Source organism: Variovorax sp. FW305-3-2-15-B-LB1 (genome assembly GCF_058787635.1).
Genome location: NZ_JBYSZY010000055.1, coordinates 1 through 42,440, shown reverse-complemented (window position 1 = coordinate 42,440; position 42,440 = coordinate 1). Strand labels below are relative to the sequence as shown.

General features: G+C 69.7%; 44 protein-coding genes and 2 pseudogenes. 27 read left to right on the top strand and 19 right to left on the bottom strand.

Annotated elements, in window-relative coordinates; translation table 11 throughout:
- Positions 1-466: energy transducer TonB (locus AC3WQR_RS25710; RefSeq protein ID WP_492744547.1), on the top strand; the 466-nt coding region annotated here is incomplete at its 5' end.
- A gap of 24 nt (positions 467-490) precedes the next feature.
- On the opposite strand, the gene AC3WQR_RS25705 is transcribed toward AC3WQR_RS25710, so the two are convergent.
- Positions 491-958, bottom strand: a complete 468-nt coding sequence (locus AC3WQR_RS25705) for a helix-turn-helix transcriptional regulator (protein WP_369645968.1) — start codon at positions 956-958, stop codon at positions 491-493.
- A gap of 144 nt (positions 959-1,102) precedes the next feature.
- Here AC3WQR_RS25705 and AC3WQR_RS25700 point away from each other — a divergent pair, with 144 nt between their 5' ends.
- From AC3WQR_RS25700 to AC3WQR_RS25640, 13 genes are all read left to right on the top strand, one after another.
- The gene (locus tag AC3WQR_RS25700) at positions 1,103-2,164 is read left to right on the top strand and encodes a class I SAM-dependent methyltransferase (protein ID WP_062482952.1); all 1,062 of its coding nucleotides are present in this window, start codon (positions 1,103-1,105) and stop codon (positions 2,162-2,164) included.
- A 16-nt stretch (positions 2,165-2,180) separates the two neighbouring features.
- On the top strand, positions 2,181-2,396 hold the full coding sequence (locus tag AC3WQR_RS25695) for a DUF1059 domain-containing protein (protein ID WP_070062088.1): 216 nt from the start codon (positions 2,181-2,183) through the stop codon (positions 2,394-2,396).
- Positions 2,397-2,490: 94 nt separating this feature from the next.
- On the top strand, positions 2,491-4,821 hold the full coding sequence (locus AC3WQR_RS25690) for a heavy metal translocating P-type ATPase (RefSeq protein ID WP_492744545.1): 2,331 nt from the start codon (positions 2,491-2,493) through the stop codon (positions 4,819-4,821).
- Positions 4,821-4,958: a cbb3-type cytochrome oxidase assembly protein CcoS gene (ccoS, locus tag AC3WQR_RS25685; RefSeq protein ID WP_095948759.1), complete on the top strand. Its 138-nt coding sequence runs from the start codon at positions 4,821-4,823 to the stop codon at positions 4,956-4,958. Before AC3WQR_RS25690 ends, ccoS begins: the two co-directional genes overlap by 1 nt.
- A gap of 247 nt (positions 4,959-5,205) precedes the next feature.
- Entirely contained in the window at positions 5,206-6,648 is a 1,443-nt protein-coding gene (gene ccoN, locus AC3WQR_RS25680; protein ID WP_139702545.1) for a cytochrome-c oxidase, cbb3-type subunit I, read from the top strand.
- A gap of 18 nt (positions 6,649-6,666) precedes the next feature.
- Entirely contained in the window at positions 6,667-7,311 is a 645-nt protein-coding gene (ccoO, locus tag AC3WQR_RS25675) for a cytochrome-c oxidase, cbb3-type subunit II (protein ID WP_492744542.1), read from the top strand.
- Positions 7,312-7,334: 23 nt separating this feature from the next.
- Positions 7,335-7,475 carry a cbb3-type cytochrome oxidase subunit 3 gene (locus tag AC3WQR_RS25670; RefSeq protein ID WP_062481697.1) on the top strand — a complete coding sequence of 47 codons (141 nt, stop codon included), beginning with the start codon at positions 7,335-7,337 and terminating at the stop codon, positions 7,473-7,475.
- Between the two features lie 13 nt (positions 7,476-7,488).
- Positions 7,489-8,403 carry a cytochrome-c oxidase, cbb3-type subunit III gene (gene ccoP / locus AC3WQR_RS25665; protein ID WP_492744540.1) on the top strand — a complete coding sequence of 305 codons (915 nt, stop codon included), beginning with the start codon at positions 7,489-7,491 and terminating at the stop codon, positions 8,401-8,403.
- Complete coding sequence (ccoG, locus tag AC3WQR_RS25660; RefSeq protein ID WP_492744538.1) at positions 8,400-9,827, top strand: cytochrome c oxidase accessory protein CcoG; 1,428 nt, start codon at positions 8,400-8,402, stop codon at positions 9,825-9,827. Before ccoP ends, ccoG begins: the two co-directional genes overlap by 4 nt.
- 11 nt (positions 9,828-9,838) lie before the next feature.
- A complete protein-coding gene (locus AC3WQR_RS25655; protein WP_492744536.1) occupies positions 9,839-10,129 on the top strand; it encodes a FixH family protein in 291 nt (96 codons plus the stop codon).
- Positions 10,126-10,368, top strand: a complete 243-nt coding sequence (locus AC3WQR_RS25650) for a hypothetical protein (protein WP_062481687.1) — start codon at positions 10,126-10,128, stop codon at positions 10,366-10,368. Before AC3WQR_RS25655 ends, AC3WQR_RS25650 begins: the two co-directional genes overlap by 4 nt.
- On the top strand, positions 10,365-11,771 hold the full coding sequence (gene hemN, locus AC3WQR_RS25645; RefSeq protein WP_492744534.1) for an oxygen-independent coproporphyrinogen III oxidase: 1,407 nt from the start codon (positions 10,365-10,367) through the stop codon (positions 11,769-11,771). The genes AC3WQR_RS25650 and hemN overlap by 4 nt, the downstream gene beginning before the upstream one ends.
- Positions 11,772-11,775: 4 nt before the next feature.
- Complete coding sequence (locus AC3WQR_RS25640) at positions 11,776-12,477, top strand: sulfite exporter TauE/SafE family protein (RefSeq protein ID WP_492744532.1); 702 nt, start codon at positions 11,776-11,778, stop codon at positions 12,475-12,477.
- A 12-nt stretch (positions 12,478-12,489) separates the two neighbouring features.
- Here AC3WQR_RS25640 and AC3WQR_RS25635 read toward each other — a convergent pair whose 3' ends face one another.
- On the bottom strand, positions 12,490-12,972 hold the full coding sequence (locus AC3WQR_RS25635) for a Rossmann-fold NAD(P)-binding domain-containing protein (RefSeq protein ID WP_492744530.1): 483 nt from the start codon (positions 12,970-12,972) through the stop codon (positions 12,490-12,492).
- A 226-nt stretch (positions 12,973-13,198) separates the two neighbouring features.
- On the opposite strand from AC3WQR_RS25635, the gene AC3WQR_RS25630 reads away from it, so the two are divergent.
- The gene (locus tag AC3WQR_RS25630; RefSeq protein ID WP_492744528.1) at positions 13,199-13,960 is read left to right on the top strand and encodes a Crp/Fnr family transcriptional regulator; all 762 of its coding nucleotides are present in this window, start codon (positions 13,199-13,201) and stop codon (positions 13,958-13,960) included.
- Positions 13,961-13,973: 13 nt separating this feature from the next.
- Here AC3WQR_RS25630 and AC3WQR_RS25625 read toward each other — a convergent pair whose 3' ends face one another.
- Both AC3WQR_RS25625 and AC3WQR_RS25620 read right to left on the bottom strand, forming a co-directional pair.
- Positions 13,974-16,088: a PAS domain S-box protein gene (locus AC3WQR_RS25625; protein ID WP_492744526.1), complete on the bottom strand. Its 2,115-nt coding sequence runs from the start codon at positions 16,086-16,088 to the stop codon at positions 13,974-13,976.
- Complete coding sequence (locus tag AC3WQR_RS25620) at positions 16,081-16,806, bottom strand: winged helix-turn-helix domain-containing protein (RefSeq protein ID WP_070062099.1); 726 nt, start codon at positions 16,804-16,806, stop codon at positions 16,081-16,083. Before AC3WQR_RS25620 ends, AC3WQR_RS25625 begins: the two co-directional genes overlap by 8 nt.
- Positions 16,807-16,987: 181 nt before the next feature.
- Between AC3WQR_RS25620 and AC3WQR_RS25615 the strand changes: the two genes are divergently transcribed.
- Complete coding sequence (locus AC3WQR_RS25615; protein ID WP_492744524.1) at positions 16,988-18,172, top strand: DesA family fatty acid desaturase; 1,185 nt, start codon at positions 16,988-16,990, stop codon at positions 18,170-18,172.
- A gap of 21 nt (positions 18,173-18,193) precedes the next feature.
- Here AC3WQR_RS25615 and AC3WQR_RS25610 read toward each other — a convergent pair whose 3' ends face one another.
- Positions 18,194-18,718, bottom strand: a complete 525-nt coding sequence (locus AC3WQR_RS25610; protein ID WP_492684733.1) for an OsmC family protein — start codon at positions 18,716-18,718, stop codon at positions 18,194-18,196.
- Positions 18,719-18,837: 119 nt separating this feature from the next.
- The gene (locus tag AC3WQR_RS25605) at positions 18,838-19,350 is read right to left on the bottom strand and encodes a universal stress protein (protein ID WP_492744522.1); all 513 of its coding nucleotides are present in this window, start codon (positions 19,348-19,350) and stop codon (positions 18,838-18,840) included.
- A 148-nt stretch (positions 19,351-19,498) separates the two neighbouring features.
- Here AC3WQR_RS25605 and AC3WQR_RS25600 point away from each other — a divergent pair, with 148 nt between their 5' ends.
- From AC3WQR_RS25600 to AC3WQR_RS25585, 4 genes and pseudogenes are all read left to right on the top strand, one after another.
- On the top strand, positions 19,499-20,086 hold the full coding sequence (locus tag AC3WQR_RS25600) for a hemerythrin domain-containing protein (protein ID WP_062479967.1): 588 nt from the start codon (positions 19,499-19,501) through the stop codon (positions 20,084-20,086).
- A 65-nt stretch (positions 20,087-20,151) separates the two neighbouring features.
- Positions 20,152-20,715, top strand: a pseudogene (locus AC3WQR_RS25595) (HD domain-containing protein); the annotation flags it as partial.
- Positions 20,716-20,739: 24 nt separating this feature from the next.
- Positions 20,740-21,237 (top strand): GNAT family N-acetyltransferase, encoded by a 498-nt coding sequence (locus tag AC3WQR_RS25590; RefSeq protein ID WP_492744550.1) that lies wholly within the window; start codon positions 20,740-20,742, stop codon positions 21,235-21,237.
- A gap of 42 nt (positions 21,238-21,279) precedes the next feature.
- Positions 21,280-21,708 (top strand): hypothetical protein, encoded by a 429-nt coding sequence (locus AC3WQR_RS25585; RefSeq protein ID WP_492744520.1) that lies wholly within the window; start codon positions 21,280-21,282, stop codon positions 21,706-21,708.
- A 38-nt stretch (positions 21,709-21,746) separates the two neighbouring features.
- On the opposite strand, the gene AC3WQR_RS25580 is transcribed toward AC3WQR_RS25585, so the two are convergent.
- The 4 genes from AC3WQR_RS25580 to AC3WQR_RS25565 form a co-directional block, all read right to left on the bottom strand.
- A complete protein-coding gene (locus AC3WQR_RS25580) occupies positions 21,747-22,193 on the bottom strand; it encodes a universal stress protein (protein WP_492744518.1) in 447 nt (148 codons plus the stop codon).
- A 103-nt stretch (positions 22,194-22,296) separates the two neighbouring features.
- A complete protein-coding gene (locus AC3WQR_RS25575; protein ID WP_062479961.1) occupies positions 22,297-22,842 on the bottom strand; it encodes an Rrf2 family transcriptional regulator in 546 nt (181 codons plus the stop codon).
- A gap of 35 nt (positions 22,843-22,877) precedes the next feature.
- Positions 22,878-23,576 (bottom strand): Bax inhibitor-1/YccA family protein, encoded by a 699-nt coding sequence (locus AC3WQR_RS25570; protein ID WP_492731215.1) that lies wholly within the window; start codon positions 23,574-23,576, stop codon positions 22,878-22,880.
- Positions 23,577-23,756: 180 nt separating this feature from the next.
- A complete protein-coding gene (locus AC3WQR_RS25565; RefSeq protein ID WP_062479977.1) occupies positions 23,757-24,092 on the bottom strand; it encodes a hypothetical protein in 336 nt (111 codons plus the stop codon).
- A gap of 245 nt (positions 24,093-24,337) precedes the next feature.
- Between AC3WQR_RS25565 and ycaC the strand changes: the two genes are divergently transcribed.
- The 4 genes and pseudogenes from ycaC to AC3WQR_RS25545 all read left to right on the top strand — a co-directional run bounded on the left by ycaC (position 24,338) and on the right by AC3WQR_RS25545 (position 27,662).
- Positions 24,338-24,964, top strand: coding sequence for an isochorismate family cysteine hydrolase YcaC (gene ycaC, locus AC3WQR_RS25560; protein WP_062479957.1), 627 nt, complete (start codon positions 24,338-24,340; stop codon positions 24,962-24,964).
- Positions 24,965-24,971: 7 nt separating this feature from the next.
- Positions 24,972-25,657 (top strand): annotated as a pseudogene (locus tag AC3WQR_RS25555) (isochorismatase family protein).
- A 93-nt stretch (positions 25,658-25,750) separates the two neighbouring features.
- Positions 25,751-26,347, top strand: coding sequence for an NADPH-dependent FMN reductase (locus AC3WQR_RS25550; protein ID WP_095746578.1), 597 nt, complete (start codon positions 25,751-25,753; stop codon positions 26,345-26,347).
- Between the two features lie 97 nt (positions 26,348-26,444).
- The gene (locus AC3WQR_RS25545) at positions 26,445-27,662 is read left to right on the top strand and encodes an acyl-CoA dehydrogenase family protein (protein WP_492744516.1); all 1,218 of its coding nucleotides are present in this window, start codon (positions 26,445-26,447) and stop codon (positions 27,660-27,662) included.
- A 28-nt stretch (positions 27,663-27,690) separates the two neighbouring features.
- On the opposite strand, the gene AC3WQR_RS25540 is transcribed toward AC3WQR_RS25545, so the two are convergent.
- The 5 genes from AC3WQR_RS25540 to AC3WQR_RS25520 all read right to left on the bottom strand — a co-directional run bounded on the left by AC3WQR_RS25540 (position 27,691) and on the right by AC3WQR_RS25520 (position 34,817).
- Positions 27,691-28,947: a Zn-dependent hydrolase gene (locus tag AC3WQR_RS25540; protein WP_492744514.1), complete on the bottom strand. Its 1,257-nt coding sequence runs from the start codon at positions 28,945-28,947 to the stop codon at positions 27,691-27,693.
- Positions 28,948-28,965: 18 nt separating this feature from the next.
- Complete coding sequence (hydA, locus tag AC3WQR_RS25535) at positions 28,966-30,405, bottom strand: dihydropyrimidinase (protein WP_492744512.1); 1,440 nt, start codon at positions 30,403-30,405, stop codon at positions 28,966-28,968.
- Positions 30,406-30,431: 26 nt separating this feature from the next.
- Positions 30,432-31,937, bottom strand: a complete 1,506-nt coding sequence (locus tag AC3WQR_RS25530) for an NCS1 family nucleobase:cation symporter-1 (RefSeq protein ID WP_492744510.1) — start codon at positions 31,935-31,937, stop codon at positions 30,432-30,434.
- 128 nt (positions 31,938-32,065) lie between these two features.
- Entirely contained in the window at positions 32,066-33,376 is a 1,311-nt protein-coding gene (gene preA, locus AC3WQR_RS25525) for an NAD-dependent dihydropyrimidine dehydrogenase subunit PreA (protein ID WP_492744508.1), read from the bottom strand.
- 70 nt (positions 33,377-33,446) lie between these two features.
- Positions 33,447-34,817, bottom strand: coding sequence for an NAD(P)-dependent oxidoreductase (locus tag AC3WQR_RS25520; protein WP_492744506.1), 1,371 nt, complete (start codon positions 34,815-34,817; stop codon positions 33,447-33,449).
- A gap of 253 nt (positions 34,818-35,070) precedes the next feature.
- Here AC3WQR_RS25520 and AC3WQR_RS25515 point away from each other — a divergent pair, with 253 nt between their 5' ends.
- Positions 35,071-36,522: an aminotransferase-like domain-containing protein gene (locus AC3WQR_RS25515; RefSeq protein ID WP_492744504.1), complete on the top strand. Its 1,452-nt coding sequence runs from the start codon at positions 35,071-35,073 to the stop codon at positions 36,520-36,522.
- The gene (locus AC3WQR_RS25510; protein WP_492744501.1) at positions 36,519-37,256 is read left to right on the top strand and encodes a TetR family transcriptional regulator C-terminal domain-containing protein; all 738 of its coding nucleotides are present in this window, start codon (positions 36,519-36,521) and stop codon (positions 37,254-37,256) included. The genes AC3WQR_RS25515 and AC3WQR_RS25510 overlap by 4 nt, the downstream gene beginning before the upstream one ends.
- Here the strand turns inward: AC3WQR_RS25510 and AC3WQR_RS25505 are convergent.
- Positions 37,253-38,578, bottom strand: a complete 1,326-nt coding sequence (locus AC3WQR_RS25505) for a PhzF family phenazine biosynthesis isomerase (RefSeq protein ID WP_492744499.1) — start codon at positions 38,576-38,578, stop codon at positions 37,253-37,255. The two genes, AC3WQR_RS25510 and AC3WQR_RS25505, sit on opposite strands and share 4 nt — an antisense overlap.
- 2 nt (positions 38,579-38,580) lie before the next feature.
- On the bottom strand, positions 38,581-39,567 hold the full coding sequence (locus AC3WQR_RS25500) for a Bug family tripartite tricarboxylate transporter substrate binding protein (RefSeq protein WP_492744497.1): 987 nt from the start codon (positions 39,565-39,567) through the stop codon (positions 38,581-38,583).
- 102 nt (positions 39,568-39,669) lie between these two features.
- Between AC3WQR_RS25500 and AC3WQR_RS25495 the strand changes: the two genes are divergently transcribed.
- A complete protein-coding gene (locus tag AC3WQR_RS25495; RefSeq protein ID WP_492744495.1) occupies positions 39,670-40,500 on the top strand; it encodes a helix-turn-helix domain-containing protein in 831 nt (276 codons plus the stop codon).
- Positions 40,501-40,509: 9 nt separating this feature from the next.
- On the opposite strand, the gene AC3WQR_RS25490 is transcribed toward AC3WQR_RS25495, so the two are convergent.
- Positions 40,510-41,208: a response regulator gene (locus AC3WQR_RS25490; protein ID WP_492744493.1), complete on the bottom strand. Its 699-nt coding sequence runs from the start codon at positions 41,206-41,208 to the stop codon at positions 40,510-40,512.
- The coding region (locus AC3WQR_RS25485; protein ID WP_492744491.1) for an ATP-binding protein at positions 41,205-42,440 on the bottom strand (1,236 nt) is incomplete at its 5' end. The genes AC3WQR_RS25490 and AC3WQR_RS25485, both read right to left, overlap by 4 nt.

The window sequence follows — 42,440 nt, the reverse complement described above, 5'->3', positions numbered from 1 at the left end:
ACCGCCGCCCCCGCCGCCGAAGAAGATCGTTCGCCAGGAAACGCCCAAGGCCCCGCCGCCGCCGCGCCCGGCCTATGTGCCGCCGCCGGCCGTGACGCCGCCCGTCACCTCGGCGCCCGTGATCACTGCCGTGCAGAACACCGAGCCCGTGCCGCCGCCGCCCGCCGCACCGCCGGCGCCCCCCGCGCCGCCGGCCCCGCCGAAGGCGACCACCACCGACATCGCGGTGGCCTGCCCGCGGCAGGTCAAGCCCGAGATGCCGCGCAAGGCGATGGACGAAGGCATCGGCGGCGTGGTCAAGGCCGAGGTGCGCATCAAGGGCGGCCATGTGCAGGAGGTGCGCTTCCTGTCGGGGCCGCGCGTGTACCACTCGGCCGTGCGCGCCGCGGTGATGCGCTACGAATGCCAGACCACGGGCGATGCGGAGGTGCTGGCGACGCAGGAGTTCGTCTTCCGCATCGAGTAGGGGGAAGGAGCCGGTCTCTCTTCTTCAGACAGATCGGCCCATGGCGAGCGCGCGCATCACGGCGGCCGTGCGCGTCTCCACGCCCAGCTTCACGTAGACATGCTCCAGGTGCTTGTGCACGGTGCGGGGGCTGATCGTCAGCAGGGCGGCGATCTCGGCGTCGGTCTTGCCCTGCGAGAGCCAGTGCATGACATCGCCCTCGCGCGGCGTGAGGCCGGCCGGCTGCGCATCCGGCAACGGCACAGGAGCGCGGCAGGCCAGCCGGTACAGGAAGGCCACCGCCATCGCATGCTCCAGCCCCACGCGCCGGCAGTAGTCGGCCTGCTGCGCGGCGCGGCGCAACTCGCGCCGGCCCGGCGCCTTGGCGATGCGGCGGGTGGTGCGCGTGGGATGCGCGTCGGCGCTGCGATGCCGCACGGGCACATGGCCGGACTCCAGTTTGTCCAGCAGGCGAAGTGCGCTCGCCCAATCGTTGCGCGACAGGTGCGTCATGGCATGCCCTTTCACGGTGCATACGCATTGCTGCGTATGGCGCCCGCATGCATCGAGAGACAGGATGCTCGCAGGCCCTTTGCCTCGAATTCAGTATAGGCAGGCAGCGGGCGCGCCAGTCGCTTGTCGACGAAGGGGATACACATGGCCATCGACGAAACACGGCTTAACGCGTTCATGGGTAACTTCGTCCACGACATCGGGGCCGTGATGCACGCGGCCACCATCGTCGTCGGCGACCAGCTCGGCCTGTACAAGGCGCTGGCCGAAGGCCCCGCCACCGCGGAGCAGCTCGCCCGCCGCACCGAGACCGATCCGCGCTACCTGCGCGAATGGCTCTCGGCCCAGGCCGCCAGCGGCTACGTCGAGTACGACCCCAAAGGCGAGCTGTTCTCGCTGACGGAGGAACAGGCCTTCGCTCTGGCCGAGGAAGGCAGCCCGGCCTTCGTGCCCGGCGCGTTCCAGATCGCCGTGGCGCAGTTCAAGATCATTCCCAAGATGGTCCAGGCCATGCGCACGGGCCTGGGCATCGGCTGGCACGAGCACGACGTGGCCCTGTTCCATGGCACCGAGCGCTTCTTCCGGCCCGGCTACGCGGCCAACCTGGTGAGCCAGTGGATTCCGGCGCTCGAAGGCATTGAGCCCTTGCTGAAAAGCGGCGCGCGCGTGGCCGACGTGGGCTGCGGGCACGGTGCCTCGACGCTGCTGATGGCACAGGCCTATCCCCAATCCAGCTTCGTCGGCTTCGACTACCACGCGCCGTCGATCGAACGCGCCCGCGAAACCGCGCGCAAGGCCGGCGTCGACGATGAAAAGCGCCTGCGCTTCGAGGTCGCGAGCGCCAAGGATTTCCCCGGCGAAGACTACGACCTCGTCGCCGTCTTCGACTGCCTGCACGACATGGGCGACCCCGTCGGTGCAGCGGCGCATGTGCGGCGCACCCTCAAGCCGCAGGGCACGTGGATGATCGTCGAGCCCTTTGCCAATGACCGGCTGGAGGACAACATCAACCCGGTGGGGCGCGTGTTCTATTCGGCCTCCAGCTTCATCTGCACGCCGGCCTCGCGTTCGCAGGAAGTGGGCCTGTGCCTGGGGGCGCAGGCCGGTGAAGCGCGCCTGCGCGACGTCGTCTCGCAGGGCGGCTTCTCGCATTTCCGCCGCGCCAGCGAGACGCCTTTCAACCTGATCTTCGAAGCACGTCCGTAAGGACAAAGGAGGCGCCATGTCCCGCCAATACATCGACTGCCGCGAGTACCCAAGCACGATGAACTGCAGTGTCGCGCTCTGCGCCGACTCCGAAGGCGAACTGCTCGATGCCGCCGTCCAGCACGCCGTGGCCGTGCACGGCCACACCGACACGCCCGAACTGCGCAAGCAGCTGGCGAGCATGTTCAAGGCCGGCACGCCGCCGGTGGAGCTCGCGAAGACGCCCGCTTGACTGGCGGACTGACGGTCCTGCGCGGCCCCGGCCGCCGCAACGAACCTTGATGCAGATCAAACGCTTGCATCGGCAAGGCCCTTAGCCTGCCCCGATGCAAGCTTCCGCCGCGCTCGCGCCGTTTCCGTCCGTTCCGTCGTCTGCGGGGGCCGACGCCCGCGCCGACGCCTGGCAGTTGCTCGACGACCCCGCCGAGTGGGCCGCGTTCGGCCGCCCGCTGGAGGCGGGCTCGGGCCGCTGGGAATCGCAGGTGGCCGTCGAGGGCATGCACTGCGCGGGCTGCGCCTTCACCGTCGAGGCCGCACTGGCGCAGGTGCCCGGCGTGGCCGAGGTGCAGGTGAATGCCGCGAGCCGGCGCGCGCGCGTCGTGTGGTCGGCCACGGCCACGCGGCCTTCGCGCTGGTTCGAGGCCAGCGCGCGCGCGGGCTACCCCTTGCTGCCGGCCGGCAGCCGCAGCGCGCGCGAGACGCGCACGCGCGAGTTGCGCATGGCGCTGTGGCGCTGGCTGGTCGCGGGCTTTTGCATGATGCAGGTGATGATGTACGCCTACCCGGCCTACGTCGCGCGCCCCGGCGACATGACGGCCGATGCGGCGCAGCTGCTGCGCTGGGCCTCGTGGGTGCTCAGCCTGCCCGTGGTGCTGTTCTCGTGCGGGCCCTTCTTTCGCAGCGCCTGGCGCGACCTGCGCATCGGCCGTGTCGGCATGGACCTGCCCGTGACCTTCGGCGTGGTCATCACCTTCGTGGTGAGCACGGCCGCCACCTTCGACCCCACGGGGCCGCTGGGGCACGAGGTCTACTTCGACTCGCTGACGATGTTCGTCTTCTTCCTGCTCACCGGCCGCTGGCTCGAGGCACGGCTGCGCGACCGCACGGCCGGCGCGCTCGAGGCGCTGATGCACCGGCTGCCCGACAGCGTGGAGCGCCTCGGGTCCGACAGCGAATGGACGCGCGTGGCGGTGCGCCGGCTCGGCGCGGGCGACGTGGTGCGCGTGCGCCCCGGCGAGGCCTTCCCGGCCGACGGCACGGTGATCGACGGCGACACCACCGCCGACGAGGCGCTGCTCACCGGCGAGTCGCGCCCCGTGCCGCGCCCCTGCGGCGACCGCGTGCTCGCGGGCAGCCACAACCTCTCGGCCGTGGTGCAGGTGCGCATCGCTTCGGTGGGCGAGGGCACGCGCTTCGCGCAGATCGTGCGGCTCATGGAAAACGCCGCGCTCGACAAGCCGCGCCTGGCTCGGCTCGCCGACCGCGTGGCGCGGCCCTTTCTCATCGCGGTGCTGGCCTGCGCGTTCGGCGCGGGCGCGCTGTGGTGGGCGGTCGATCCCGGCAAGGCGCTGATGGTCGCGGTGGCGGTGCTGATCGTCACCTGCCCGTGCGCGTTGTCGCTCGCCACGCCGGCCGCGATGCTCGCGAGCGCAGGTGCGCTGGCGCGCGGCGGCGTGCTCACCTCGAACCTGCAGGCGCTCGAAGCATTGGCCGGCGTCGACACCGTGGTGTTCGACAAGACCGGCACGCTCACGGGCGACACGCCGCGCCTGGAGCGCGTGTACTGCCGCCAAGGCCTGCGCCCGGGCGACGCGCTGGAGATCGGCGCGGCGCTCGCCGCGCTGTCGCTGCACCCGGCGGCGCGCGCGCTCGTGAACGCCTGGCAGGCGCAGTTCCGTGCGCCGCCGGCCTGGTCGGCGACGCAGCTGCGCGAGACGGTGGGGCAGGGCGTGGCGGCCTCGCTGCACCGGCGCGATGCGGTGGACGACCACGGCGCGCGCCCCGTGCGCCTGGGTTCGGCGGCCTTCTGCGAGGTGCCGCCGCTGCAGGTCGATGCGGCGCAGATCCACCTGAGCGACGACGAAGGCTGGCTCGCCAGCTTCGTGCTCGCCGAGGAGCTGCGCCCCGACGCCACGCAGGCCGTGGCGGCGCTGCAGGCGCAGGGCCTGTCGGTGCGGCTGCTCTCGGGCGACCGCGAGAACGCGGCGCGTGCCATCGGCGCGCAGGCCGGCATCGCGGCGGTGCAGGGCGACTGCGCACCGGAAGACAAGCTCGAGGTGCTGTGGCAATTGCAGGCGGCCGGGCGCGAGGTGGCGATGGTCGGCGACGGGCTGAACGACGGCCCGAGCCTGGCGCGCGCCAACGCCTCGTTCGCCTTCGGCCACGCCGTGCCGCTGTCGCGCGCGCGGGCCGACTTCGTGGTGCTCGGCGATGCGCTGCAGGCCATTCCCGCGGCCGTGGCGCAGGCGCGCCGCACGCTGCGCGTGGTGCGCCAGAACCTGTTCTGGGCCGCGGCCTACAACGCCGTGTGCGTGCCGCTGGCCGTGGCCGGCTGGCTGCCGCCGTGGCTCGCGGGGCTGGGCATGGCGGCGAGCTCGCTGTTGGTGGTGCTCAACGCGGCGCGGCTCGCTGCACCAGGGAAAGCGGCGGTGGCCTGATGGACGTGCTGTTCCTGCTCGTGCCGCTGTCGGTGGTGCTTGTCCTGGCGATCCTCGGAGGCCTTTGGTGGGCCATCGAACGCGGCCAGTTCGAGGACATCGAGGTCGAAGGCGACCGCATCCTGAAGAATGACTAACCCCCAGGCTACGCGCACTTCGTGTCGCTTCGCCAACCCCCTTGCAGGGGGCACACCCTGCGGCCTGGCATAGCCAGTTCCGCGGGTGTTCTGGCACGGCCTGCTCCGCGGCCTTCGGCATCGTTCGAGCTCGTGTGCCGCCGTCGATACAAGCCGCAGTGGAGAACGGAGCGGGCTTGATCTGCATCAAGCCTGCCCGGGCGACGCGGGCAGACACTGCCCGCAAACCACATCTACGGGCACCACGATGCAGCAGACCACGCACCCTCCCGCGGCCATCTACGACGACACCGTCGTGCGGCAGTTCGCACTCATGTCGGTGGTCTGGGGGGTGGTCGGCATGCTGGTCGGCGTGATCATCGCGTCGCAGCTGACCTGGCCCGAACTCAACCTCGGCATTCCCTGGCTCAGCTACGGCCGCCTGCGTCCGCTGCACACCAACGCGGTGATCTTCGCCTTCGGTGGCTGCGCGCTCATGGCCACGAGCTTCCACGTCGTGCAGCGCACCTGCCAGGTGCGGCTGTTCGCGCCGGCGCTGGCCTCGTTCGTGTTCTGGGGCTGGCAGCTGGTGATCGTCGCCGCCGCCATCAGCCTGCCGCTGGGCTACACCAGCGGCAAGGAATACGCCGAGCTCGAGTGGCCCATCGACATCCTGATCGCGGTGGTCTGGGTGGCCTACGCCATCGTGTTCTTCGGCACCATCGGCCTGCGCAAGGTGCGCCACATCTACGTGGCCAACTGGTTCTACGGCGCCTTCATCATCGCGGTGGCGCTGCTGCACATCGTCAACAGCGCGGCCATTCCGGCCGGCTGGATGAAGAGCTACTCGGCCTACGCCGGCGTGCAGGACGCGATGGTGCAGTGGTGGTACGGCCACAACGCCGTGGGCTTCTTCCTCACGGCCGGCTTCCTGGGAATGATGTACTACTACATCCCCAAGCAGGCGGGGCGCCCGGTGTATTCGTACCGGCTGTCGATCGTGCACTTCTGGGCGCTGATCTTCACCTACATGTGGGCCGGCCCGCACCACCTGCACTACACCGCGCTGCCCGACTGGACGCAGTCGCTGGGCATGGTGTTCTCGCTCATCCTTCTTGCGCCCAGCTGGGGCGGCATGATCAACGGCGTGATGACGCTCTCGGGCGCCTGGCACAAGCTGCGCACCGATCCGATCCTGCGCTTTTTGATCGTCGCGCTGTCGTTCTACGGCATGTCGACCTTCGAGGGCCCGCTGATGTCCATCAAGACCGTCAACGCCCTGAGCCACTACACCGACTGGACCGTGGGCCACGTGCACTCCGGCGCGCTGGGCTGGGTGGGCTTCATCACCATGGGGTCGCTGTACTACCTGATCCCGCGCATGTACGGCCGCCTCGCCATGTACAGCGTGCGCGCCATCGACGTGCACTTCTGGATGGCCACCATCGGCATCGTGCTGTACATCGCCGCGATGTGGATCGCCGGCGTGATGCAGGGCCTCATGTGGCGCGAGATCAATGCCGACGGCACGCTGACCTACACCTTCGTCGAGAGCGTGAAGGCCACCTTCCCCTACTACCTGGTGCGCGTGATCGGCGGCGTGCTCTACCTGGGCGGCATGCTGGTCATGGCCTGGAACGTCTGGATGACCGTGATCACCGGGCGCTCGGTGCGCGCCGAGATCCCGGCCGTTGCCGCCGCCCACGCCTGAAGCCTTTGAGGACGCACGATGAACGAACCTGACAACCAGAACTCCGCGCCCGCCGCCACCGGCTTCACGCACGAGAAGGTCGAGACCAACAACCTGCTGATGATCGTGCTGATCCTGCTGGTGGTGGCCATCGGCGGCCTCGTGGAGATCGTGCCGCTGTTCTTCCAGAAGTCGACCACCGAGGCCGTGGAGGGCGTGAAGCCGCTCACGCCGCTGCAGCTGGCCGGCCGCGACGTGTACCTGCGCGAGGGTTGCTACAACTGTCACTCGCAGATGATCCGCCCCTTCCGCTCGGAGACGCTGCGCTACGGCCACTACTCGGTGGCCGGCGAGTTCGTGTACGACCACCCCTTCCAGTGGGGCAGCAAGCGCACCGGCCCCGACCTGCACCGCGTGGGCGGCAAGTACAGCGACGAGTGGCACCGCATCCACCTGAACAACCCGCGCGACCTCGTGCCCGAGTCGAACATGCCGGCCTACCCGTGGCTAGAGAAGGGGCTGGTCGACGCCGGCAGCATCGCCACCCGCATGCGTGCGCTGCGCACGGTGGGCGTGCCCTACACCGACGAAGAGATTGCCAAGGCCGCCGACGAGGTCGCCGGCAAGACCGACATGGACGCCACCGTGGCCTACCTGCAGTCGCTGGGCCTGGCGCTCAAGTAAGAAGAAAGAACAGGCAACGCCCCATGACCGACATCACCACCCTGCGCATCGCCGCCACCATCGCCTGCTTCGTCGTCTTCATCGGCATCGTGGCCTGGGCCTGTTCGCGCCGCAACACGCAGCGCTTCGCGGAAGCGGCCCGGTTGCCGTTCGAGCAGGACTGAAGGGACACACACGATGAGCGACTTCATTAGTAACTTCTGGTCCAGCTACGTGGCAGTGGCCTCGCTGCTGAGCATCCTGGGCTGCGTGCTGCTCCTGTGGCTCACGGCGCGCAAGCGCGTGCCCTCCGACGCCGACAACACCACCGGCCACGTGTGGGACGAAGACCTGCGCGAGGCCAACAACCCGCTGCCGCTGTGGTGGGTGGGCCTGTTCGTGCTGACCATCGTCTTCTCGCTGGGCTACCTGGCCGTGTTCCCGGGCCTGGGCAGCTTTCGCGGCACGAACGACTGGAGCTCGCGCGCCGAGTACCAGCAGGACGTGGCCAAGGCCACGCAGGCGCTGGCGCCGGTGTACGCGCGCTACGCGCCCATGCCCCTGGAGGAGGTCGCGCGCGACCCGCAGGCCCGCGCCATCGGCGAGCGCCTGTTCATGAACAACTGCGCGCAGTGCCACGGTTCCGACGCGCGCGGCAGCAAGGGCTTTCCCAACCTCACCGATGCCGACTGGCTGCACGGCGGCACGCCCGAAAAGATCGTCGAATCGATCACCAAGGGTCGCATCGGCACCATGCCGCCGGCCGCCGCCATGGTCGGCACGCCCGACGACGTGAAGAACGTCGCCAACTATGTGCTGAGCCTGTCGGGCGAGCCGCACGACTCGCTGCGCGCGGGCCTGGGCAAGCCCAAGTTCGCCGCCTGCGCGGCCTGCCACGGCATTGGCGGCGTGGGCAACCCGGCGCTGGGCGCCCCGCGCCTGAACGACCGCATCTGGCTGCACGGCTACGGCGAGGCCGCCATCGTGCAGATCATCAACGAGGGCAAGCACAGCGCCATGCCCGCGCAGGAAGGCCGCCTGACCGAGGCGCAGATCAAGCTGCTGGCCTCCTACGTGTGGGGCATGTCCAACCCTGCGACCGGGACGCCATGACGCGAAAGACGGTCATCCCGATCGTCAGTGCGCCGCCCGCCGCCGCGCCGGAGGTCGGCCTGTACGAGGCGACGAAGAAGATCTACCCGCGCAGCGTGCAGGGCCTGTTCGCGCGCTGGCGCTGGGCCATGGTCTTTCTCACGCAGCTGGTGTTCTACGGCATGCCCTGGGTGGAATGGGGCGAGCGGCAGATGGTGCTGTTCGACCTGGCCGCGCGGCGCTTCTACATCTTCGGCCTGGTGCTGTACCCGCAGGACCTGATCTACCTGTCGGGCCTGCTGGTGATCAGCGCGCTCTCCCTCTTTCTCTTCACGGCCGTGGCCGGCCGCCTGTGGTGCGGCTATGCCTGCCCGCAGACCGTCTACACCGAGATGTTCCTGTGGGTGGAGCAGCGCATCGAAGGCAACCGCAGCGCGCGCATCCGGCTCGACGCCGGCGCGTTCTCGCTCGAGAAGCTGGTGAAGAAGGCCTTCAAGCACCTCGTCTGGATCGGCATCGCGCTGTGGACCGGCTTCACCTTCGTGGGCTACTTCACGCCCATCCGCGAGCTGGGCATGGCCTTCCTGCAGACGCAGATGGGCTCGTGGGAGGTGTTCTGGGTGTTCTTCTACGGCGTTGCCACCTATGGCAACGCCGGCTTCATGCGCGAGCAGGTGTGCAAGTACATGTGCCCCTACGCGCGCTTCCAGAGCGCGATGTTCGACCGCGACACGCTCATCGTCAGCTACGACCCGCGGCGCGGCGAGCCGCGCGCGCCGCGCCGCAAGAACGTCGACCCGCGCAGCGCCGCCTTGGGCGATTGCATCGACTGCAGCCTGTGCGTGCAGGTGTGCCCCACCGGCATCGACATCCGCGAAGGCCTGCAGTACGAGTGCATCGGCTGCGGCCTGTGCGTGGACGCCTGCGACAGCGTGATGGACAAGATGGGCTACGCGCCGCGCCTGATCCGCTACGACACGCAGAACGGCATGGAGGCCGGCTGGTCGCGCCGCCAGCTGTGGCGCCGCGTGCTGCGCCCGCGCGTGTTGGTCTACACCGCATTGCTCGCGCTGCTGGTGGCGGGCCTGCTCGCCAGCCTGGTCGCGCGCACGCCGCTGAAGGTCGACGTGGTGCGCGACCGCGCCTCGCTGGCGCGCATCGTCGAGGGCGGGCGGCTGGAGAACGTCTACCGGCTGCAGATCATGAACGCGACCGAGCGCGCGCAGCACTACCGCATCGCCGCGCGCGGCATCGAGGGGTTGAGCGTGGCCTCGCCCGACGAGGCCATCGAGGTCGAGCCCGCGCAGGCGCGCTGGGTCGCGGTGCGGCTGCAGGTGCCCTACGGCGCCGCGCCGGCCGGCTCGCACACGGTGCACTTCGACATCCGGCAGGCGGATGGCGCGGCGCAGGTTTCCGAAAAAGCGGTCTTCCTGGTGCCGCGCTGAAAGGTCTTTCCATGAACGATGCCCTGCCGATGAACGCGTCCGCGACCTCCGGCCCCTGGTGGCGCTACCCGCTGGTCTGGCTGGTGATCGCGGGGCCCGCGGCCGTGGTGCTCGCGAGCATCGCGACCGTGTGGCTGGCGCTGCGCACCCCCGAGGTGCTGGTGTCGGAGGACTACTACCGCGAAGGCATCGAGATCAATCGCACGCTGGCCGACAAGAAACGCATGCCGGCGCAGGCCGGGCGCAACCACGCGGCGACGCCCGAGGACGATGTGCCGGTGCCCAGGAGGGCGGCCCCATGAGTGCCATGCGCCGCATCGCCGGCATCCTGTGGCCGTCGTTCCTCGTGGCCTGCGGCATGGAGGTGCTGGTGTTCGCGATGATCGACCCGATCCACTCGTACTGCGGCGCCGATGCGCTGCGCATGTCGCGCCAGGGCATCTACACCGTGTCCTTCTTCGTGTTCTGGCTGATGGCGGCGGCCTCGAGCGCGTGCACCACGCTGCTGGCGCTGCCGTCCGAGAAAGAGACTGCGTCATGAGCCTGCCCCTGGCTTGCGTTCCCGAGACCCCGTCCGTGTTGCCTGTCGAGCTGCTGCGCCGCTTCGACATGCCCGGCCCGCGCTACACCTCGTACCCCACGGCCGACCGCTTCGTCGAGACCTTCGGTGCCGACGACTACGCGCAGGCGCTGCACTTGCGGCGCGACGCGGACACGGTCGGCGAGCCGCTGTCGCTGTACGTGCACATCCCGTTCTGCGAATCGCTGTGCTACTACTGCGCCTGCAACAAGGTCGTGACGAAGCACCGCGAGCGCGGGCGGCAGTACCTCGACTACCTCGCACGCGAAGTGGCGCTGCAGGTCGCGCAGCTCGGGCCCGGTGCGCCCGTCGGCCAGCTGCACCTGGGCGGCGGCACGCCGACCTTCCTCGACGATGAGGAACTGGGCGAGCTGGTGGCCCTGCTGCGCCGTGCGTTCGCGTTCGTGCCGGGCGGCGAGCAGTCGATCGAGATCGATCCGCGCACCGTCGATGCCCAGCGGCTCGCGGCGCTGGCCGCGCTCGGCTTCAACCGCCTGAGCTTCGGCGTGCAGGACTTCGACCCCGCCGTGCAACAGGCCGTGCACCGCATCCAGCCGGCGGCGCAGGTCTTCGCGCTCATGGACGCGGCGCGCGCACTGGGTTTCAAATCGATCAACGTCGATCTGATCTACGGCCTGCCGCGCCAGAACGATGCTTCGTTCGAGCGCACGCTCGCGCAGATCCGCGAACTGCGGCCCGACCGCATCGCGCTGTATGCCTACGCCCATCTGCCGGAGCGCTTCAAGCCGCAGCGGCGCATCGCGGCCGACGAGCTGCCCGACGCGCCCACGCGCGTGCGCATGCTCGGGCGCGCGATTGCGGCGCTCAGCGAGGCTGGCTATGTCTACATCGGCATGGACCACTTCGCGCTGCCCGACGACCCGCTGGCCGTGGCCAAGCGCGAAGGCCGGCTGCACCGCGACTTCCAGGGCTACAGCACGCAGCCCGACGGCGACCTCGTCGCGCTCGGCGTGTCGGCCATCGGCCGCGTGGGTGCGACCTACAGCCAGAACGCGAAGACGCTGGAGGACTACTACGCGCTGCTCGACCAGGGCCGCCTGCCCGTGGTCAAGGGGCTCGCGCTGTCGGACGACGACCTGCTGCGCCGCGAGGTCATCATGGCGCTGATGTGCCGGGGCCGCGTGGACTTCGACGCGGTCGAGGCCGCGCACGGCATCGCCTTCGCGGACTATTTCGCTCCCGAGCGTGCTGCGCTGGTGCCGATGGCTGAGCAGGGGCTGGTGCGCCTGTCGCCGCGCGCCATCGAGGTCACCGAGGCCGGCTGGTTCCTCGTGCGTGCGGTGGCGATGGTGTTCGACCGTTATTGCGCCGCGACGCGCACGCGCTTTTCGCGCGTGGTTTGATTCGATGGAATCCCCCGCACTCGCCGGCGCCGCACTGTTGATGGGGCTCGCGGGCGGGCCGCACTGCGTGGCGATGTGCGGCGCGGTGTCGACGGCGGTGATCCGCATCGTGCCGGCGGGCGGGCCCTCGCAGGCCGTGCATCCCATGGCACAGGTCGCCTTCCATCTCGGCCGCATGGCGAGCTACGCCGCCGCCGGCGCCATCGCCGCCGCGAGCCTGCACGGCCTGGGCGCAGCGAGCGCGCAGGTCGCGGCCTGGCGTCCGCTGTGGGTGATGCTGCATGTGTTCGTGCTCGCCTGGGGCGTGGTGCTCGCCGTCGCGGGCCGCCAGCCGCTGTGGGCGCAGCGTGCCGGGCGCGCGCTCGAAGCGCGGCTGCGGCCGATGGCCGGCGGCTCGCTGCTGGGCGTGCTGGCCACGGGCACGCTCTGGGTCGCCATGCCCTGCGGCTTGCTCTATTCGGCGCTCATGCTGGCCGCGCTGGGCAACGGGCCGCTGCAAGGTGCCTCGACGATGGCGCTGTTCGCGGCGGGCAGCAGCGTGTCGCTGCTCGCTGCGCCGTGGCTGTGGCAGCGCTTGCGCGGGTGGGGCGACAGCGGCACGCGCCAGGCCTGGGGCGCGCGGCTGGCGGGGGTGTTGCTGGCGGCGGTGGCGCTGCAAGCGCTGTGGATGGACCTGAGCCACCGCATTGCTGACTGGTGCGGCTGAGGCGCTAACTCCTCAGGCGATGCTCTCGATCAGCAACGCCTGCAGCACGAATCGCCGGTTGTCCGTCGCCGTCGTGCGCTCGCCGAGCAGGCCCGCGAGCGCAGCCGTGGGGTGGCTGTCGGCCGCTGCGCCGTCGTGCACCGGAATGCCCGCGTGCTGGCCGATCTGGCGCACCAGCGCGGCGTCGATGCCCTCGCAGGCCACGGCGTCGTAGAGCCGACCGAGCATGCGCGCCGTGTGCTGCAGCTCCTGCACCGGCGTGTCGGTCGACAGGCTGGAGCGCATGGTCGCGACCTGCGCGCCCAGTTCCTCGGCGGCCTGGCGCAGCAGGGCGAGCGCGGCGCTGTCGCCGGTCTCGCTGAGCAGGCCCAGGTTCTTGCCGCGCAGCAGCCGCGGCGGCGCGGCGCCGTCGAGCGCGGCGCGCTGGAGCAGCCGGGCGCGGCCCAGCAGGCTGGCCTCTCTCTGGGGCGACAGCGCGGCGGTGGAAGGGTGCATGGCAAGGTTCGACATGTGTCTCGCGGAGGCTAGCCACCCCGGCCGCGCTGGCCTTGACGCACATCAAGGACCGCCCCGCTGTTACACGCCGGACACAGAGCATTCACCCGACGTTACGCACCGATGCGGGCCGTTGTCACTGCGGGGCCTCGCGCTTCCTAGCATCGAGACATCGCCTGATCGCAGGCAACGCCACACAAGACAGACAGAACGCCGAGGAATCCCCATGCTCACGAGTGCCCGCCCCAACCCCATCCTCCCGCTTCGGCCGCCTCCGGCGGCGGTGCACAAGGAAGACGCGGGCCGCCGCACGGCCGAGCGTCTGCGCCTGCTGGCCGAGCAGCTGCAACCGCAGCGCCGCATGGTGCACACGGGCGACGTGATCTACCAGGCCGGCGAACGCTTCGGCAACCTCTACATCCTGAACTCGGGCTTCTTCAAGATCGTGAATCTCTCGGCCGACGGCCGCGAGCAGGTGGTGGGCCTGAAGTTCCGCGGCGACTGGCTGGGCTTCGACGGCATCGCGGGCCAGCGCTACGTGTGCGACGCGGTGGCGATGGACACTGGCGAGGTCTGGGTCGTGCCCTACGAATCGCTGTTGGCCGCCTGCACCACGCACCCCGTGTTGCTGCAGATGCTGCATGCCGCGATGAGCCGCGAGATCGCGCACGACCGCGATTCGCTGATGTCGGTGTGCACCTTGCCGGCCGACGCGCGCGTGGCCGACTTCCTGCGCTACTGGGCCGAGTCGCTGGCCGACCGCGGCATGCGCACCGACGAGATCACGCTGCGCATGACGCGCGCCGAAATCGGCAACTACCTGGGCATGACGCTCGAAAGCGTGAGCCGCGCACTCTCGCGGCTGGCGCGCGACAAGGTCATCGGCTTTGCCACCAAGGGCCGGCGCGAGGTGCAGATTCCCGACGTGGGCGCGCTCTCGGCCTTCGTGCAGCGCTGCCTGGCGCCGGCGCCCGCGATGCTTCAGTAGGAAGAGACGTCGTTCACTCGCGCGCAGCCAACAGCGCCCGCGCCATCGCCCGCGCGAGTTCGCTGCGTGAATACGGCTTGCGCAACAGCTCCCAGCCCGGCGGCGCTTCGCGGTCGGCGTCGAGCAGCTCGGCCGAGAACCCCGACATCAGCAGCACCGCCAGCCGCGGTTGGCGTTGCACCGCCTCGGCGGCCAGCCGCGTGCCGCGCATGCCGGGGCCGAGCGCGATGTCGCTCAGCAGCAGGTCGAAGGGCGTGGCCTCGGCGGCTATCGCGGGCAGGGCTTGCTCGGCGTTGGCGGCGGTCGCGACCTCGCAGCCCAGAGTGGTCAGGAAGGTGTGGACCACCTGGCGCACCTCGGCGTCGTCTTCGACGAGCATCACGCGCAGGCCCGGGGCCAGCGTGGCCTCGGCTTCAACTTCTATCGGGTCTTCATCGGCAGGTGTTGCAGCGCTCGCCGCGTCGGCCTCGACCTGCGGCAGGTAGAGCGTCACGGTGGTGCCGGCGTTGAGCTTGCTGTCGATGGCGATGGCGCCGCGCGACTGCTTCACGAAGCCGTACACCGTGCTCAGGCCCAGGCCGGTGCCGCGCCCGGCCTCCTTGGTGGTGAAGAAGGGCTCGAAGAGGTGCTCCATGACCGCGTCGGTCATGCCGGTGCCGCTGTCGGCGATGGAGAGCGCGACGAAGCGGCGGCCGGCATCGGCGTCGCTCAGTTCCTGGCGCACGGTGGCGGGCAGGGCGTCGCAGGCCTCGGCGCGAAAGTGCAGGCGCCCGCCCTCGGGCATGGCGTCGCGCGCGTTGATGGCGATGTTCAGCAGCGCCGATTCGAGCTGGCCCGGGTCGGCGCGCACGGCGGGGCAGGGGTCGTCGGCGTCGATCTCGATCTGGATGCGCTGGTCGAGCGTGCGGCGCAGCATGTCGGTGAGCGAGTGCAGCATCTGCCGCACGTCGACCGCGTCGGGCTGCAGCATCTGGCGCCGCGAGAAGGCCAGCAGCTTGCCCGTGAGCTCGGCACCGCGCCGGCTGGCGCGCGCGGCGGCGGCCACCAGTTGCTGCGCATAGCCGTCGGCCGCGAGCTGCGGAAGCTCTTCGAGCACCTGCAGGTTGCCCTGGATGATGGTGAGCAGGTTGTTGAAGTCGTGCGCGATGCCGCCGGTGAGCTGGCCCACGCTCTCCAGGCGCTGCGCGTGGTTCAGCGCCTCTTCGGTCTGCACGCGCTGCAGGCTGGTGGCCAGCAGGCTCGCCACCGATTCGAGAAAGCGGATTTCCTCGTCGCCGAAGCGCCGCGCGGCGGTGGCGCGCACCGACAGCATGCCGGTCACGCGGCCCCGATCGGACAACGGCACGGCCAGCGCGCTGACCAGCCCGGCCTCGAGGTAGGCGGGCGGCACGGTGAAGCGGCGCTCTTCGCGGTAGTCCGTGACCACGACCGGACAGCCTTGCGAGAGCACGTAGCCGGGCTGCGTGTCGGGCCGGTTGGCGATGCGCAGGCCGACGCTCTCGTCGGCGACCAGGCCCACGCCGCTGGCCAGGCGGAACTCGCGCTGGGTGCCGTCGAGCAGCCACACCATGGCCACCTCGACCTGCAGCGCGGTCGCGACGATGTCGGGCACCTGCGCCAGCACCACCTGCAGGTCGCGCGTGTCGACCGCCAGCCGGCCCAGCTGTGCCAGGTGTTCGCTGTAGCGCGCGCGCTGCAGCGCCTGCTTCACGCGCGGGTAGGCGCCGATGTCGCGGATCGCGGCCACCACGAAGGGCAGGCCCTGGTTCTGCAGCGGGCTCAGCGCGATCTCGACCATCACCTCGCTGCCGTCCTTGCGCTTGGCGACCAGCTCCATGTCGGTGCCCATCGGGCGCGGGCGCGGCGCGCGGCCGTAGGCTTCGCGAAACGCGGCGTGGCGTGGGCGGATGCTGTCGGGCACCAGCGCTTCGACGCTCAGGCCCACGAGCTCGTCGGCCGCGTAGCCGAGCATGGCGGCGGCCGAGGGGTTGGCCAGCACGATGCGGCCCGACTGGTCCACCACCAGCAGCGAATCGGGGTAGGCGGCGAACAGCGAGCGGAACACGCTGCCTTCCTCGACGCCCGAGGGCAGGCCGGGGATGGAGGGTGGTGTTGTGCCGTCAGCCATGCGTGACCGGCGGCACGAGGATGTAGCCCGCGCCGCGCACCGACTTGATGAGCTGCGGATCGTCGGCGTTGGCCTCGATCTTCTTGCGCAGCCGGCCGACCTGCACGTCGATCGTGCGATCGAAAGGGGCCGCTTCGCGACCGCGCGTCTGCTCGAGCAGGAAGTCGCGCGAGAGCACGCGGCCCGGGTGCCGCGCGAAGGCGCACAGCAGGTCGAACTCGCCGGTGGTCAGCGCCACGGCCTCGCCCTGCGCGTTGCTGAGGCTGCGCGCGGCGGTGTCCAGGCGCCAGCCCGCGAAGCGCAGGCGCTCGGGCGGCGTGGGCGCGGCGGCGGCGGCCGACGCGTCGGGCGTCAGGCGCCGCAGCACGGCCTTGACGCGCGCCGCCAGCTCGCGCAGGTCGAAGGGCTTGGTCACGTAGTCGTCGGCGCCCACTTCGAGGCCCACCACCTTGTCCACCGGGTCGCCGCGGCCGGTGACGATCACGAGGCCGCAGCGCCAGTTCTCGCGCATGTGGCGGGCGATGGAAAAGCCGTCTTCACCGGGCAGGCCCAGGTCCAGCAGCACGAGGTCGGCCGGGTCGGCGGCCATGAGCGAGCGCAGCGCCGCGCCGTCGTGGATCTGGGTGACGCGATAGCCGTGGCCCTGGAGGTAGTTGGCCAGCAGCAGCGTGATGTCGACCTCGTCGTCGAGCACCGCGATGTGGGGGGCAGAAGTCATGCGGGGGCTGGGAGAAAAAACGCCGGCGCCACGGGGAAGGGCGCAGGGAGCCGGGAAGCGTAGCACGCAAGGCGCGGTTGCGGCAGCGGCAGCGCCCGCTGTTGATCTGGCGCAAGGCCTGCGGGCGGGGCGCTTCCGAGAATCGCGCCCGTTGTCCACAGGGTCCAGAAGGTACGAACGAATGGCATCTTTTCTTTTCTCGGGCGCGCTCGATCTCCCGTGGTGGGGCGTGCTGCTGGCCGCGCTGGCGCTGACGCACGTCACCATCGCCTCGGTCACCATCTTCCTGCACCGCCACCAGGCGCACCGCGCGCTCGACCTGCATCCCATTGCCAGCCACTTCTTCCGCTTCTGGCTCTGGATGACGACGGGCATGGTCACCAAGCAATGGGCCGCGGTGCACCGCAAGCACCACGCCAAGTGCGACACGCCCGACGATCCGCACAGCCCGCAGGTGGTGGGCCTGAAGCGCGTGCTCTGGGGCGGCGTGCTGCTGTACGTGGCCGAGGCGCGCAACCCCGAGACACTCAGCCGCTACGGCCACGGCACGCCCGACGACTGGCTCGAGCGCCGGCTGTACACGCGCTACCAGACGCTGGGCATCACCTGCATGGGCCTGATCGACATGGCGCTGTTCGGCGTGCTGCCGGGCGCGTTGGTGCTGCTCGTTCAGATCGCATGGATTCCGTTCTGGGCCGCCGGCGTGGTCAACGGCATCGGCCACTTCTGGGGCTACCGCAACTGGCCCGCGTCGGACGCGAGCACGAACATCTTTCCCATCGGCCTGTTGATCGGCGGCGAAGAGCTGCACAACAACCACCACGCGTTCCCGACCTCGGCCAAGCTGTCGAACAAGTGGTTCGAGTTCGACATCGGCTGGGTCTACATCCGCGCGCTGCAGGCGGTGGGGCTGGCGAAGGTGAAGCACCTGGCGCCGAAGCCGCGCCTCACCGCGCCGCGCGCCACCGTCGACCTGCTCACGGTGCAGGCGGTGATCCGGCACCACTACGACGTGCTGTCGAACTACTCGCGCTCGCTGAAGCAGGCCTGCACCGAGGAGCTGGCGCGGGTGCATGCGCTCGCGCCGAACAAGGCGCGTGCCTTGCGCGCCGCGCGGCCCTGGCTCGGCAAGGAAGAGAAGGCGCTCGACGCCACGCGCCATGCCCAACTCACGCAAGCGCTGGTGGCCTCGCAAGCATTGGAGACCATGTACGCGATGCGGCGCGAGCTGACGGCGCTGTGGAGCCGTTCGGGCGCCACGGGCGAACAGCTCGTGAAGCGGCTGCAGGACTGGTGCGAGCGCGCCGAAGCCAGCGGCATCGCGCCGCTGGCGGCCTTTGCGGTGCGGCTGCGTTCCTACGCCTGAGGACGGCCTTCGCGGGTGTTGTCAGGCCGGCCCGACCTGCACCGCCACCTCGAGCGGCACGGCCCGGCGCAGCGCACTGCCCACCGGGGAGTGGGCCTCGGCCCAGTGCACCAGGTCGCGCAGGTCCTGCTCCGGCACGCCGTCCGCGGCGATCCGCACCGCGACGTGCATGCGGCTGGGGCCGGCGGGCACGGAGGCCGGCTCGCCGAGCAGGCCGCGGCTGTCCGACTGGCTGCCGACGACCACTTCCAGGGTCGTCAATGCGATGCCGAGCTGCGCGGCCCGCATGGCGATCACGGTCGTTTCGCAACTGGCCAGGGCGGCGCGCATGAACCAGCCGGGCGATGGCGCTTCAGCCTTGCCTCCGATGGCCTTCGGCATGTCGGTCGCGATGGATTCCCCCGTGGGCCCGGTCACGCGAAAGTGCAGGCCCGACACCAGCGTGGCCGTGGCCGGCTTGTCCTGTGTCAGGGCGTCCTGGGGATGCGTCGCGAAGTGGCTCGCGAGGGTGTCCATGGACTGCCGGATGTGCTGGGGTGAGCTCATGGCGCTGCTCCTTGAAACGGGGAACGGGCGGGCGGCTCTTGCGCGAAAGAAGCCGCGAGCGGAGCAGGCCATTCTGGGCGCGGTGCCGGGCCCCGTCAAACCGGTGGCGGGTGGCCGGCCTACTGGTTCGCGACCTGCCCGTCCGGCAGGCTGAAGCGCTCGGACTCCACCTTGGCCGCGGCTTCGGGCGCGCGGATCAGCAGCACCGGCACGGGCGCGACCCGCAGGATGTGTTCCGCGCTGCTGCCCATGGCCCAACGGCTCAGGCCGCGCCGCCCGTGCGTGCCGAGCACGATCAGGTCGGCCTTCGAATCGACGGCTTCGGTCACCACCTGGTCGTGGACCGCGCCGGCCTTGAAGCCGTCGCGCAGCACGACCTCGGCCTCGACGCCCGCTTCCTGCGCCTGGGCGCGGGCCTTCTCGAGCAGCGTCACGGCGTTGGCGCGCAGCGCCCCGAGCCAGTCGCCCGAATGGCCGACGTAGACGTCCATGCCGAGCGCGAACGAGAGCTCGTCGAGGATGTGGACGATGCGCAGGCGGCCACCGGTGAGCCGGGCCAGGCGGATGGCTTCGGCCAGGCCTTCGGCGGAGGTGGAACTGCCGTCGACGGGAACCAGGATGCGTTGGTACATGGTGTGGAACCTCCAGGGTGCGTTGATGAGAAAGAGGAGATGCCATGCCAGTCTGTGCCTGGCTGCATGCGCGGGCCTTGATCTGGAACAAGCCTGGGCCGCGTCGGACTTGCGACCCTTGGGGCCTTCGAAAGCAGGAGACCCCGCCATGACCCATGCCGCCGTCCGGATCATTCGCCAGGAGCACGCCGCGCTGGCGGCCATGCTGCGTTCCATCGTCATGCTGCTCGACCAGCACCGCCGCAAGGGCACGATGCCCGACTTCGCGACGTTGCGCGCGATGCTGTTCTACGTGGACGAGTTTCCCGAAAAGCGCCATCACCCGAAGGAGACCGAGCTGCTCTTTCCCCGGCTGCGCGCGTGCACGCCGATCTCGCGCGACCTGATGGACAAGCTCGACAACGACCATGCCTGGGGCGAGCGCAAGATCCGCCACGTCGAGCACGCGCTGCTCGCCTTCGAGATGCTCGGCGAGCCGCGCCGCCTGGCCTTCGAGCAGGCGATGAACGAGTACGTGAGCTTCTACCTGGACCACATGGCGCACGAGGAGCGCGAGATCCTGCCGCTGGCCGAGCGGGTGCTCAGCGCCGACGACTGGCGCGAACTCGACGCGGCCTTCGGCGAGAACCGCGACCTGTTCTCCAACCACCCCGCGCCCGACGAGGTGTATGCGTCGCTCTTCACGCGCATCGTCAACGCGGTGCCCGCGCCGATCGGGCTGGGGCCGGCGCTGTAACGACGGCCTGCGTCCGGATCGCGTAGGCTCGGCCTGACACCCTTCAGGACGAACGAGACGGCGAGATGGACATCGATCAGATCAGGGGAAGGCTGGACTTCCTTCGCGAGGCCGAGCGCCTCAAGAGCGTGCTGCGCAGCGCGCACACGGCCTCGGGCCGCACCGAGAGCACGGCCGAGCACAGCTGGCGCCTGTGCCTCATGGCCATGGCCTTCGAGGACGAGCTGGCCGATCTCGACCTGCTCAAGGTGCTGAAGATGTGCGTGGTGCACGACCTGGGCGAGGCGATCCACGGCGACATCCCCGCCATCGTGCAGGCCGCGCACCCCGACAAGAGCGCGCAGGAGCGCGAAGACCTGCAGCTGCTCACGCGCACGCTCGACGCGCCGCTGCGCGCGGGCATCCTCGCACTGTGGGACGAGTACGAGAAAGCCGAGACGCCCGAAGCGCAGGCGGTCAAGGCGCTCGACAAGCTCGAGACCCTGCTGCAGCACAACCAGGGCGCGAACCCGCCGGACTTCGACTACGAATTCAACCTCGGTTACGGCCAGAAGCACACCGGCAGCCGGCCGCTGTTCCGTGCCATGCGGGCGTTGGTGGATGCTGACACGCAGAAGAAGGTGGAGGCTGCGCGGCGGACGGAGGCGGGGCCGGTGGTTCGCCCCGAGCAACCGGGCGACGAGGCTGCCATCCGGCAACTGACGGTGGCGGCGTTTGCCGAGGCACCGCATGCCGACGGCACCGAACACCTCATCGTCGACGCTTTGCGCGCGGCCGGGCAGCTCACGCTGTCGCTCGTGGTCGAAGACGGCGGCGAGATCGTCGGCCATGTGGCGCTGTCGCCCGTGGCGATATCTGACGGCACGACCGGCTGGCATGGCCTGGGCCCGATCTCGGTGGCGCCTGCGCGCCAGGGGCAGGGCATCGGCCGGCTGCTCATGGACGCCGCGCTGGCGGGCCTGCGCGCGGCCGGCGCGCAAGGCTGCGTGCTGCTGGGCGACCCGGCCTTCTATGGCCGTTTCGGCTTCGTTGTGCGGCCCGGGCTGGTGTTGCCGGGCGTTCCGCCGGAATACTTTCAGGCCGTGTCGTTCCACGGCGCGTGGCCGGTTGGCGAGGTGCGGTACCACGCGGCGTTCGGCGTCGGTGCCTGACGCACGGACCGGGGGCGCAAGGCGTTCATAATCGCCCCCGTCATGCCAGCCCGCCACCTGCCTTCGGACAATGCCCATGCGCCGCGCGTGAAGCGCGCGCAGACCTCGGTGTCCGCGCGTTCCGCGACCCCCGAACCACCCCGCCGCCGCATCCATGACGGTGGTGCGTCCCGCAGCCTTGCGGGCTTCACCGCGATGGAGAGCAGCGCACCGGCCCGTGCGCCGTCTGCGGCGCGACCTCGCAACTGGCGCACGACCCTGCTGGGTGTGGCGCTTGGGCTGGTGATCGCGATGGTGTTGCTGATGAAGTGGCTGCTCGACTACCAGGTCGATGCCGCGCAAGCGCGCCACGCGCAGGAAGCCCAGGCGCGCACGCAGGCCGCGCGCTGCTTCGGCCGCGATGCCGGGCCGTCGTGCCCGCCGGCCGGCCGCACGGTCGTCGAGACCGTCGAGTCCGCCGCGACGAGATAACCCCGCGCACCGCGTGCGCGGTGCCGGGTTCGTTCGGTTCAGCGCAGCACCAGCACCGGAATGTGCGAGTGCGTCAGCACGTGCAGCGTCTCGCTGCCCAGCAGCAGCCGTGCGAGGCTGCGGCGCCCGTGCGAGGCCATCACGATCAGGTCGCAGTCCTGGTTCTTGGCGGCGTGGATGATGGCTTCGGCCACCTGGTTCGACTTCATGACCACCGCGTCGGCGCGGCGCACGCCCTTGGCCAGGGCGGTGTCGCGCACCGCATCGGCCAAGCGCTGGGCCGCCTGCTCGACGTGTTTCTGGTTGGCCTCGAAATCCGTCTGGTTCAGCAGCATCGAGCCTTCGAAGTAGCCATAGGGCTGGATGTGCGCGACGTTGACGCTCACCAGCTCGGCGCCGGTCAGCAACGCGAGGTCGATGGCCGCGGCCACCGCCTTGTCCGACAGCGAAGAGCCGTCGGTTGCGACGAGAACACGCTTGTACATGGCAGGCTCCTTGGCCCCCGGCACCGCGGGTGCCCTCACTGCCCAGTCTAGGTCGCGCGGTCCGGTCTTTCAAGGCGCGGCGCAGCGGCCTCGCCGATCGCCGTCAGCTGCTCGTGCTGTGGCGCCGGCCCAGTGCGAACACCGAGTTCGGCGCGTCGACCACGAAGGGCTTGCGCACCGGCGAGCCGACGACGGCTGTCGTGCGGCGCGCGGCCGCGCTGGTGGCGGGCTGCACGCCCTTGGCCTTCTGTTCGTCGACCAGGCTCTGCAGCGAGATCGAGCGCAGGAACTCGACGGCGCGCAGGTTCACGGAGGCCCAGAGGTCGTCGATCTCGCAGCGGCCGGGTTCGTCGGCCGAGCCGGCGGCGCGTGGGCGGATCTTGCTGGCGCCCAGGTCTTCGATGGTGAGCACGATGTCGGCCACCGTGATCTCCGCGGCCTTGCGGCTGAGCGAGTAGCCGCCGCCGGGGCCGCGGGTGGATTCGACCAGCCCGTTGCGGCGCAGCTTGGCGAACAGCAGTTCCAGGTACGAGAGCGAGACCTGCTGGCGCAGGCTGATCGAGGCCAGCGTGACGGGGCCCGAGCGGCCGTGCAGGGCGATGTCGATCATCGCGGTGACCGCGAAGCGGCCCTTGGTGGTGAGGCGCATGGTGTTTCCTTCCTTGCTTGTCGTTCTGTGTGCGCTTACTCGTCGCGGCCGCCGGCGATGCCCAGCAGGGCCAGCAGCGACTGGAACACGTTGTAGAGGCTCAGGTACACGCCCAGCGTGGCCGAGATGTAGTTGGTTTCCAGGCCGTCCTTCACGCGCTTCAGGTCATGCAGGATGAAGGCCGAGAAGATGCCGATGGCAGCGACCGACAGCGTCATCATCAGCGCGCTCGACTGGATGAAGACGTTGGCGATGCCCACCACCAGAAGGCCGATGGCGCCCACGAAGAGCCATTTGCCCATGGCCGAGATGTCGCGCTTGATGACCGTCGAGAGCATGGCCATGCCCAGGAAGATGCCGCCGGTGCCGGCGAAGGCGGTCATGACCAGGCTGGCGCCGTTGGACAGGCCGAGCACGCTGCCGACCAGGCGCGACAGCATCAGACCCATGAAGAAGGTGAAGGCCAGCAGCACGGGCACGCCGGCGGCGGAGTTCTTGGTCTTCTCGATGGCGTACATGAAGCCGAAGGCGCCGCCGAGGAAGACCATGAGGCCGATGCCCGGCGACATGGCGCGCGTGAGGCCGGTGGCCACGCCGAGCCAGGCGCCCAGCACGGTGGGCACCATCGACAGCGCGAGCAGCCAGTAGGTGTTGCGCAGAACGCGGTTGCGTTCCTGGACCGAGGCCAACGGTGCGCCGAAGCTGGAGGGGTAGGCCGATTGGCTGGAGTTCATCGAAAAATCCTGAAAAAGAGGGAAGGCCGGACGGGTCGCATGACACGTGCGGCGGGGCCGTCAGACGGCTGAAAAAGAAGGGGCAGGGGCGTCGCGCTAAACAGGCGACGGGCCGGATCGGATGAGCGCAAACGCCCGGACTGTTTCAGTCCTCAGGCGTTCGCTCGCCGCCGCGCGGCCTCAGGCGGCGAGGAGGGCGTGGGGCCGGGGTGGCCGCTTGGGCCGGTCGAGCAGCGGCGAGAGCACCGAGGTGGAGCCCAGCCGCGGCGGTTGCGCGGAGAGCACCAGCAGGTTGCGTGCGTGGGGACGCGCGTCGACCAGTTCGGCGTGCTCGGAGCCCGCTTCGTCCATGGCGGACGGGTCTTCGGACGATGTCTTGCCGATGTCCTTGTCGCCGCCATCGGCCAGCGAGGCGGCGAGCGTCGCGACGGTCTGGCGTTCGCCGGACGACGACGTCACATGGTGGCCGCCGACCAGCCCGTGCGCGAGCACGGCGAAGCCGTAGCAGGACAGCATGAAAGCGAGGACGGTAGCGGCAAACCAGCGGGACATGTAGGGGTATTTTACCCGCCGCCACGGATCGGCTCCGGCGGGCACGAATTCATCCGACCACGGCGCACGGGTGTTGCCATCGTCCATCGGGTGGAACGCTGCAGGCAAATTTCGCCGACTACCGGACTTTCGGGTGCGCTTTTACGCATGACGGACATGCATCGGGGGCCATTTTTCCCCGGCATTCAACCTCGCAAAGGAAGCCTCTCATGTCCAAGCCTTACACCCGTCTCGACAAGAACGATGTCGCCGTGCTGCTGGTCGACCACCAGACCGGCCTGCTCTCGCTGGTGCGCGACATCGACCCCGACAAGTTCAAGAACAACGTGCTGGCCCTGGCCGACATCGCCAGTTACTTCAAGCTGCCCACGGTGCTGACCACCAGCTTCGAGAACGGCCCCAACGGCCCGCTCGTGCCCGAGCTGAAGGCCCAGTTCCCCGACGCGCCCTACATCCCGCGCCCCGGCCAGATCAACGCCTGGGACAACGAGGACTTCGTCAAGGCCGTGAAGGCCACGGGCAAGAAGCAGCTCCTGATCGCCGGCGTGGTCACCGAGGTCTGCGTGGCCTTCCCGGCGCTGTCGGCGCTGGCCGAGGGCTTCGACGTGTTCGTCGTCACCGATGCGTCGGGCACCTTCAACGACGTGACGCGCCAGGCCGCGTGGGACCGCATGTCGGCCGCCGGCGCGCAGCTGATGTCGTGGTTCGGCGTGGCCTGCGAGCTGCACCGCGACTGGCGCAACGACATCGAGGGCCTGGGCACGCTGTTCTCCAACCACATCCCCGACTACCGCAACCTCATCACCAGCTACACGCAGCTGACCCAAGGAAAGTGAGCACCCCATGACCACGCCGAACACCGTCGCCAACTTCAACGGCGCCAAGCCCGTCATCGACCCCGACGACGCCGTGATGCTGCTCATCGACCACCAGAGCGGCCTGTTCCAGACCGTGAAGGACATGCCGATGACCGAGCTGCGCTCCAACGTCACCACGCTGGCCAAGGTCGCGACGCTGGCGAAGATACCGGTCATCACCACCGCCTCGGTGCCGCAGGGCCCGAACGGCCCGCTGATTCCCGAAGTGCACAAGTACGCGCCGCATGCACAGTACGTGGCGCGCAAGGGCGAGATCAACGCCTGGGACAACCCCGAGTTCGTGGCCGCCGTGAAGGCCACCGGGCGCGGCACGCTGATCATCGCCGGCACCATCACCAGCGTGTGCATGGCCTTCCCGAGCATCGCGGCGGTGCACGAGGGCTACCGCGTGTTCGCGGTGATCGACGCCTCGGGCACGTACTCGAAGATGGCGCAGGAGATCACGCTGGCGCGCTGCAGGCCGGCGTGGTGCCGATCGACACCGCGGGCGTGTGCTCCGAAGTGCAGAAGACCTGGCACCGCGACGACGCCGCGCAATGGGCCGAGGCCTACAGCGCCGTGTTCCCGCCCTACCAGCTGCTGATCGAGAGCTACATGAAGGCGCAGGAGGTCGTGACGAACAGCGAGCAGCTGGATTCGCAGCGCAGCTGATCGCCTCGATGCGACACTGACGAACGCCGCGCCGCACGCGAAACGTGCGGCGCGGCTTTCCTTCTTCTTTCAACGCACGGCAAGGAGCCCCGCATGGACAGTCCCCGCATCCTGATCATTCCCGGCAGCGCCCGCGACGGCTCGCTCAACCGCCGGCTGGCGGCCGTGGCCGCGGCCACCGCGCGCGCGGCGGGCCTGCAGGTGACGGAGATGGACCTGCGCGCGCTGGCGCTGCCCGTGTACGACGGTGACCTCGAAGCCGCCTCGGGCGTGCCGGCCGGCGCGCACGAACTGCGCAGCGCCATCGCGGCGAGCGACGGCGTGCTGATCGTCACGCCCGAGTACAACGGCTTTCCCACGCCGCTGGTCATCAACGCCTTCAGCTGGCTCTCGCGCATTCCGCCGGGCGAGGGCCACGCGGGCGGGCTGGCCGCCACGGCCAACAAGCCGGCCGCGCTGCTGTCGGCCTCGCCCGGGCCGCTGGGCGCGCTGCGCTCGATGAACTTCCTGCGCCAGTACCTGCAGATGGCCTTCGCCATGCTGGTGGCGCCGCAGCAGTTCGCGCTCGGGCGCGCGAACGAGGCCTTCGAGGCCGACGGCACGCTGAAGGACGCGCGCGCCGCGCAGTCTGTGCAGAAGGTGGTGGCGGCGCTGGCCGCGCTCGCGACGGCATTGCCAACCCCGCGCTGATCCACACAAGGCGGCGTTCGTGCTGTCGCGCGAACGACCGTCCCGATCCGCATCGCGACGTATCTTCGACCGCACATTGGAAGAAGGACGAGACGACATGCAATTCGAATTCACGCCCCGGGTGCTCGCGCTGCGCGCCGAGCTGCTCAAGTTCATGGACGAGCACGTCTACCCGAACGAGAAGCGACGCGAGGAAGAGCTGGCCGCCAACGCCCGCGCCGGCCGCCCCTACGCCGAGCTGCCGATGATGGCCGGCCTCAAGGCCAAGGCGCGCGAGCGCGGCCTGTGGAACCTGTTCCTGCCCGAGTCGGAGCACGGCCCGGGCCTGAGCAATGTCGAGTACGCGCCGCTGTGCGAGATCATGGGCCGGCGCTACTGGTGCGCGGAAATCTTCAACTGCTCCGCGCCCGACACCGGCAACATGGAAGTGCTGGCGCGCTACGGCACCAAGGCCCAGCAAGACCGCTGGCTCACGCCGCTGCTGGCCGGCGAGATCCGCTCGTCGTTCGCCATGACCGAGCCCGAGGTGGCATCGAGCGACGCCACCAACATCCGCTGCAGCATCCGCCGCGAAGGTGACGAGTACGTCATCAACGGGCGCAAGTGGTACATCACCGGCGCCATGAACGAGCGCTGCGAGATCTTCGTGCTGATGGGCAAGACCGACCCCGACAACGCCGACCGCCACAAGCAGCAGTCGATGGTGCTCGTGCCCAAGAACACGCCCGGCATCACCATCGTGCGCGACATGCAGCTGCTGGGCATGTACGACCCGCCTTTCGGCCACCCCGAGATCGTGTTCGACAACGTGCGCGTGCCGGTCGAGAACATCCTGCTAGGCGAGGGGCGCGGCTTCGAGATTGCACAAGGCCGCCTCGGCCCCGGACGCATCCACCACTGCATGCGCGCCATCGGCATGGCCGAAGCCGCGCTGGAGATGATGTGCCAGCGCCTCGTGTCGCGCGTGGCCTTCCACAAGCCGCTGTCGGAGCAGGGCGTGTGGCGCGAGCGCATTGCCGAGTCGCGCATGCTGATCGAGCAGTCGCGCTGGATGGTGCTGAACGCGGCCTACCGCATGGACACCGTGGGCAACAAGGTCGCCGCGAAGGAAATCGCGATGATCAAGGTGCTCACGCCCAACAACTGCGTGAAGGTGATCGACTGGGCCATGCAGGCCTTCGGCGCGATGGGCTTGAGCCAGGACACGCTGCTCACGCACTTCTACGCCTACGAGCGCCACCTGCGTGTGGCCGACGGCCCCGACGAGGTGCACCGCAACGCGATCGCGAAGCAGGAGCTGGCGGCGTACCAGTAACGGCAGCGCCGCCGCGAGCGTATGGGCGTCAGTCCACGCGCTTCGCGCGTTCGAGCATGGCGTGCAGAAGTACGTTGCAGCCGGCCGTCAGGTGGTCGGGCTGCGCGTCCTCGATCTCGTTGTGGCTGATGCCGTCCTTGCAGGGCACGAAGATCATGCCGGCCGGTGCGAGCCGCGCGGCATAGATCGCGTCGTGGCCCGCGCCGGACACCACATCCATGGTCGAGTAGCCGAGCCGTTCGGTCGCGCGGCGCACCGCATCCACGCAATCGGGGTGAAACGGGCAGGGCGGAAAGTACGACACGCGCTCGATCGTCACGCCCAACCCGGTCTCGCGCCCCGTGCGTTCGACGAAGGCGAGGATCTCGCCGTGCATGCGGTCAAGCAGTTCGCCGCTCACGTTGCGCAGGTCGACCGAGAACTTCACCTCGCCCGGAATCACGTTGCGGCTGTTCGGGTGCACCTGCACCATGCCGACCGTGCCGCGTCCGTAGGGCGGGTAGCGCAGCCCGATGGCCACCACCTCCTGCATGATCCGCGTCGCCACCTGCAGCGCATCGCGGCGCAGGTGCATCGGCGTGGGGCCTGCGTGCGCCTCCATGCCGGTGACGACGCAGTCGTACCACGAGAGGCCGAGCACCGCCGGCACCACGCCGATGACCTTGTCCGCATCTTCCAGCACCGGTCCCTGTTCGATGTGCGCCTCGAAGTAGGCGCCGATGGGGTGGTCGCCCGGCGTCTGGTCGCCGATGTAGCCGATGCGTTCCAGCTCTTCGCGCACCGTCTTGCCTTCCGTGTCTTTCGCGGCGTAGGCATGCTCGAGGCTGAAGGCGCCGCAGAAGACACCCGAGCCCATCATCACCGGCACGAAGCGCGAGCCTTCCTCGTTGGTCCAGAACGCGACCTCGATGGGCGCTTCGGTGCGAATGCCCTGGTCGTTCAGCGTGCGCACCACCTCCAGTGCCGACAGCACGCCGTAGTTGCCGTCGAACTTGCCGCCGGTGGGCTGCGTGTCGATGTGGCTGCCCGAAACGATGGGCGGCAGCGCGGGGTTGGTGCCTTCGCGGCGCATGAAGACGTTGCCGATCTTGTCGACGGTGATGCTCAGGCCGGCCTCCTTGCCCCACGACACCACGAGGTCGCGGCCTTGCTTGTCGAGGTCGGTCAGCGCCAGCCGCTTGACGCCGCCCTTGGGGGTGGCGCCGATGCGTGCCAGTTCCATCAGCGAGTTCCACAGGCGCTCGCCGTTGATCGTCAGCACCTGCGTGTCCACTGCTGCATTCATGTATGACTCCTTGGGGGTTCAGCGCGCCACGGCCGTGGGCGCGTGCTGCTGCTTGAAGCGTTCGAGTGCGGTGAACATCGGCGCGAAGGGCGGGCGCTTGAGGTAGCGGCCGGTGCCGGGCTCGGCGCGCAGGTCGCCGTTGCGGTAGACCCAGCGGCCGGCGCTCACCGTGTGCCTGGGCACACCCGTCACTTCGCGGCCTTCGAAGATGTTGAAGTCGCTCTTCGAATGCTGCGTCTTCACCGACAGCGTCTTGGTCGCCTTCGGGTCCCACACCACGATGTCGGCATCGGCGCCGGCCTGAATGACGCCCTTGCGCGGGTACAGGTTGAACAGCTGCGCCGCGTTGGTCGAGGTGACGCGCACGAACTCAGAGGGCGTGAGCCGGCCCGCGTTGACACCCGCATCCCACAGCACGGCCATGCGTTCTTCGACGCCGCCGCAGCCGTTGGGAATCTTCGTGAAGTCGTTGCGGCCGGCGGCCTTCTGCTCGGCGCAGAAGGTGCAGTGGTCGGTCGCCGTGGTGTGCAGGTTGCCGCCCTGCAGACCGCGCCACAGCATGGCCTGGTTCTCGCGCGAGCGGAAGGGCGGGCTCATCACGTGGGCGGCAGCGCGCGCAAAGTCGGGGTCGCGGTAGGCGCTCTCGTCGACCACGAGGTGGCCGGCCAGCACTTCGCCGTACACGCGCTGGCCGCGTGCGCGGGCGCGGGTGATGGCGTCGAGCGCTTCACCGCACGACACGTGTACCACGTAGATCGGCACGCCCAGCACGTCGGCGATGGCGATGGCGCGGTTGGCCGCCTCGGCCTCGACCATCGGTGGGCGCGACAGCGGATGGCCCTCGGGTCCGCGAATGCCCTGCGCCAGCAGCTGCTGCTGCAGCATCGCGACCAGCTCGCCGTTCTCCGCATGCACCGTGGGCATGGCGCCGAGTTCCAGCGAGCGCTGGAAGCTCTTCACCAGGATCTCGTCGTCGGCCATGATCGCGTTCTTGTAGGCCATGAAGTGCTTGAAGCTGTTCACGCCGTGCTCGTGCACCAGCGTGCCCATGTCCTTGTGCACGCTGTCGTTCCACCAGGTCACGGCCACGTGAAAGCTGTAGTCGCCGGCGGATTTTTCGGCCCAGCCGCGCCACATGCGAAAGGCGTCCATCAGCGACTGCTGCGGGTCGGGAATCACGAAGTCGATGATGCTGGTGGTGCCGCCGGCCAGGCCGGCCGCCGTGCCGCTGAAGAAGTCGTCGGCCGCCACCGTGCCCATGAAGGGCAGCTGCATGTGGGTGTGCGGGTCGATGCCGCCGGGCATGACATAGGCGCCCCCGGCGTCGATCACCTCGGTGCCGGCCGGCACCTGCAGGTCGGTGCCGACCTGGAGGATCTTGTCCCCCTGGCAGAGCACGTCGGCACGGTGCTCGGCATCGGCGTTGACCACCGTGCCACCGCGAATGAGAACGGTCATGGCGTGGGTTCCTTTTCTGTTTTTTCTCAGCTGGGGTTTTTGAGGGGCGGGGTCATGCCCTGAAGCTGTGGCGCGCGCGCCTTCATCAGCCCCATGTAGACCACGGCCGACAGCACCACGCCGACGAACCAGGCGTAGGTGTAGATCGTCTTGAAGAACTCGGGCATCGACGGCACGGCCGACGGAAAGGCGGCGTTCAGGAAGCCGGGGATGTTCGGCAGCACGCCGACGACGAAGGCGACGATGGCCGCCATGTTCCAGCCGTTGCCGTAGCTGTAGGCGCCGGTCTCGCGGTAGAGCGCCTCGACGTCCAGCTCCTTGCGGCGGATGAGGTAGTAGTCGGCAATCAGGATGCCGGCCACCGGCCCCAGCAGCGCCGAGTAGCCGATGAGCCAGGTGAAGATGTAGCCCTGCGTGGTCTCCAGCACCTTCCACGGCATCATCACGATGGCGATGCCGGCGGTGATGTAGCCGCCCGTGCGGTACGAGATCTTCTTCGGGTTGAGGGCAGAGAAGTCGTAGGCCGGGCCCACCAGGTTGGCCGCCAGGTTCACGCTCACGGTGTCGATCAGCAGGATGATGAGCGCGAGCAGCACCGCGGCGCCGGTCATGCGGCTGGCCAGGTCCACCGGGTCCCACAGCGCCTTGCCGTAGATGACCACCGTGGCCGAGGTGACCATCACGGCCATCATCGCGAGCAGGCCCATGGGCGCGGGCAGGCCGATGACCTGGCCCACCACCTGGTCGCGCTGCGAGCGCGAGAAGCGTGTGAAGTCGGGGATGTTCAGCGCCAGCGTGGCCCAGAAGCCGACCATGGCCGTGAGCGAAGGCCAGAACACCGCCCAGAACATGCCGGCCTTCTTGCCGCCGGCCTCGAACTGCGAAGGCTGGTCGAAGATCGGGCCCAGGCCGCCCGCGCGCTGCACGGCCCAGTAGAGCAGGGCGACGCACACGATGATCTTCAGCGGCGCAGTGTAGGTTTCGAGCCGGCGGATCGATTCGATGCCGTGCACCACGAAGTACAGCTGGATGGCCCAGAAGATCAGGAAGCACACCAGCTGCGCGCCATTGATGCCGAGCATCGGCAGCTTGTCGCCGCCCAGCGGCTGGCCCATGAGCACGCCGACCAGCGTGTAGATCATCTGGCCGCCGAACCATGTCTGGATGCCGTACCAGCCGCAGGCCACGATGGCGCGCAGCAAGGCGGGGAGCCGCGCCCCGCGCGTGCCGAACGAGGCGCGCGCCATCACCGCATACGGAATGCCGTACTTCGCGCCCGCGTGGCCGATGAGCAGCATCGGCACCAGCACGATGGCGTTGCCGAGGAACACGGTCAGCACCGCCTGCCCCCACGACATGCCGCCTTCGATGAGGCTGGCCGCCAGCATGTAGGCGGGGATGCACATCACCATGCCCACCCAGAGCGCGGCGAAGTGGTACCAGCGCCACGTTCGCTGCGCCAGCGTGGTGGGCGCCAGGTCCTCGTTCCAGAGGTTTGCGGCGGGTGCGCCGCCGTGCTGTGGGGTCGTCATGTGGGTTTTCTCCTGCACGTGTGTCGTGCTTCTGGCCGTGTGGTCGTTCCCCTCCCGCCGCCGCCCGGTCTGCGCCGGGCTTGGTCATTCACTTGCTCACTCACTCACTCGCTTGTTCGATATCCCGTTCAGGCGGGGCTGCCGGTGCGCATCGGGTTGTTGGGGTGCGTGGTCCAGTTGGCGTAGTGGCCCACCACCGGGTGGCCGGTGCGCGCATCCGTCTCGCCGGCCTTCAGCGTGCGCATCGACAGCGCGCCGGGCACCGGGCAGATCGACACGCACAGGTTGCAGCCCACGCACTCTTCTTCCTTCACTTCGAAGAAGCGCATGCCGTCTTTCGTGGCGCTGATGGCCTGGTGCGAGGTGTCTTCGCACACCACGTGGCAGCGGCCGCACTGGATGCACAGGTCCTGGTGAATCACCGCCTTGTCGACGTGGTTCAGGTTGAGCTGCTGCCAGTCGGTGATGCTGCCGACCGCACGGCCGCGCAGTTGTTCCAGGTTGGCGTAGCCCTTCTGGTCCATGAAGTTGGAGAGGCCGTCGCACAGGTCCTGCACGATCTTGAAGCCGTAGACCATGGCGGCGGTGCACACCTGCACCGAGCCGCTGCCCAGCGCGATGAACTCGGCGGCGTCGCGCCAGGTCGAGACGCCGCCGATGCCGGAGATGGGCAGGCCGGCCGTTTGCGGGTCGCGCGCGATCTCGGCCACCATGTGCAGCGCGATCGGCTTGGCGCCGGGGCCGCAGTAGCCGCCGTGCGAGCCCTTGCCGTCGGTGTGCGGAAACATCGCCATCGCGTCCAGGTCCACGCCCATGATCGAGTTGATGGTGTTGATGAGGCTCACCGCATCGGCGCCGCCCTTCTTTGCAGCACGCGCGGCGGGGCGGATGTCGGCCACGTTGGGCGTGAGCTTCACGATCACCGGCAGCTTCGAGTAGTGCTTGCACCATTCGGTCACCATCTGGATGTACTCGGGCACCTGGCCCACGGCCGCGCCCATGCCGCGTTCGCTCATGCCGTGCGGGCAGCCGAAGTTCAGTTCGATGCCGTCGCAGCCGGTGTCCTCGACCATGGGCAGGATGTTCTTCCAGGCCTCTTCGGTGCAGGGCACCATGATCGACGCCACCAGCGCGCGGTCGGGCCAGTTGCGCTTGACGCGCGTCATCTCTTCGAGGTTGGTGCGCAGCGGGCGGTCGGAGATCAGCTCGATGTTGTTGAAGCCCGTCACGCGGCGGTCGGCCGCATACGACACGGCATAGCGCGGGCCGTGCACGTTGACCACGTTCGGGTCTTCGCCCACGGTCTTCCAGACCACGCCGCCCCAGCCGGCCTCGAAGGCGCGGACCACGTTGATCTCCTTGTCGGTCGGCGGCGCCGAGGCCAACCAGAAGGGGTTGGGGCTGCGGATGCCCACGAAGTCGATGCTCAGGTCTGCCATGTGAATTGCTCCTGTCGCGGCAAGGCGCGCACGGATGGAATGAGAGGAGAGGAAGGTCGGTGCGGTCGCGTCAGGCCGCGCGCAGGTGGCGGTCGATGGACAGCGCGGCCTGCTTGCCGTCTTCCACCGCCTCGACCGTGAGGTCGCGCCCGCCGAAGCGCGCGTCGCCGCCGGCCCAGACCTTCGGGCGCGAGCTGCGGCACTCGGCGTCGGTGCTGATGCGCCCGCCCTGCAGCTGCACGCCGCTGTCTTCCAGCGCGGTCGCGACAAAGCTCTGGCCGATGGCGCACAGCACCATGTCGGCCTGCAATGCGAGCGCTTCGCCGGTCTCGACCAGCTTGCCGTCGACCAGCGCGGTGCGCGCGAAGTCGATGCCCCGCAGCACGCCGCCCTTGGCGCGCAGGGCCTTGGGCGCGGCCCAGTGGATGATGCGCACGCCGTTCTCCTTGGCCCAGCTCTGCTCGTCGACCGAGGCGCCCATGGCCTCGGCGCCGCGCCGGTAGACGATGCTCACGTCTTCCGCGCCCAGCTTGCGCGACTGCACGGCCGCGTCCACGGCGGTCATGCCGCCGCCGATCACCACCACGTGCCGGCCAATGGCCACATCGGCCGGCGACGCGGCCTGGCGCAGTTCGGCGATGAAGTCCACCGCGTCGCGCACGCCGCTCTGCTCGCCCAGGCCCAGCGTGTTCACGCCCGCCAGGCCCAGGCCGAGGAACACCGCGTCGTAGCCGGCGGCGAGCGCGTCCAGGTGCAGGTCGCGGCCCAGTGCCTGGTTGTTGCGCACCTCGATGCCGCCGACCGACAGCAGCCACTCGATCTCGCGTTGCGCGAAGTCGTTCACCGTCTTGTAGCTCGCCAGGCCGTACTCGTTCAGGCCGCCCAGCTTGGGGCGCGCGTCGAACAGCGTCACCTGGTGGCCCAGCACCGCGAGGCGGTGGGCGCAGGCCAGGCCGGCCGGGCCCGCACCGACGACGGCAATGCGCTTGCCCGTGTCGGCCGCGCGCACGAACAGCGGCGCGCCGGGCGCGTCGAAGAAGGCATCGGTCGCATGGCGCTGCAGCAGGCCGATCTCGACCGGCTTGCTCTCGTTGCTGTTGCGCACGCAGGCCTGCTCGCACAGCACCTCGGTCGGGCACACGCGGGCGCACATGCCGCCCAGCGGGTTCTCTTCGAGGATGGTGCGCGCGGCGCCGCGCAGGTTGCCGTCGGCGATGCGGCGGATGAAGGTCGGGATGTCGATGCCCGTGGGGCAGGCCGTCTGGCAGGGCGCGTCGAAACAGTAGTAGCAGCGCTCGGCCTCGATGTTGGCCTGCACCACGTTCAGCGGCGGGTGGGCGTCGCAGAAATTCTTGGCGTACTGCGCGGGGTCGAGACGGCCGGCGCGCACATCGGAGGCAATGTGCGCGCTGGGCGCGACGGGATTCATCGTGCTGCTCATGGGCTTTCAAGCTCCAGGTCGTGGTGGGGTAACCGTGTGCGACATGAGAGATCGAGCCCTCATGAAGTTTGACCAAGTGGTCGAATGTCGCGATGATTCAGCAAACGAGGGGTGCCGCCCATACACAGTTGGCGCGGCGCACGAGAAAGTGTTTGCCGCTGCCGACCATGCTGTTTGGTGCACTCCCCAGCACAGTTGCCCAGGGCAAACCCTGTCCAGACAGGCCGCATGCGTTTCTCAAGGAGACCCGGTGATGCAGAGTTCAAGCAACGCGTCGGCGCTGCGCCAGCCGGCGCCCGCCGGTGCCGGTTGGATGCAGGGCCTGATGGGCGACATGGACGAAGCCGCGCCCGGCCTCGGGCTGGCACAGCGCCTCGTGGTGGGGGTCGAGCTGCGCGTCATCGACGGGCGCCTGGCGCCAGGCACCAAGATGCCTTCGGTGCGCGCGCTGGCCGGCAAGCTGGGCATCAGCACCTTCACCGTCACCGAGTCGTACAGCGCCTTGCGCGCGCGCTCGGTGCTGGCCTCGCGGCCGGGCAGTGGTTACTACGTGCTGCACCGGCCTTCGCGCGTGGCAACCGACGACGCCGATGCGGTGCCGCGCATGACCGACACCGCCACGGCCCACGACCGCCCGCCACCCCCCGAATACCGGGGCGACGACCTGGTGCGCGAAGCCATGCGTCGCGTGGCGCGCTCGGCCCCCGAATGGGACAGCGGCACGCGACATGGTTTCGGCCTGCCGCGCCTGCGCGAACTGATCGCCGCGCGCCATCGCGCCGAATTGCCCGCACTGGGCCCGCAGCAGGTCATGACGGCAGCGGGCAGCCTGGGCGCCACGATGTGTTTGCTGCAGGCCTGGACCGAGCCCGGCGACGCGGTGCTGGTCGAGTCGCCCGCACCGCGCCAGCTGCGCAGCCTGATCCGCACGCTGGGCCGTCGCATGCTCGAAGTGCCACGGCGCGGCGGCTGCCTCGACATCGCCGCGCTCGACAGCCATGCCGCGATGTTGCCTGCAGCAAGCCGCCAGCGCCTGCTGTTCCTGTCGACGGCAGTTTCCAATCCGCTGGGCGTGTGCATGAGCCCGCAGGGCGCGCACCAGGCGCTGCAGGCGGCCGAGCGGCACGACCTGCGCGTGATCGAGCTCGACACCTGGCGCGGGCTCTCGCCGTTGCAGGCGCCCAGCCTTGCCGCGATGGACGGGCTGCAGCGCGTGGCGCAGGTCGGTGGCGTGTCGACCACGCTCTCGGCCAAGCTGCGGCTTGCACATGTGCTGCTGCCGCAGCATTGGGTCGAGGATGCGGCCTTGCGCTGCCTGCACACCACGCTCGGCCCGAGCGAGTTCGAAGAGCGCGTGGCCTGCGAGGTGCTGGCCGATGCCGGCTATCCGCGCTTCCTGCAGAAGCTCAACACCGCGCTGAAGATCGCCGGCGAGCGCACGCTGTCGCTGTTGACCGGCGCGGGCCTGCAGGCGCTGTGCGTGCCCGATGGCGGTCCCTTTCTCTGCGCAGGCTGGCCGCCCGGCTGTGAGCCTCGTCCATCGAGCGATGCGGTGCTGCAGGAGGCGCGCAAGCAGGGCCTGCCGCTCGCGGCCGCGACCGATTTCGGCGACATGCCGCAGCCCTTTGCCTGGTATCGCTTCAACGTCGCGCACTGCGGCGACGAGCGACTGGTGCGCTTTCTGGCGCGGATGAAGAACCCATGAGTGCTGCGCCCCCCCTGCGAACTGCGGTGCGTCCTCCCGCCGTGAAGCGCCAGGCCCGCCGCCAGAACCTCGAGAGCGCCATCCTTGCGGTGGCGCAGGAGCGATTCGCGCTGCACGGCTACGGCGGCGTGTCGGTCGACGACATCGCGGCCGACGCGGGCATCTCCAAGCAGAGCCTGCTGTACTACTTCCCCTCGAAGAAGGCGCTGTACAGCCGCGTGTTCAACGACGTGCTCGACTCGTGGCTGTCGAACCTCAACAGCCTGGCCGACGCCGACCTCGACCCGCATGCCGCGCTGGAGCGCTACGTCACGCAGAAGCTGCAGTTCTCGTACGACCACCCCTCGGGCTCGCGGCTGTTCGCGCAGGAAATCATTTCGCAGGCGCCGCAATGCGCCGACGACATCGAGGCCAAGCTGGTACCGGCCTTCCGCGCCGAAGCGGCCGTGCTGAACCGCTGGATGGCGAACGGCGACGTGGCGCCGCTGCCCGTGCCGCACCTGCTGTTCACGCTGTGGGCCATGACGCAGACCTACGCCGACTTCGCCTGGCAGATGCGCATGCTGCTGGGTAAGCAGGCGCTGGAGCCGGCCGACTTCGACCTGGCCCGCGAGACCATCCTGCGGATGCTCGAAGGCGCGCTGGGGCTGAGGCGGCCCGCCACCTCGGCGGTGGTGACGAGCGGGCACGCCGCGCTGCCTCCCGTGGAAAAAGCCGGGAAGAAGCGAGCCTAGTCGCGCGTCTCGAGCACCATCGACACCTCGACCACGCCGCCGCGAGGCAGCGACGCGACGCCCACGGTGGTGCGAACCGGCAGGGCGGCATCGGGGAAGATCTGTTGCAGGGCCGCCGAGGCCGCGTCCATCACCTGGGCGTGGTCCTGGAAGTCGCCGCAAGTCTGGAGGTAGCCGTTCAGTGCCACGACGCGAACGACGCGCGAGAGGCTGCCGAGCTCGTCCTGTGCTGCGCGCAGCAGGGCGCCGACAGCCGCCACTGCGGCCCACTGGCCGCGCGGCACATCGTCGGGGCCGTCGAGCCGGCCTGTGATCACCTGGCCGTTCTCGCGCGCCACCACGCCGCTCGTGTGCAGCAGACTGCCGGCCCTCGCGAATGTGGCGTAAGTACCCGATGGCTTGGCCCGCGCCACTTCAGGTGGGCACAGCTGGCCGAGCAAGAAATCTTCGGGTTGCGCATCGCAGGCCTCGCCGCCGACCCAGCAGCCTTCCTGCGCGTTCGCATCCGATGGCAATCCCACGTGGATCGCGGAGGGCGAACCCATTGCTTCTCCCTGCCGCACGGTCACTGACAGCGCCTCGTGGCCGACCAGCCCAAGGCGGCGCAGGCCCCAGGCCAGCGCGGCGGCGGCGATGCCCGTGGCGGCGTCTTCCGGGTAGCCGGAAGATTTCGGAAATTGCCGTGCGCTGACCGTGTCGGTCTCGTCCCGTGACATGGCATAGGGATACAGCCCGGTGGACCTGAGACGTTCGCACAGCGATTCGACGCGCGCGAAGTCGACGCGCAAGGCGTGCAGCTGCGCGGTGTCGGTCAGGCGAACCAGCGTCTTGACCCGGCTGGTGGCGGCGTTGAGCACCGGCCCCACGATCTGCCCGACCTCGATGCCCAGGCACTGCGCGATGTCTTCGACCAGCCGCTGTTGCGTCACCTCTTCCACCGTGGCGCGCGGCTGGCTGATCTGCACCGTGCCATCGACGCGCCGGCCCGTGACGGTGCCGCTGAGCGTTTCGATCGCGACGGGCGCACCGTCCCATTCGCCGCGCCGGTGCAGCAGCCACAGCGCGCCGACCGTGGCGTGGCCGCACATTTCCATCTCGTGCTTGGGCACGAAGTAACGCATGCGCAGCCGGTGCGCCGGTGTCGTCGGCTTCAGCACGAAGACGGACTCATGGCCGCTGAGCCGGGTGTGCGCCTGCATCTGTGCGGTGGAGAGCGCGTCGGCATCGAGCCAGACGGGCGCGGGGTTGCCGCCGACGGATGGATCGGGGCCGACGAACACGCGGATGTTCCGGCAACCGGGCGCAGAAAAAATCGCAGCCATCGTCAATCAGCCCTCGCGTTGACCGAGCGCGCAATGCCGCCCCAGAGCTTGATGTCGCCGCGGATCTGCTCCTCGAACACCTCGGGCCGCACGCTCCACGGCGTCACGCCCTTGGCCAGCATGTCGGTGCGCAGGGCCGGGTCTTTCATCGCGGTGTCGAGCGCGGCGCGCAGGCGCTGCACCACCGGCTGCGGCGTGGCGGCCGGTGCCATCAGGCCATACCAGAGCTGCGGCTTGAAGTCCTTGATGCCGGCTGCCTCGAAAGTCGGCAGGTCGGCGAAACCCGCCGACGGTTCACTGATGGCCAGCGCCCGCATGCGGCCGCCGCGCACCTGCGCCAGCAGCGCGGGCGGGTTGTCGAACAGCGCCTGGATCTGGCCTGCCATCAGGTCGGCCTGCGCCGGCGCGGCACCGCGGTAGGGCACGTGCGTCATCTCGATGCCGGTGCGCTGCTTGAACAGTTCGCCCGCCAGGTGGCTCAGGCTGCCGTTGCCGATGCTGCCGTAGTTGAGCGCCTGCGGGTTGGCCTTGGCGTAGCCGACGAAGTCCTTCACCGTGCGCGCCGCCAGCGCGGGCGTGACCACCAGCACGAAAGGCGTGGTGCCGATGGTGCCGATCGGCACCAGGCCCTTGAGGGGGTCGTACGGGAGCTTGGGGTACACCGCATCGGCCGAGGCGATGGTGGTCGTGGTGCTGGCCACCAGCGTGTAGCCGTCGGGGTTCGCCTTCGCGCCGAAGCCCGTGCCCACGGTGCCGCCTGCGCCCGAGCGGTTGTCGATGATGACCGACACACCGAGCGCAGCCTGCAGCCGCAGCTGCACCGAACGGAAGATCACGTCCGTTCCGCCGCCGGCGGGGAAGGGTACGATGATGGTGATCGGCTTCACCGGGTAGGCCGGATCGGAGGCCGGCCACGAGGCGGTCGGCCCGTACAGGGCACCGGCGGCGGCCAGGCCCAGGAGCGCGCGGCGCAGAGGTTGAGTAGTCATGGGGTCTTCTTGCAGGAGTGGTCCTTCCGATTCTGTGGAGCGCGCGCCAACGCGTGCGCCCGATTGCGACATGCGCGGCTTCGAATGCGACAAGGAATGGCCATGCCACTGACTTCCAGCCACCCGCCGCCCCGCCAATCGCTGTTCGTCGAACGGCTGTCTCACCAGGCGACGATGGTCGCCAACACCCGCGACCACTACGCCACCGACGCGCACGTGCACGATTGCGACATGCTGTTCGTGCCCATCGCAGGCCGCTTCAGCGTGGGCGATGCGCAGGGCGAGGCGCAGCGCCTCGGGCCCGGCCACTTCGTCTGGTTCGCGGCGGGCAACGCGCATTCGACGACCACGCTCACCGCCGGCCAGAGCCATGTCGCGGTCTACGTCGACCCGGCGCTGTGGGCCACGGCCTTGCAGGCGCAGGGCGTCGTGCGGCCCCCGCAAGGCATGCGCGCGGGCAGCACCGCGCTGGGCGCCTTGTCGCAGCGGATGTTCGAATCGACCCGTGCCGGCGACAGCGAGAACTACGTGCTGTGCGGCGCGCTCGTGATGGAGGCCGCGCGCCTGAGCGCCAACCCGTTGTCGGAGGGCGACGCCTCGCCGGCATTGTGGGTGGCCGAGCTGCTGGCCGAAACGATGCTGCGCGATCTGGCGCAGCCCCTGTCGCTCGACGCCTTTGCCCAGCAGCACCGGCTGTCGCGCCGGCAGGTGGAGCGGATCTTCCGCGCGAAGCACGGCATCTCGCCGCTGGAGTTCCTGCAGCGCCAGCGCATCGAACGGGCCGTGTACCTGTTGCAGACCACGCGGGACTCGGTGCTGTCCATCGCGCTGCAGGTCGGCTGGGAGTCGGCGTCCTATCTTTCGCGGATGCTGGAGAAGACCTGGGCGAAGACGGCGACGCAAATTCGCGCGGCAGCCCCTCGACAAAACTAGCCTGGTCGCTCAGGCCGGCGGCGGCGCTTCCCACGCGAAGCCCACGCCATACACCGACCGAATCCAGTCGTGCGCGGGCGTCACCGCGCCGAGCTTGCGGCGCAGGTTCTTCACGTGGCTGTCGATGGCGCGTTCGGTCACGTCCACCGTGTCGTCGTAGGCCAGCTCCAGCAGCCGGGCGCGCGAGAAGATGCGGCCCGGGTGCCGCGACAGCACCTGCAGCAGCCCGAACTCGCGGCGCGTGAGGTTCAGCGGCGTGCCGTCGAGCGAGGCGCGCCAGTGCACGTCGTCAAGCACGAGGCCCGGTGCGTCGCCCGGCGCGCCGGGCGCCGCCAAGGCCGGTGCCGGCGCAGTGCGACGCAGCACCGCGTGCACGCGTGCCACCAGCTCGCGCGGCGAGAAGGGCTTGCACACGTAGTCGTCGGCGCCCAGCTCCAGGCCCAGCAGGCGGTCGACCTCCTCGATGCGCGCGGTGAGCATGATGATCGGATGCGCCGTGTGCTCCCGCGCGCGGCGCAGCACCTCGATGCCATCGAGGCGCGGCAGCATGATGTCGAGCAGAGTGAGGTCGGGCGGTGCGGCGACGATGCGTTCGAGCGCGCTCTGCCCGTCGGCGAAATGCTCGGTGTCGTAGCCCGCGTGGCGCAGGTAGTCCTGCACCACGGAGGCGATGTCGAGTTCGTCCTCGACGATCACGATGCGTGTCATGCGGAAGCCGCCAGCGGAAGGGTGATCGTCATGCGCAGCCCGCCCAGCGGCGAAGGCGCCGCCTCGATGCTGCCGCCGTGCGCCTCGAGGGTCGCGCGGCAGATCGACAGGCCCAGGCCCGAGCCGCCCAGCGCGCGGCTGCGCGAGGTTTCGCCGCGGAACAGGCGGTCGAAGAGGCGCGGAATCTCTTCCTCGGGCACGCCCGGTGCGCTGTCGTCGAACGCCAGCGTGAGGCAATTGCCGGTCCATGCGCCTTCGACGCTCACGCCGATGCGCAGCTGGCCGCCGGCGTCGGTGTAGGCCAGCGTGTTCTCCAGCAGGTTCATGAAGACCTGGTGCAGCCGGTGCGCGTCGCCGTCGATCACCGGCTGGGCCGAGGCGGCGATGCGATCGAGGGCGTCGCGGTCGAGCGCGATGCCGCGCTGCGCGAAGCGGTCGCGCGCGTGGTCGAGCGCTTCTTTCAGCAGCGACAGCGGGTACACCGGCGCCTTCAGCAGGTCGCTCTGGGGCTCGCGCATGCTGCTGCGCAGGTCGTCGACGAGCTGGCCGAGGCGGATCACCTGCCGGTGCATGCGCAGCGCGGTGCGTTCGTCGAAGCTGCGCACGCCGTCCTGCAGCGCCTCGATCTCCGCGCGCATGGCGGCCAGCGGTGTGCGCAGCTCGTGCGCCGCGTCGGCCAACCAGGCACGGCGCGAGGCCTCGGCCGTGTCCAGGCGCTGCGCCATGTCGTTGAAGGTCTTGCCCAGCAGCGCGAGCTCGTCCGAGCCGTGGACCGCGACGCGCGTCGAGAGCCGCCCGCGCGCCACATCCTGCGCGGCCTGCGTGAGCGCGTCGATCGGCTGGAACCAGCGCCGCGCCAGCAGCCACGACAGCACCAGCGCAAAGGCCAGGCCGCACAGCCCGGTGAGCGCGATCACGCCGGACTGCCGGGCGAGAAAGGCGCGGTCGGCCTCGCTCTCCAGGCCCTGCATCGGCGCGAGCGCGAGGTAGCCGACGACGGTGCGCCCGTGGCGGATCGGCCGGCGCGCGGCGTTCTCCGGGTCGATGGTCGCGCCGACCACGAGCGCGCCGTGGGCATCGAGCACGGCGAGGCGGCGAAAGATCGAGTCGGGCGGGCCGGCCAGGCCGGGGAAGAAGCCCGGGGGCGGCATCAGGAAGCGCCGGGGCAGCAGGTCGAGCTGCGGCGGCGGGGGCGAGGCGGTGGGCGAGAGCCCGCTGGACGGTTCCGCCGG

What these genes read in the sequence shown, in the direction of transcription:
- AC3WQR_RS25695 (WP_070062088.1), top strand. Translation starts at nt 2,181, where the DNA reads ATGTCCCGCCAATACATCGACTGCCGCGAGTACCCAAGCACGATGAAC.
- AC3WQR_RS25495 (WP_492744495.1), top strand. Translation starts at nt 39,670, where the DNA reads ATGCCACTGACTTCCAGCCACCCGCCGCCCCGCCAATCGCTGTTCGTC.
- ccoG (WP_492744538.1), top strand. Translation starts at nt 8,400, where the DNA reads ATGACGCGAAAGACGGTCATCCCGATCGTCAGTGCGCCGCCCGCCGCC.
- AC3WQR_RS25530 (WP_492744510.1), bottom strand. Translation starts at nt 31,937, where the DNA reads ATGACGACCCCACAGCACGGCGGCGCACCCGCCGCAAACCTCTGGAAC.
- preA (WP_492744508.1), bottom strand. Translation starts at nt 33,376, where the DNA reads ATGGCAGACCTGAGCATCGACTTCGTGGGCATCCGCAGCCCCAACCCC.
- AC3WQR_RS25600 (WP_062479967.1), top strand. Translation starts at nt 19,499, where the DNA reads ATGACCCATGCCGCCGTCCGGATCATTCGCCAGGAGCACGCCGCGCTG.
- AC3WQR_RS25635 (WP_492744530.1), bottom strand. Translation starts at nt 12,972, where the DNA reads ATGCACCCTTCCACCGCCGCGCTGTCGCCCCAGAGAGAGGCCAGCCTG.
- AC3WQR_RS25625 (WP_492744526.1), bottom strand. Translation starts at nt 16,088, where the DNA reads ATGGCTGACGGCACAACACCACCCTCCATCCCCGGCCTGCCCTCGGGC.
- AC3WQR_RS25545 (WP_492744516.1), top strand. Translation starts at nt 26,445, where the DNA reads ATGCAATTCGAATTCACGCCCCGGGTGCTCGCGCTGCGCGCCGAGCTG.
- AC3WQR_RS25565 (WP_062479977.1), bottom strand. Translation starts at nt 24,092, where the DNA reads ATGCTGTCCTGCTACGGCTTCGCCGTGCTCGCGCACGGGCTGGTCGGC.
- AC3WQR_RS25655 (WP_492744536.1), top strand. Translation starts at nt 9,839, where the DNA reads ATGAACGATGCCCTGCCGATGAACGCGTCCGCGACCTCCGGCCCCTGG.
- AC3WQR_RS25515 (WP_492744504.1), top strand. Translation starts at nt 35,071, where the DNA reads ATGCAGAGTTCAAGCAACGCGTCGGCGCTGCGCCAGCCGGCGCCCGCC.
- AC3WQR_RS25620 (WP_070062099.1), bottom strand. Translation starts at nt 16,806, where the DNA reads ATGACTTCTGCCCCCCACATCGCGGTGCTCGACGACGAGGTCGACATC.
- hemN (WP_492744534.1), top strand. Translation starts at nt 10,365, where the DNA reads ATGAGCCTGCCCCTGGCTTGCGTTCCCGAGACCCCGTCCGTGTTGCCT.
- AC3WQR_RS25630 (WP_492744528.1), top strand. Translation starts at nt 13,199, where the DNA reads ATGCTCACGAGTGCCCGCCCCAACCCCATCCTCCCGCTTCGGCCGCCT.
- AC3WQR_RS25610 (WP_492684733.1), bottom strand. Translation starts at nt 18,718, where the DNA reads ATGAGCTCACCCCAGCACATCCGGCAGTCCATGGACACCCTCGCGAGC.
- AC3WQR_RS25705 (WP_369645968.1), bottom strand. Translation starts at nt 958, where the DNA reads ATGACGCACCTGTCGCGCAACGATTGGGCGAGCGCACTTCGCCTGCTG.
- AC3WQR_RS25690 (WP_492744545.1), top strand. Translation starts at nt 2,491, where the DNA reads ATGCAAGCTTCCGCCGCGCTCGCGCCGTTTCCGTCCGTTCCGTCGTCT.
- AC3WQR_RS25650 (WP_062481687.1), top strand. Translation starts at nt 10,126, where the DNA reads ATGAGTGCCATGCGCCGCATCGCCGGCATCCTGTGGCCGTCGTTCCTC.
- AC3WQR_RS25640 (WP_492744532.1), top strand. Translation starts at nt 11,776, where the DNA reads ATGGAATCCCCCGCACTCGCCGGCGCCGCACTGTTGATGGGGCTCGCG.
- AC3WQR_RS25505 (WP_492744499.1), bottom strand. Translation starts at nt 38,578, where the DNA reads ATGGCTGCGATTTTTTCTGCGCCCGGTTGCCGGAACATCCGCGTGTTC.
- AC3WQR_RS25580 (WP_492744518.1), bottom strand. Translation starts at nt 22,193, where the DNA reads ATGTACAAGCGTGTTCTCGTCGCAACCGACGGCTCTTCGCTGTCGGAC.
- AC3WQR_RS25585 (WP_492744520.1), top strand. Translation starts at nt 21,280, where the DNA reads ATGCCAGCCCGCCACCTGCCTTCGGACAATGCCCATGCGCCGCGCGTG.
- AC3WQR_RS25570 (WP_492731215.1), bottom strand. Translation starts at nt 23,576, where the DNA reads ATGAACTCCAGCCAATCGGCCTACCCCTCCAGCTTCGGCGCACCGTTG.
- hydA (WP_492744512.1), bottom strand. Translation starts at nt 30,405, where the DNA reads ATGACCGTTCTCATTCGCGGTGGCACGGTGGTCAACGCCGATGCCGAG.
- ccoP (WP_492744540.1), top strand. Translation starts at nt 7,489, where the DNA reads ATGAGCGACTTCATTAGTAACTTCTGGTCCAGCTACGTGGCAGTGGCC.
- ccoS (WP_095948759.1), top strand. Translation starts at nt 4,821, where the DNA reads ATGGACGTGCTGTTCCTGCTCGTGCCGCTGTCGGTGGTGCTTGTCCTG.
- AC3WQR_RS25575 (WP_062479961.1), bottom strand. Translation starts at nt 22,842, where the DNA reads ATGCGCCTCACCACCAAGGGCCGCTTCGCGGTCACCGCGATGATCGAC.
- AC3WQR_RS25500 (WP_492744497.1), bottom strand. Translation starts at nt 39,567, where the DNA reads ATGACTACTCAACCTCTGCGCCGCGCGCTCCTGGGCCTGGCCGCCGCC.
- AC3WQR_RS25615 (WP_492744524.1), top strand. Translation starts at nt 16,988, where the DNA reads ATGGCATCTTTTCTTTTCTCGGGCGCGCTCGATCTCCCGTGGTGGGGC.
- AC3WQR_RS25510 (WP_492744501.1), top strand. Translation starts at nt 36,519, where the DNA reads ATGAGTGCTGCGCCCCCCCTGCGAACTGCGGTGCGTCCTCCCGCCGTG.
- ycaC (WP_062479957.1), top strand. Translation starts at nt 24,338, where the DNA reads ATGTCCAAGCCTTACACCCGTCTCGACAAGAACGATGTCGCCGTGCTG.
- AC3WQR_RS25490 (WP_492744493.1), bottom strand. Translation starts at nt 41,208, where the DNA reads ATGACACGCATCGTGATCGTCGAGGACGAACTCGACATCGCCTCCGTG.
- AC3WQR_RS25670 (WP_062481697.1), top strand. Translation starts at nt 7,335, where the DNA reads ATGACCGACATCACCACCCTGCGCATCGCCGCCACCATCGCCTGCTTC.
- AC3WQR_RS25540 (WP_492744514.1), bottom strand. Translation starts at nt 28,947, where the DNA reads ATGAATGCAGCAGTGGACACGCAGGTGCTGACGATCAACGGCGAGCGC.
- AC3WQR_RS25520 (WP_492744506.1), bottom strand. Translation starts at nt 34,817, where the DNA reads ATGAGCAGCACGATGAATCCCGTCGCGCCCAGCGCGCACATTGCCTCC.
- AC3WQR_RS25605 (WP_492744522.1), bottom strand. Translation starts at nt 19,350, where the DNA reads ATGTACCAACGCATCCTGGTTCCCGTCGACGGCAGTTCCACCTCCGCC.
- ccoO (WP_492744542.1), top strand. Translation starts at nt 6,667, where the DNA reads ATGAACGAACCTGACAACCAGAACTCCGCGCCCGCCGCCACCGGCTTC.
- ccoN (WP_139702545.1), top strand. Translation starts at nt 5,206, where the DNA reads ATGCAGCAGACCACGCACCCTCCCGCGGCCATCTACGACGACACCGTC.
- AC3WQR_RS25700 (WP_062482952.1), top strand. Translation starts at nt 1,103, where the DNA reads ATGGCCATCGACGAAACACGGCTTAACGCGTTCATGGGTAACTTCGTC.
- AC3WQR_RS25550 (WP_095746578.1), top strand. Translation starts at nt 25,751, where the DNA reads ATGGACAGTCCCCGCATCCTGATCATTCCCGGCAGCGCCCGCGACGGC.